The sequence below is a fragment of the Pseudomonas sivasensis genome, from assembly GCF_013778505.1.
Lineage (GTDB): Bacteria > Pseudomonadota > Gammaproteobacteria > Pseudomonadales > Pseudomonadaceae > Aquipseudomonas > Aquipseudomonas sivasensis.
The window spans coordinates 1-54,230 of the sequence record NZ_JAAOWU010000027.1; the positions used below are offsets into that span (position 1 = coordinate 1).

At 60.1% G+C, this 54,230-nt stretch carries 52 protein-coding genes; 26 read left to right on the forward strand and 26 right to left on the reverse strand.

Annotated features, from left to right (window positions below; all coding sequences use genetic code 11):
• From G9Q84_RS27320 to G9Q84_RS27360, 9 genes are all read right to left on the reverse strand, one after another.
• Positions 1–216 (reverse strand): biotin carboxylase N-terminal domain-containing protein (locus tag G9Q84_RS27320; protein WP_274603017.1); only part of this gene is annotated, 216 nt, incomplete at its 3' end.
• A gap of 17 nt (positions 217–233) precedes the next feature.
• The gene (gene accB / locus G9Q84_RS27325) at positions 234–656 is read right to left on the reverse strand and encodes an acetyl-CoA carboxylase biotin carboxyl carrier protein (RefSeq protein WP_181644410.1); all 423 of its coding nucleotides are present in this window, start codon (positions 654–656) and stop codon (positions 234–236) included.
• Positions 657–703: 47 nt separating this feature from the next.
• Positions 704–2,050 carry an MFS transporter gene (locus G9Q84_RS27330; RefSeq protein ID WP_181644411.1) on the reverse strand — a complete coding sequence of 449 codons (1,347 nt, stop codon included), beginning with the start codon at positions 2,048–2,050 and terminating at the stop codon, positions 704–706.
• 240 nt (positions 2,051–2,290) lie between these two features.
• Positions 2,291–3,061, reverse strand: a complete 771-nt coding sequence (locus G9Q84_RS27335; RefSeq protein ID WP_181644412.1) for a LamB/YcsF family protein — start codon at positions 3,059–3,061, stop codon at positions 2,291–2,293.
• Positions 3,054–3,995: a 5-oxoprolinase subunit C family protein gene (locus G9Q84_RS27340; RefSeq protein WP_032885538.1), complete on the reverse strand. Its 942-nt coding sequence runs from the start codon at positions 3,993–3,995 to the stop codon at positions 3,054–3,056. The genes G9Q84_RS27335 and G9Q84_RS27340 overlap by 8 nt, the downstream gene beginning before the upstream one ends.
• On the reverse strand, positions 3,992–4,771 hold the full coding sequence (locus G9Q84_RS27345) for a 5-oxoprolinase subunit B family protein (RefSeq protein ID WP_181644413.1): 780 nt from the start codon (positions 4,769–4,771) through the stop codon (positions 3,992–3,994). Before G9Q84_RS27345 ends, G9Q84_RS27340 begins: the two co-directional genes overlap by 4 nt.
• A gap of 160 nt (positions 4,772–4,931) precedes the next feature.
• The gene (locus tag G9Q84_RS27350) at positions 4,932–5,357 is read right to left on the reverse strand and encodes a VOC family protein (protein ID WP_034105550.1); all 426 of its coding nucleotides are present in this window, start codon (positions 5,355–5,357) and stop codon (positions 4,932–4,934) included.
• Positions 5,358–5,585: 228 nt separating this feature from the next.
• A complete protein-coding gene (locus G9Q84_RS27355; protein ID WP_032885533.1) occupies positions 5,586–6,449 on the reverse strand; it encodes a LysR family transcriptional regulator in 864 nt (287 codons plus the stop codon).
• Positions 6,446–7,381: a LysR family transcriptional regulator gene (locus tag G9Q84_RS27360; RefSeq protein WP_122753771.1), complete on the reverse strand. Its 936-nt coding sequence runs from the start codon at positions 7,379–7,381 to the stop codon at positions 6,446–6,448. The genes G9Q84_RS27355 and G9Q84_RS27360 overlap by 4 nt, the downstream gene beginning before the upstream one ends.
• A 102-nt stretch (positions 7,382–7,483) precedes the next feature.
• Between G9Q84_RS27360 and G9Q84_RS27365 the strand changes: the two genes are divergently transcribed.
• Both G9Q84_RS27365 and G9Q84_RS27370 read left to right on the forward strand, forming a co-directional pair.
• Positions 7,484–8,581 (forward strand): oxidoreductase, encoded by a 1,098-nt coding sequence (locus tag G9Q84_RS27365; RefSeq protein ID WP_095186410.1) that lies wholly within the window; start codon positions 7,484–7,486, stop codon positions 8,579–8,581.
• A gap of 84 nt (positions 8,582–8,665) precedes the next feature.
• Positions 8,666–9,487 carry a DeoR/GlpR family DNA-binding transcription regulator gene (locus tag G9Q84_RS27370; RefSeq protein ID WP_032885529.1) on the forward strand — a complete coding sequence of 274 codons (822 nt, stop codon included), beginning with the start codon at positions 8,666–8,668 and terminating at the stop codon, positions 9,485–9,487.
• Here G9Q84_RS27370 and G9Q84_RS27375 read toward each other — a convergent pair.
• The 9 genes from G9Q84_RS27375 to G9Q84_RS27415 form a co-directional block, all read right to left on the reverse strand.
• The gene (locus tag G9Q84_RS27375; RefSeq protein ID WP_181644414.1) at positions 9,484–10,554 is read right to left on the reverse strand and encodes an alpha/beta fold hydrolase; all 1,071 of its coding nucleotides are present in this window, start codon (positions 10,552–10,554) and stop codon (positions 9,484–9,486) included. The two genes, G9Q84_RS27370 and G9Q84_RS27375, sit on opposite strands and share 4 nt — an antisense overlap.
• 65 nt (positions 10,555–10,619) lie before the next feature.
• Positions 10,620–11,402: a 2-oxo-tetronate isomerase gene (gene otnI / locus G9Q84_RS27380; protein ID WP_122753774.1), complete on the reverse strand. Its 783-nt coding sequence runs from the start codon at positions 11,400–11,402 to the stop codon at positions 10,620–10,622.
• A gap of 22 nt (positions 11,403–11,424) precedes the next feature.
• On the reverse strand, positions 11,425–12,885 hold the full coding sequence (locus tag G9Q84_RS27385; protein WP_032885519.1) for a GntT/GntP/DsdX family permease: 1,461 nt from the start codon (positions 12,883–12,885) through the stop codon (positions 11,425–11,427).
• 131 nt (positions 12,886–13,016) lie between these two features.
• Complete coding sequence (gene otnC, locus G9Q84_RS27390; RefSeq protein WP_032885517.1) at positions 13,017–13,655, reverse strand: 3-oxo-tetronate 4-phosphate decarboxylase; 639 nt, start codon at positions 13,653–13,655, stop codon at positions 13,017–13,019.
• A complete protein-coding gene (gene otnK, locus G9Q84_RS27395) occupies positions 13,652–14,944 on the reverse strand; it encodes a 3-oxo-tetronate kinase (protein WP_034105505.1) in 1,293 nt (430 codons plus the stop codon). Before otnK ends, otnC begins: the two co-directional genes overlap by 4 nt.
• Positions 14,945–14,953: 9 nt before the next feature.
• Positions 14,954–15,913 carry an L-threonate dehydrogenase gene (ltnD, locus tag G9Q84_RS27400; protein ID WP_338104113.1) on the reverse strand — a complete coding sequence of 320 codons (960 nt, stop codon included), beginning with the start codon at positions 15,911–15,913 and terminating at the stop codon, positions 14,954–14,956.
• Positions 15,914–16,186: 273 nt separating this feature from the next.
• Positions 16,187–16,471, reverse strand: coding sequence for a Rossmann-fold NAD(P)-binding domain-containing protein (locus G9Q84_RS27405; RefSeq protein WP_181644416.1), 285 nt, complete (start codon positions 16,469–16,471; stop codon positions 16,187–16,189).
• A 495-nt stretch (positions 16,472–16,966) separates the two neighbouring features.
• Positions 16,967–17,830, reverse strand: a complete 864-nt coding sequence (locus G9Q84_RS27410) for a sensor domain-containing diguanylate cyclase (RefSeq protein ID WP_032885553.1) — start codon at positions 17,828–17,830, stop codon at positions 16,967–16,969.
• Between the two features lie 103 nt (positions 17,831–17,933).
• On the reverse strand, positions 17,934–18,479 hold the full coding sequence (locus G9Q84_RS27415; protein ID WP_181644417.1) for a TetR/AcrR family transcriptional regulator: 546 nt from the start codon (positions 18,477–18,479) through the stop codon (positions 17,934–17,936).
• A gap of 144 nt (positions 18,480–18,623) precedes the next feature.
• Here G9Q84_RS27415 and G9Q84_RS27420 point away from each other — a divergent pair, with 144 nt between their 5' ends.
• On the forward strand, positions 18,624–19,409 hold the full coding sequence (locus G9Q84_RS27420) for an SDR family NAD(P)-dependent oxidoreductase (RefSeq protein WP_099603321.1): 786 nt from the start codon (positions 18,624–18,626) through the stop codon (positions 19,407–19,409).
• Between the two features lie 130 nt (positions 19,410–19,539).
• A complete protein-coding gene (locus tag G9Q84_RS27425; protein ID WP_032885483.1) occupies positions 19,540–20,319 on the forward strand; it encodes a FadR/GntR family transcriptional regulator in 780 nt (259 codons plus the stop codon).
• Here G9Q84_RS27425 and G9Q84_RS27430 read toward each other — a convergent pair.
• Positions 20,259–21,092 carry an NAD-dependent epimerase/dehydratase family protein gene (locus G9Q84_RS27430; RefSeq protein ID WP_181644418.1) on the reverse strand — a complete coding sequence of 278 codons (834 nt, stop codon included), beginning with the start codon at positions 21,090–21,092 and terminating at the stop codon, positions 20,259–20,261. The two genes, G9Q84_RS27425 and G9Q84_RS27430, sit on opposite strands and share 61 nt — an antisense overlap.
• An 86-nt stretch (positions 21,093–21,178) precedes the next feature.
• Positions 21,179–21,904 carry an oligogalacturonate-specific porin KdgM family protein gene (locus G9Q84_RS27435; RefSeq protein WP_032885482.1) on the reverse strand — a complete coding sequence of 242 codons (726 nt, stop codon included), beginning with the start codon at positions 21,902–21,904 and terminating at the stop codon, positions 21,179–21,181.
• A 359-nt stretch (positions 21,905–22,263) separates the two neighbouring features.
• On the opposite strand from G9Q84_RS27435, the gene G9Q84_RS27440 reads away from it, so the two are divergent.
• From G9Q84_RS27440 to G9Q84_RS27515, 17 genes are all read left to right on the forward strand, one after another.
• Entirely contained in the window at positions 22,264–23,418 is a 1,155-nt protein-coding gene (locus G9Q84_RS27440; RefSeq protein WP_032885481.1) for a mandelate racemase family protein, read from the forward strand.
• Between the two features lie 71 nt (positions 23,419–23,489).
• Positions 23,490–25,100: an ABC transporter substrate-binding protein gene (locus G9Q84_RS27445; protein ID WP_032885480.1), complete on the forward strand. Its 1,611-nt coding sequence runs from the start codon at positions 23,490–23,492 to the stop codon at positions 25,098–25,100.
• 45 nt (positions 25,101–25,145) lie between these two features.
• Positions 25,146–26,159, forward strand: coding sequence for an ABC transporter permease (locus tag G9Q84_RS27450; RefSeq protein WP_371260689.1), 1,014 nt, complete (start codon positions 25,146–25,148; stop codon positions 26,157–26,159).
• A 45-nt stretch (positions 26,160–26,204) separates the two neighbouring features.
• Positions 26,205–27,809 carry an ABC transporter substrate-binding protein gene (locus G9Q84_RS27455; protein ID WP_095186417.1) on the forward strand — a complete coding sequence of 535 codons (1,605 nt, stop codon included), beginning with the start codon at positions 26,205–26,207 and terminating at the stop codon, positions 27,807–27,809.
• 32 nt (positions 27,810–27,841) lie between these two features.
• On the forward strand, positions 27,842–28,759 hold the full coding sequence (locus G9Q84_RS27460) for an ABC transporter permease (protein WP_122764069.1): 918 nt from the start codon (positions 27,842–27,844) through the stop codon (positions 28,757–28,759).
• Between the two features lie 15 nt (positions 28,760–28,774).
• Positions 28,775–29,614 (forward strand): ABC transporter ATP-binding protein, encoded by an 840-nt coding sequence (locus tag G9Q84_RS27465; protein WP_032885474.1) that lies wholly within the window; start codon positions 28,775–28,777, stop codon positions 29,612–29,614.
• Positions 29,615–29,625: 11 nt separating this feature from the next.
• On the forward strand, positions 29,626–30,402 hold the full coding sequence (locus G9Q84_RS27470; RefSeq protein ID WP_181644419.1) for an ABC transporter ATP-binding protein: 777 nt from the start codon (positions 29,626–29,628) through the stop codon (positions 30,400–30,402).
• Positions 30,403–30,591: 189 nt separating this feature from the next.
• Positions 30,592–31,503 (forward strand): 5-dehydro-4-deoxyglucarate dehydratase, encoded by a 912-nt coding sequence (gene kdgD, locus G9Q84_RS27475; RefSeq protein ID WP_032885472.1) that lies wholly within the window; start codon positions 30,592–30,594, stop codon positions 31,501–31,503.
• 235 nt (positions 31,504–31,738) lie between these two features.
• Positions 31,739–31,930 (forward strand): tautomerase family protein, encoded by a 192-nt coding sequence (locus G9Q84_RS29460; protein ID WP_242461490.1) that lies wholly within the window; start codon positions 31,739–31,741, stop codon positions 31,928–31,930.
• Positions 31,931–31,968: 38 nt separating this feature from the next.
• The gene (locus G9Q84_RS27485; protein ID WP_181644420.1) at positions 31,969–33,768 is read left to right on the forward strand and encodes a glycosyl hydrolase family 28 protein; all 1,800 of its coding nucleotides are present in this window, start codon (positions 31,969–31,971) and stop codon (positions 33,766–33,768) included.
• 392 nt (positions 33,769–34,160) lie between these two features.
• Entirely contained in the window at positions 34,161–34,448 is a 288-nt protein-coding gene (locus tag G9Q84_RS29465) for a YdcA family protein (RefSeq protein ID WP_375803678.1), read from the forward strand.
• Between the two features lie 128 nt (positions 34,449–34,576).
• Positions 34,577–35,605, forward strand: a complete 1,029-nt coding sequence (gene pstS / locus G9Q84_RS27490) for a phosphate ABC transporter substrate-binding protein PstS (protein ID WP_099603326.1) — start codon at positions 34,577–34,579, stop codon at positions 35,603–35,605.
• A gap of 74 nt (positions 35,606–35,679) precedes the next feature.
• Entirely contained in the window at positions 35,680–36,645 is a 966-nt protein-coding gene (pstC, locus tag G9Q84_RS27495; RefSeq protein WP_032885468.1) for a phosphate ABC transporter permease subunit PstC, read from the forward strand.
• Positions 36,645–37,556, forward strand: coding sequence for a phosphate ABC transporter permease PstA (pstA, locus tag G9Q84_RS27500; RefSeq protein WP_032885467.1), 912 nt, complete (start codon positions 36,645–36,647; stop codon positions 37,554–37,556). Before pstC ends, pstA begins: the two co-directional genes overlap by 1 nt.
• A 76-nt stretch (positions 37,557–37,632) precedes the next feature.
• On the forward strand, positions 37,633–38,394 hold the full coding sequence (gene pstB, locus G9Q84_RS27505) for a phosphate ABC transporter ATP-binding protein PstB (RefSeq protein WP_050442813.1): 762 nt from the start codon (positions 37,633–37,635) through the stop codon (positions 38,392–38,394).
• A gap of 53 nt (positions 38,395–38,447) precedes the next feature.
• A complete protein-coding gene (locus tag G9Q84_RS27510) occupies positions 38,448–39,146 on the forward strand; it encodes a hypothetical protein (protein WP_032885466.1) in 699 nt (232 codons plus the stop codon).
• The gene (locus tag G9Q84_RS27515) at positions 39,146–39,769 is read left to right on the forward strand and encodes a hypothetical protein (protein WP_032885465.1); all 624 of its coding nucleotides are present in this window, start codon (positions 39,146–39,148) and stop codon (positions 39,767–39,769) included. Before G9Q84_RS27510 ends, G9Q84_RS27515 begins: the two co-directional genes overlap by 1 nt.
• Before the next feature lie 21 nt (positions 39,770–39,790).
• Here the strand turns inward: G9Q84_RS27515 and G9Q84_RS27520 are convergent, their stop codons facing one another.
• From G9Q84_RS27520 to G9Q84_RS27530, 3 genes are read right to left on the reverse strand one after another with little or no spacing between them, the layout of a single operon-like run.
• Positions 39,791–41,131 carry a cytochrome c gene (locus tag G9Q84_RS27520; protein ID WP_181644421.1) on the reverse strand — a complete coding sequence of 447 codons (1,341 nt, stop codon included), beginning with the start codon at positions 41,129–41,131 and terminating at the stop codon, positions 39,791–39,793.
• 16 nt (positions 41,132–41,147) lie between these two features.
• Complete coding sequence (locus G9Q84_RS27525) at positions 41,148–43,385, reverse strand: xanthine dehydrogenase family protein molybdopterin-binding subunit (protein ID WP_122681338.1); 2,238 nt, start codon at positions 43,383–43,385, stop codon at positions 41,148–41,150.
• A complete protein-coding gene (locus tag G9Q84_RS27530; RefSeq protein ID WP_032885461.1) occupies positions 43,385–43,843 on the reverse strand; it encodes a (2Fe-2S)-binding protein in 459 nt (152 codons plus the stop codon). The genes G9Q84_RS27525 and G9Q84_RS27530 overlap by 1 nt, the downstream gene beginning before the upstream one ends.
• A gap of 199 nt (positions 43,844–44,042) precedes the next feature.
• On the opposite strand from G9Q84_RS27530, the gene G9Q84_RS27535 reads away from it, so the two are divergent.
• Entirely contained in the window at positions 44,043–44,402 is a 360-nt protein-coding gene (locus tag G9Q84_RS27535; protein WP_181644422.1) for a hypothetical protein, read from the forward strand.
• A 441-nt stretch (positions 44,403–44,843) separates the two neighbouring features.
• Here the strand turns inward: G9Q84_RS27535 and G9Q84_RS27540 are convergent, their stop codons facing one another.
• Together G9Q84_RS27540 and G9Q84_RS27545 are read right to left on the reverse strand one after the other, a co-directional pair.
• Positions 44,844–44,996, reverse strand: a complete 153-nt coding sequence (locus G9Q84_RS27540) for a hypothetical protein (protein ID WP_181644423.1) — start codon at positions 44,994–44,996, stop codon at positions 44,844–44,846.
• Positions 44,997–45,509: 513 nt separating this feature from the next.
• Positions 45,510–46,409, reverse strand: a complete 900-nt coding sequence (locus G9Q84_RS27545; protein WP_032885460.1) for a LysR family transcriptional regulator — start codon at positions 46,407–46,409, stop codon at positions 45,510–45,512.
• A gap of 106 nt (positions 46,410–46,515) precedes the next feature.
• On the opposite strand from G9Q84_RS27545, the gene G9Q84_RS27550 reads away from it, so the two are divergent.
• From G9Q84_RS27550 to G9Q84_RS27560, 3 genes are all read left to right on the forward strand, one after another.
• A complete protein-coding gene (locus tag G9Q84_RS27550) occupies positions 46,516–47,883 on the forward strand; it encodes an MFS transporter (protein WP_095186448.1) in 1,368 nt (455 codons plus the stop codon).
• Positions 47,880–49,154 (forward strand): glucarate dehydratase family protein, encoded by a 1,275-nt coding sequence (locus G9Q84_RS27555; protein WP_181644424.1) that lies wholly within the window; start codon positions 47,880–47,882, stop codon positions 49,152–49,154. Before G9Q84_RS27550 ends, G9Q84_RS27555 begins: the two co-directional genes overlap by 4 nt.
• 233 nt (positions 49,155–49,387) lie before the next feature.
• Positions 49,388–51,442, forward strand: coding sequence for a TonB-dependent receptor (locus G9Q84_RS27560; RefSeq protein WP_181644425.1), 2,055 nt, complete (start codon positions 49,388–49,390; stop codon positions 51,440–51,442).
• Positions 51,443–51,487: 45 nt separating this feature from the next.
• Here G9Q84_RS27560 and G9Q84_RS27565 read toward each other — a convergent pair whose 3' ends face one another.
• Positions 51,488–53,170, reverse strand: a complete 1,683-nt coding sequence (locus tag G9Q84_RS27565; protein WP_181644426.1) for an AMP-binding protein — start codon at positions 53,168–53,170, stop codon at positions 51,488–51,490.
• Positions 53,171–53,436: 266 nt separating this feature from the next.
• On the opposite strand from G9Q84_RS27565, the gene G9Q84_RS27570 reads away from it, so the two are divergent.
• Positions 53,437–54,207 carry an ABC transporter substrate-binding protein gene (locus G9Q84_RS27570; RefSeq protein WP_095186427.1) on the forward strand — a complete coding sequence of 257 codons (771 nt, stop codon included), beginning with the start codon at positions 53,437–53,439 and terminating at the stop codon, positions 54,205–54,207.
• The last annotated feature ends 23 nt before the right edge of the window (positions 54,208–54,230 follow it).

Sequence of the window (54,230 nt, forward strand, 5' to 3'; positions counted from 1 at the left end):
GATGATGTTCGAGACTTTCAGGTACGAGTTCGTGGCCAGTGGCGGGCCGATGCAGATGCTTTCGTCCGCCAGTTTCACGTGCATCAATTCGGTATCGGCCGTCGAGTAAACAGCGACGGTCTTGATGTCCAGTTCTTTACAGGCACGCACGATACGCAAAGCAATTTCACCACGGTTGGCGATGACTACTTTTTGCAGTTTTGCGACTTCACTCATTCTGACCTCCGCGTCGCTCAAACAATGTTGAACATGGGCTGATCGTATTCAACGGGCTGACCGTCTTCGACCATGATTGCCTCAATGACCCCACTGCAGGTTGCCTCCACCGTGTTCATCATTTTCATGGCTTCCACAATGCACAGGACATCGCCTTTTGCCACGGATTGGCCAATCTCAACAAACGCTGCCGAAGTCGCCGAGGCCTTGCGGTAGAACACGCCCACCATCGGCGCCGTGATGAACGTGCCGGCGGGTTTTGGCTCGACCTGTACCGTCTGCGACTCGGATAGTGGCGAGGGAGCGACCGCCTGGGGAGCGGCGGCCGGTTTACGGTCTCGACGAAGACGGACCCGATTGCTGCCTTCGTTGAAATCAATCTCCGCCAAGCCTGATCCTTCGATCAACTTGACCAGTTCTTTTACTTTTTCAATGTCCATGCTGCTGCAACCTTATGCTTGGGTTGGGGGCGTAACGTGGCGTCGAACTATCTAAGGAGGTTGCCCTTGGAGGTTTCACGCAAGGTGAGAATCGCTAATAAGGCACACACTGCCGCGCCTGCCATGAAATAGCCCGGTACCAGTAAATTGCCGGTCTTGGTGATAATCGAGGTGACCACGTAGGGGGTGATGCCGCCGCCCAGGATGGCGCCCAGGTTGATGCTGATCGCCATGGCCGTGTAGCGCACACGTGTCGGGAATTGTTCTGCGTAAGTCGGGTAGCCAACCGATTGAACGATCGGCATAGGCAGGGTCGCGACGAACATGGCCAGTGCGGCGATCCAGAGGCTGCCGCTGTCCATCAGGATCATCATGGGAATCACCAGAATCGCGTAGCCCAGAAAGCCGATACTCAGCGCCTTCCTACGACCGATACGGTCTGACAAACCACCCCAGAACGGCATCATCGCTGCCAGGCACAGGCTGATCACTGCAATCACCCAGTAGACTTTGGATTTGTCGAAGTGCAGGTAGGTCGTGAGGTAGATGTTCATGAACACCATCCCGATGAAGTAACCCGCATTCTGTGCCGACGCGAATACGATGACCCGCAGCAGTGCCGGCAGGTTTTTGCTGAATACCTCTTTGACCGGCGCTACCGGTGGCTTTTCCTTCTCAAGGAAAGCTTTGAATTCCGGCGTTTCTTCAACGTTGTGCCGCATATAAAACGAGAACATAACCAGCGGGATGGACAAGAAAAACGGGATGCGCCAGCCCCATGCCTGCAATTGCTCGGCACTGAGCAGCCCGGTGGTGATACCGCAGACAATCGCCCCGGTTGCGCCACCCACGGCAACCCCCAGCGGTGTGAATGAACCGAAGAACCCGCGTCTGCCGTTAGGAGAAGATTCCGCTACAAACGCCGCGGCGCCTACCACTTCGCCACCGGCGAAGAAACCTTGGGACAGTCGCAACAGCACCAGCAGGATAGGGGCGGCCAGTCCGATCTGTGCAGTGGTGGGCAATACCCCAATGAGTGCAGTTGCGGTGCCCATCCCGATCACGGTGCTGAGCAGCACTCGACGTCTACCGATACGATCGGCAAGGCGACCGAGCAGCACGCCGCCGATCGGGCGGATGACAAAGGCAATGCCGAACACCGCCAGTGTGGCGAGGAGGGCAGCGGCAGGGTTGTCACCCGGAAAGAACAGAGGTGCGATGATGGTCGCCATATAGCCGTAGATACTGAATTCATAGTATTCAACGGCGGTGCCGGTGGCCGAGGCCATGGCTGCGCGCTTGGCAATGACGGCTGACTGCGTTGTACCGCTGGTGGCGTGTGCCTCGACGTCGAGGTGCGACGAGTGCGTATTTTCAGAGAGAACACGAGACATAAATACCTTCCACTCTGGCCATTGGCCAAAAGAGTTAAGTGGCAGAGGGGCCTGCCTTGAAAGTGACGTACTGAAAACCGACAGTGCACAGTTCATCCGGGCATGCAGGCGCCCAGACGCATCCGTCATTGACTATTCAGCTCTCAGACGAGGTTTTAAGCTCGGCAGTTAAAACGAGGGGTTTGATTCACGAGGCATGGCTGTTTCCTTTTTATTATGGGTAAACGTTGTGGGTGTCACTCAGGTACGCGCACGCGCGGGTTTTTGAATGGTGATGCCTTCTTTGAGCAGGGCTTGCCTGATCGCGCTGGCAAACGCTGCAGCGCCAGGCTGGTCGCCGTGTAGGCAAAGCGTCTGTGCCGTCACCGGTACCCAGGTCCCTTGGGTGGTGCGCACTTCGCCTAAATGCAGCATGTTCATGACTTGATCGATGGCCTCGTGGAGGTTTTCGATCATTGCGCCAGGCTGGCTGCGGGGCGTCAGTGTGCCGTCCTCCTGGTAGCTGCGATCGGCAAACACTTCCTGTGCCACGGTTAAACCACAGGCTTGGGCGGCAGTGACCAAGGTGCTACCCGACAAGCCGAAAAGAATCAGGCTCGGATCAATGTCTTTTACTGCCCGGCAGATCGCATCGGCAGTGGGGCGGTGCACCGCGGCGAAGTTGTAAAGCGCACCATGGGGTTTGACGTGGCGCAGTTCGACCTTGGCCGCTTTGGTAAAGCCCAGCAACGCACCGACTTGGTAAACGATGAGTTCGTACACTTCATCCTCGGACAGCGTCATCATCCGGCGACCGAAACCTTGCAGGTCGTCAAAGCCTGGATGGGCGCCGATTGCCACACCCAGCTGTGCGGCCAGCGCCACCGTTGAGCGCATCGAGCGCGAATCCCCAGCGTGAAACCCGCAGGCGATATTGGCTGAGGTGAGGTGGGGCAGAATCGCTGCATCGTCGCCTGCGCGATAAATGCTGAAGCCTTCGCCAAGGTCGCTGTTGAAATCTATTTCAGGCATTGAAGGCCTCCATCGCTTTGAGCGTGCGAGCGCGGGTGAGCAGCAAGGTTTCGGCGGCGCTCAAATCTATAAGAGAGAATCGCAACTTATCGCCCGGCAGTAACTGCGCGAGCCGTGGCAGATCGACGCTGGCTACTTGGGCGATACGTGGATATCCGCCGGTCGTTTGTCGGTCGGCCATCAAGATCAGCGGCTTGCCGCTAGGGGGCACCTGGACGGTGCCGAACGTGACACTTTCCGATAGCAGTTCTTTGGGCGAAGACAACGCCAGCGGTGTGCCATCGAGTCGGTAGCCCATGCGGTCAGAGTCACCGCTCAAGGTGTAGTCATGGTTCAAGAAGTGCGCTTGGGACTCGGCGGAAAAGTCTTTCCATTCTCTTCCGGCGATCACTCTTATCTGTTCGCAGGCAACCGCTTCGTACAGCCCAAAGTGGGAGCGGGGGCTGAGGCGTGGCGGGTTGGCAAACGATGAGCAGATGGGGATCAAATCCCCGGCTTGAAGTGCGCGGCCGCGCAGCCCGCCGAACCCGCCCCGGGAGTAAGTGCTGGTGCTGTTCATCAGCGGGTGCAGCAAAAAGCCGCCCCCTACCGCGAGGTAACTGCGGGCGCCCTGTCGCCGTTTGCCGAAACTCAAGGTGCTGCCGGGAGACACCAGGGCAGCCACGCCGGGCTTGAGCGGGATCGCATCCAACTCGGCGCCAAGGTCTGCGCCAGCGAGTGCAATCACGGCTTTGGCCTGAAAGTGCAGCGTCGGGCCCTGCAGGGTCATTTCCAACGTGCTGAAGGTGCGAGGGTTGCCGACCAGCAAGTTGCACAGGGCGTGCGCATCTTCATCCATCACGCCGGTCACAGGTACGCCCCAATGCTGGAACCCATGGCGACCGGTGTCCTGGAAGGTTGAGAGCATGCCGGGTTTGATTACCTTGATGGTCACTTCGTGTTCTCCCGAGCCAACAGATCAAATTCATGGCGGGTAATGGGTACAAATCGAATCTGGTCGCCGCCCTGTAAAAGACACGGCGGCTGACTCAAGGGAGAAAACATGGGCAGCGGTGTACGCCCTATGAGGTTCCAGCCGCCGGGGAGATCAGCCGGGTAAATCACACTTTGTCGGTTAGCGATGCCGATGCTGCCTTGCTTTACAAGCGTGCGCGGTGTTGCGCGACGCGGCAGCGACAGGGCGCTGTCGTGCATGCCGATGTAAGGATGGCCTGGCGCGAAACCGACCATCAGCACATCCAGCCAGTCGGCCGAGTGAGCGGCGATGACCTCGTTGGTGGTCAGGCCGCAGGCCTGTGCAATGTCTTCAAGATCCGGGGCATATTCCGGGTCGTAGCACACGGGAATATCGAGGCGGGTGACTGTCGTTGCGGCAGCACTGTGCGAGTCTTTGAGACGCTCGGTCACAAGTTTGCAGATCGATTCGTAAGGCGATACGCCGGGGAAAAGACAGGCAATTGACTCAGGAGAGTAATGAACGCCGACGGTCACCATCGCAGAGACAACATCCGTGACGCCCGGCAGTTGACCGTGTGCGCCCAGAGTGCGTAATTGGCTGCCTACCGAGGCGGCCTGGCGGTTGAGGTCAATGGAAAATACGCTGCCAAATATAAGGATTACGCAGCGATCACCGCACGGCTCAAAGTGCCATTTCACGGTGGAGAGCGGCGCTCTCGGCTGCTCATCCAAAATGCAACTGAGGTCGGACATAGTGTTCTCTATCCTCATGCGGCAGGCTAAGCATCGGCCACGCGCGTGCAGCGAGACAGAGAAAGCACGAGCTTTCACAGGTATCCGGCGCAACACAGCAAGGCTTCACGGCTTGAGAGTGCGCCGTCGCTCTAATGGCGACGGTCGCTTGAACAACGTCTTACTTGGCGAACAGCTGGCTCATATCCTTGAACGCCTTGAACTCCAGCGCATTGCCGCATGGGTCGAACAGGAACATGGTGGCCTGCTCGCCGACTTGGCCCTGGAAGCGGATGTAGGGTTCGATCACGAACTTGGTTGCGCGCGCTTTCAAGCGCTCTGCCAGCGCTTCCCATTGCGCCCACTCCAGGATGATGCCGAAGTGCGGAACCGGTACGTCGTGGCCGTCTACCGGGTTGCTGTGGACGCTTTCCTGCGACGCTGTCTTTGGGTGCTCGTGGATGACCAGTTGATGGCCGTAGAAATCGAAGTCTACCCATTGGTCGCTGGAGCGACCTTCGGAAAGACCGAACACCTCACCGTAGAAGTGACGTGTGGCGGCCAGATCGTAGACGGGAATTGCCAGATGGAAAGGGGAGAGGCTCACGGTGATTTCCTATTGATTTGTTTTGATCTGAATCAATTCTTATCCGGAAACACAGTGGGGAAAAGCGCAAATTCTGAGTCCTGAGCACGAATTATTTCGATGAGTAAATCGTTAGCGCAGGCTTTTGCACCATTGTTGTTCATGTTGCACCACGATGGGTCGTACAAACGCTCAACAGCTTGCGGTGCCGCGGTTGATTTTCTATTGCTCATATGAATTCGGAAGACATCACACCGCATCAAGGACGCAGGTCCGGAAGATGTTGAACAGCGGTGAATGTTTTTGCCGATACTTTGAGACCAGTACGATCTCCCTGAAAAACGTGAGCTGGCGCAACTCCAGCACCCTGACGTCATCCGCATGTTCGAGCCATAGCCCCGCCTTGGGTACCAGCGAAACGCCGAGCCCACTGCGTACCATTTTGACAATGGCATCCAGTTCATCCAGCTCCAGTGCCTGATGCACATGGATTTTTTGCTGCTTGAGAAACTGGGTGACCAGCCGCCCGCCAAACGAGCCTCGGTCATACCGCACAAAGGGTTGTTCCGCCAGAATCGCCAGCGGGTCGTCGCCCACTACATCTTTGGACGTGATCAATACGAAAGCCTCGCGCGCGATGACTTCGGCATGCAGATCCTTGGGTAGGGAAAAAGGCGGTCTGATCATGATGGCCAGGTCCAACTCGCCAGCGTCCACCTGGCTGAGCAGGTTCAACGACACACCCGGCACAAGGTTGGTTTCGATGAAAGGCGCCTGTGACTTCAAAGCCACCAGCGCCTGCGGCAGGATCCCGGTCTGAACCGTGCCGATCGCGCCGATTCGCAGTGCGCCGTGGAAGTCATTGCCGCTGTCTGCGGCACCCATTCGACCGAAAAGCCGCAGGATTTCCTCGGCCAGGGGAATGGCACGTTGGCCTGCTGAATTGAGCGTGGCTGAGCGTCCGGTACGATCAAACAATTTGACGCCCAAGCTGTCCTCAAGGCTTTTGATCTGAGCGCTGACGGCAGACTGCGTCAGCCCAACCTGCTGGCCAGCCGCTGCGAACGTGCCCCGCTGCGTAACACATATAAATGTCTTCAACTCTCTGATCATGGTGCACCTGGATTCGTGATGGGGTGTTGGCGCAGAAGGTCGTCTGGTTCGCTGTGTGTATTGTTGAGTACTTTTTCCAGGTGCTCAACGAACACGCGCACTCTGTGCGGCACATGTTGACGTGTCGGTAGCACTGCCGTGATCGACAGTTGCTCGGGCAGCACATCCTCAAGGTTCACCTTTACGAGTGAGCCTTCAGCAAGTTCGTTGCGGATATCCCAATAGGTCAGCATGGCCAGGCCCAGACCTTGTTTGCTTGCAGTGCGCACCGCCTCGACACTGTTGGCGGAAAACGCGCCCTGAGCTCGAATGGCCACGGCGTTCTCGCCGTTGGTGAACGGCCAATAGGGCATTCCGTGCAACGCGATGCATCGATGATGATTGAGGTCTTCCAGCACCGTCGGTGTGCCCCATTGCGCCAGGTAGGCCGGGCTTGCGCACACGACACGCGGATTCGGCGCAAGGTTGGTAGCCACCAATGTCGAGTCGCGCAGCGTGGCGATGCGAATGGCCACATCAATGCCGAGCCCGGCGATGTCGATGATGCTATCCGATAGCGTCAGGTCGACCTTGAGGGTTGGGTGGTCAGCCAGCAGGGCTGGCAGCAGCGGCATGATGACGGTTTGGCCAAAGACGCTAGGCGCGGTGACCCTCAATGTGCCGCTGGCACTGCCCGCACTGGTTTTCAACGTGGCCCGCGCAGCTTCGTTGGCCTCAAGCATGGTCTTTGCGTAAGGCAGGTACATTTCGCCTTCCGGCGTGAGTGCGACGGAGCGTGTGGTGCGGTGTACCAGGCGCACACCCAGCTCTTTTTCCAGGGCCGCCAGACGCCGTGAGACGGTCATCGCCGACAGCCCAAGCCGCCGCGCAGCCTCGGACAAACTGCTGCTGACGGCGACGTTAGCGAACACCTCTATCTCGGGAATCTGCATGGTTATAACCGTTTGCGTTAAGGCGCCTTATTGCAAGCGTGCGCTTCTAATGGGCGATTGCCACGCTTATCGTCGTGGCTGGCGAATAATTGAGGGCAAATCATGACAGCACTAAACTCGCGCATTGTAACGCCATTCGATATGGGCGCTCTTAAGCTGAACAATCGCATGGCACTTGCTCCCATGACACGCGTCAGTGCGAGCGAGAGCGGCAATGCCACACCTGCGATGGCGCGATACTACGAGCGTTTTGCCCGTGGCGGTTTTGGCTTGGTCATCACGGAGGGGATCTACACCGATCGGCAGTATGCCCAGGGCTACCTCAACCAGCCCGGTATCACGGACAGCGAACAGGCGCTTGCCTGGCGCGAGGTAGTCGAGGCGATTCATCGCCATGAGAGCGCAGCAATCGCGCAGATCATGCACGCCGGTGCATTGAGCCAGGCGAACCGTTTTGTTGAGCAATCTGCTGGCCCTTCGGCCATTCGCCCGAAAGGCGAACAGATGAAGTTCTATTACGGCGAGGGGGCGTATCGAGTGCCCCAGGCCATGAGCGATGAAGCTATCGCGGATGCCATTGAGGGGTTTGCCCAGGCGGCTAAACGGGCTGTTGGAATCGCGGGCTTTGACGGCGTTGAGATCCATGGTGCCAACGGCTACTTGCTGGATCAGTTCATGACGGGCTACTCCAATCAACGCGAAGATCGATGGGGCGGTGATGTTCGCCAGCGCTTGAGCCTGACGCTTGAGGTCATTGCAGCGGTGAAGAAGGTGGTCGGGCACTCGCCGGTCGGTGTGCGTATATCCCAGGGCAAGGTCAATGACTTTCAGCACAAATGGGCGGGTGGGGAACATGACGCACAGACTATCTTCGGCAGCTTGGCTGACGCTGGGGTCGACTTCATCCATGTGACGGAGCATCAAGCCTGGCAGCCGGCCTTCAGCGGTAACGAGGCAAGCCTGGTAACGCTGGCTCGCCGTTATGCGCCTGGTGTCGCGTTGATTGCGAATGGCGGAGTGCAGGACTTGAGCAGCGTTGAACAAACCCTGCAGGCTGGCGCAGATATTGTCGCTGTCGGCAAGGCTGCCTTGGCCAATCCGGACCTTGTACAACGGTTGCTGGAGGGACGCGCGCCGGAACCCTTCGATCCGTCGTTGCTTGCGCCGATTGCCCACATCAAGGACAGCGAGCTGAATTAGGTGCAGTGAGTTACAGATCGGCGGGTGGATTCGCTACTATGTACGCCAATCACCGCCACCCGATCTAAGCCTTTGGAGCACCGAATGCCAAGCCAGAAGGACGTGGCCGCCGAAAGCGGCGCGCCGATGATTCCTGAACAGCGTCGCGAGTTGATCTTGCGTCAGTTGCGCAAACAGCATGTGCTGAGTGTTCACCAGTTGATGGAGATGTTCGACTGCTCACACATGACGGTGCGCCGCGATATCGCGTTGCTTGAGCAGGAAGGCCTGGCGTATTCGGTGACGGGCGGTGTGCGCATTGCCAGCCAGCTTCACAGTGAGCCCAGCCACCAGGTCAAGGCCGTGGTTGAGTTGCCGCAGAAGCAAGCGATGGCCAAACTCGCGGCCCGTCTCCTGTTGGCGGACATGACTATTTATTTGGATGCCGGCACCAGCACCCTGGAGATCGTGCCCTATATCAAACTGCTCAGTGGCATGACGGTGGTGACCAATGACTTCGGCGTGGTTCAGGCGTTGATGGATGCACCCCACGTGACGGTGATTCATACCGGTGGGCAGCTCGACCATTCCAATCATTCCTGTGTCGGCGGCCTGGCGGTGGCGACACTGCGTCAGGTGGTGACGGATATCGCGTTTATCTCGACCAGCTCCTGGGACCTGCGACGCGGCATCACCACACCGTCGGCGCTGAAGGTGGAGGTCAAGCAGGTGGCCATGCAATCGGCGTCCCAAGTGGTGCTGGTGGCCAGCAGCTCCAAGTACGGCACGTTCAGCATGTACAAAATTGCCGGGTTGGAGCAGTTCGATGTGATCATCAGTGATGACGCACTGGCGCCTGCGGCGGCGGATGGGATTCGCAAGCAAGGGGTCGAATTGATGTTGCCGTCCGACCCCCAGCCAGCCTAACGCGCCTTTTCAGTCTCTTGCATGAATTGCCCCAGCTCCTTGCTGTAAAACTTCGCTATGCTCGTGGTGCCATGGCCACGGGTGTCGGCACTGGCGGGGATGAGCAGCAGCCGTGCGTGCTTGAGCTCTTTCATCGACGCTTCCAACCGTCCGGTTTCCGGAGGGTTTCGCTCATCGTCCGCCGAGTTGATGACCAGCACCGGTGCCTGGATCTTGTTCAGACCTAGGGCTGCGTTGTAGTCGGCGGAGGATTGCCATTGGTAGATGAAGTCATTGGCGTCTGCGGTTTGCGCGGCATTCAAGCGCTCATCCACCAACTTGTCGGCCAGCGCTCGGGTCGGTGCCGCCGCCTGATAGGCGAGGGTGCCGCCGCTGGTGCCAACGCTGAACATCGCGTTTGCCAGGCGCAGGGACGGCGGTTGCGCGCTGTAGTTACCGTTGTTCCAGGCCGGGTCTTGCTTGATCGACTCCACCAGCAAACGGCGCATCATCCAGTTGCGCGATGACATCTCGGTGGGTTGGGACGCCATGGGCACCAGCGCGTCCATCATCTGAGGCCAAGTCTGGCCCCACATCCAGGTTTGCATACCGCCCATGGAGTTGCCGATGATCAGCCGCAGGTGCTTGATCCCCAGGCCTTCGGTAACCAATCGATACTGGGCTTGAACCAGGTCGGTGTAGTTGTACTCGGGAAACTTTGCGCGCAGGCCGTCGGAGGGTTTGCTGGACTGGCCCACGCCGATACCGTCGGTGGAGATGATGTAGTACTTGCTGGCGTCCAGCGGCTGCCCGGGGCCGAACAGTTCGCCGCCAAAATCCTTGCTCAGCACATCGCTGCCGGGCCGGTAGGTGCCATGCAGGTAGAGGATGGCGGGGTTCTTGGGGTTGCCGAGGGTGATGTAGTGCAGTTTGAGGTTGGCGAGTTTTTCACCGGTGTGAAAGGTGAACTGCGGGGCGATCCAATCGCCCTCGGTCGCGGCCGGTAACGACGCGGCGCCGACGGCGGAACTGATCAACGCCAGGGACAACAACAGCCCGACCGCGGGCCGTGGACTGAATCTGTGCATGGGTATTTCCTATTGTTTTTGTTTTAGGAGCCCGTGCGCACCAAGGTATGCAGGGGCTTGATCACTTAGCGCGCTTTCCAGTCCCGCAACCATTGCAGCCCTGCCGAGGTGTCGCTCTTGGGGCGGTATTCGCAACCGACCCAGCCGTCGTAGCCCAACTCGTCAATCAGCTCGAACAGGTAGGGGTAGTTCAATTCACCCAGGTTCGGTTCGTGTCGGTCGGGTACGCCGGCAATCTGAATATGGCCAATGCCGTTGATGTCGCGAAGCAGTTTGACCGCCAAATCACCTTCGACGATCTGGCAGTGATAGCAGTCAAACTGCACCTTCAAATTGCTTGCGCCGACCTCCTTGCAGATCGCGTGTGCCTGGTCCTGTCGGTTGAGGAAAAACCCCGGCATGTCGCGAGTGTTGATCGGTTCCAGCAACACCGTCACGCCAGCCTGACGTGCTTGGGCGGTGGCGTAAGCCAGGTTCTCGAGGTACACCGCGTGATGGCGCTCACGGTGCTGCTCCGAGGGCAGCAGGCCGGCCATCACGTGGATGCGGGTATTGCCTAGCACGGCGGCGTATTCCAGGGCACGGTCGAAGCCGGCGCGAAATTCGCTTTCGCGGCCCGGTAGGGTGGCGATGCCGCGTTCACCCGCCGCCCAGTCGCCGGGCGGCGCGTTGAACAGGGCTTGAACCAGGCCGTTGTCGCTCAGGTGCTGTTTGAGTACCTGGGCGCTGTATTCGTAGGGGAACAGATACTCCACGGCATCAAAACCATCGGCCGCAGCCGCTGCGAAGCGCTCCAGAAAAGCGTGTTCGGGGTAAAGCATGCTTAGGTTGGCAGCAAAGCGAGGCATGTGAACTCCTGATGAAAAACGATCAGACAAAAGGCCAGATCAACAGGGTGATAAGGAAGCCGAGCGTGCCGAGGAGGGTGGTGATCACCGTCCAGGTCCGCAGGCCGTCTGCCACGTTGAGGCCGGCCAGCTTGGTGAAAATCCAGTAGCCGGCGTCGTTGATGTGCGACATCGCCAGCCCGCCACCGCCCATAGCCAGGCACAGCAGGGCCATGTGGTTGGGCGTCAGGTTAAGCGTGGCGATCAACGGGCTGATGATACCTGCGGTGGTTACCAGGGCCACGGTGGTGGAGCCTTGCACGGCGCGCAGCAACATGGTCAGCAAAAAGCCCAAGGCCAGCACCGGCAGCCCGGTGGTACGCAGCAGGTCGGAGACCACCGCGCCGATGCCGGTATCCACCAGTACCTTGCCGAATACGCCACCGGCACCCGCAATCAAAATCACCATGGCCACACCCGGCAGCGCCGAGCCAATTACATCGGAGACCTGGGTACGGCTCCAGCCGCGACGGGAACCGAGCAGCCAGGCACACAGCAAGGTGTCGAGCAGCAGCGCCACCAGGGGCGCACCGAGCACGGTCATGATGCCGCGCAGGGTTGATTCGACAGGCAGCAGTGACGTCGCCAGCGTACCCAGCAAAATCAACACGATCGGCAACAGGATCAAACTGACGATCAAGCCGAAACCCGGCGCAGGGGCGGGTGGCAGCTTGGCCACGATACTGCTGGTGGATTCCTCCAGGCCCATGTGCGAGACGGTCTCTGCACCTTGTTGCGCCTCTTGGGTTTTGCCGTCTTGCCAGGCGCGCAGGTCGTCGTTGGTGACGTGCGGGCCGTAGACTTCGGCGCGGATATCATCGGACATCGGGTAGAAGCGGCGCGTCATGCGCCCCGCCACGCGATAGCCGACGTAGCACAGGAACGCCGTCAGCGGCAGCCCGAACATCAGCACCCGGCCCAGGTCCGCACCCAGTTGGCTGGCGGCGGCGACCGCACCTGGGTGCGGTGGCAGAAATGCATGCACCGTAAGCAGCGCTGCGCACATCGGCAACGCGAACATCAGCAACGGCTTGCGAGCGCGACGAGCCACACCGTAGGCCAGCGGCATGAGGATGATCACCCCCACCTCGAAGAACACCGGCACGCCGATAATGAAACCGGCAATCGTCAAGGCAAGGGGCGTGCGTCGATTACCGAAGCGTTCAATCAGGGTCTTGGCCAGCGCCTCGGCACCGCCCGACAACTCAATGATGCGGCCGATCATCGCGCCCAAGGCAATGATGATCGCAATGTGGCCGAGGGTCTTGCCCATGCCGCCTTCAATGGTGGCGACCAGATCGGCAGGTTTAACTCCCGCCACCAGGGCCACCATAATGCTGACCAACATCAGCGCCACGAACGGCTGGAATTTGTATTTGAGCACTAGGAACAGCAGCAAGGCGATGCCTAGGCCTGCGGTTGCCATCAGGATAAGCGGGCTCATGAGCGCGGCCCTTCATGGAAAACGCAGGATGGTTTTTTGTCGCTGCAAACATCAACACGAAACTTGATAGTGGTCATGCTGGAAGGTCCTGTTGTTTTTATTGTTAAGGGTGTTGCGGGTGGGAGCGGCGCCTACCAGTGCGCGCCGAAAACGCTTTTAAGCTCGGCCAGCGCTGCAGCATCCAGCGGCGCCGGACGCGGGTTGCTCATCAGCCACAGCCGTGCGGTTTCTTCGAGTTCTTCGAGGGCGTAACTGGCCTTGGAAACTGAGCTTTCCCAGACCACCGGGCCCAAGCGCTCGAGCATTACGCCACGCACACTGTTGGCGAGGCGCGCGACCTGGTCCGCCACATCGGGCGCGCCGGGGCGTTGATAGTTGATCAGCGGGATATGCCCGACCTTCATCACCTGATACGGCGTCAGCGGGGGCAGGATGTCATCCTGGCGCCAAACACCGGCAAGCGTCAGGGCCACCAAATGTGTGGAATGGGTATGCACCACACCACCGACGCCAGGGTTGCGATCGTAAACCTGGCGATGCAAGGCCAGGGTTTTTGACGGTTTGTCGCCAGAGACCCATTTGCCCGTAAGGTCGACCTTGGCGATCAACGCAGGGTCAAGGCGGCCCAGGCACGCATCGGTTGGCGTGATCAGCCAGCCGTCATCCAGGCGCGCGCTGATGTTGCCAGCGCTGCCGACTGTGTACCCTCGCTGATAAAGACTGTGACCGACGATGCAGATCTCTTCGCGCAAGGCGTTTTCGTTGCTCATTGCGCACCTCCTGCCAGTTGCTTAAGTGCTTTGTCGAAAAAGTCTCTACCGCCGAAATTGCCCGACTTTAGGGCCAGCGCCAGCGGTTCGGCAGTGTTGCTGAGGGTCGCGGGAACACCGGGGTCAATCTGCGTGCCAATCTGCAGTAGGCGCACGCCCAGGGCGGTGACTACGGCGCCAGAGGTTTCACCGCCAGCGACCACGAAGCGTCTTACGCCGGCCTGACGTAGGGCTTGGGCAATTTCTCCCAGGGCGTTCTCTACCAATTCGCCTGCGCGCTCGGCGCCCAGTTGCTGTTGCACCGCCTTGAGTTCATCCGCAGGGCTGGTGGCATAGATCAGTACGGTGTGTGGGTTGCTCAGGGCAAACGCCACGGCATCCGCCACTACCGACTCACCCGCCGCCAGGGCTAGAGGGTCGATGCGCAGCGCCGGTCGTCCGGCTTCGATCCACGCGGCGACTTGGCCGTTGGTGGCAATCGACGCGCTCCCTGCCAGCACCACCTCGCCACCGGGTACGGTAGGTAAGGAGGCTGGATCGAAGTCGCGAAGTTTGCCGGCCCGGCGGAAGTTGTCGGGAAGGCCCAAGGCCAGGCCGGAGCCGCCGGTTAACAGCGGCAGATCACTGCAAGCGCTGCCGAGGGTGTGCAGGTCTTGATCACTTAGGGCATCCGCGATGGCCATGCCTATGCCTTGGGCGCGCAGCTCTGCAATCCGTTCGCGCACGTGTGACACACCTTGGGCGATGGTGTCGTAGCGCAGCAGGCCAACCTTTTGGGTGGTTTGTGATTGCAGTACGCGGACCAGGTTGGCGTCGGTCATCGCGGTCAGCGGGTGGTGCTGCATGCCTGACTCATTGAGCAGTTGATCCTGCACAAACAAATGACCGCGGAAAATGGTCCGGCCATTTTCCGGAAACGCCGGGCAGGCCAGGGTGAAATCACTGTCCAGCGCCTTGAGCAGGGCCTCGCTGACCTGGCCGATATTGCCGGCGGCCGTCGAGTCGAAGGTGGAGCAGTACTTGAAGAAAATCTGCTCGCACCCTTGTGCGCGCAGCCATTCAAGGGCGGCCAGGGAGTCGGCTACCGCCTGCGCCGCCGGGACAGTACGCGACTTCAGCGCAATCACGATCGCATGGGCATCCAGCGTCGCAGCGACTTCATCGCTGGGGATACCGATGCTTTGCACAGTACGCATGCCGCCGCGCACCAGCATATTGGCCAGGTCTGTGGCCCCGGTGAAGTCGTCGGCGATGCAGCCCAGCAACGGGCGTGCGCTAGGTAGGTTCATGGGCAATCCTTATTCGGTTTCGGTCTTGGCAGTCGGGAGCTCAATGCCAGGGAAAATCTTGATCACCGCCGAATCGTCCTCATGCCCGAACCCGGCACTGGAGGCCTGCATGAACATCTGGTGAGCGGTGGCTGACAATGGCAGCGGAAACTTGCTGGCCCGTGCGGTATCCAGCACCAGGCCCAGGTCCTTGACGAAAATATCGACGGCCGAGAGCGGCGTGTAATCAGCCTTGAGAATGTGTGGCACGCGGTTCTCGAACATCCAGGAATTGCCCGCGCTGTGGGTGATCACTTCATACAGTGCATCGGCCTCGACGCCTTCACGCAGCCCCAGTGCCATGGCTTCTGCGGCAGCGGCGATATGCACGCCGGCCAGCAGTTGGTTGATGATCTTTACCTTTGAGCCCAGGCCATGGGCATCGCCCAGACGATAGACCTTGCCGGCCATGCCCGTGAGCACGTCATCGGCTTTTGCATAAGCCTCGGCTGGGCCGGAAGTCATCATGGTCATCTCACCGGCCGCCGCTTTGGCTGCACCACCGGAGATCGGTGCATCCAGGTACAGCAACCCTGCGTTGATCAAGCGCTGGCCCAGGTCTACCGCGTAGGTAGGGGCCACCGTGGCGCAACCAATCACCAGGCTGCCAGGGCGCAAGGCGGCGACGGCGCCATGTTCACCAAACAGGACCGTCTCGGTTTGTTCGGCATTGACCACGACGGTGATGATCACATCGCACGCGGCGGCCATCTGGACAGGCGAGCTGCAGGCAACGCCCCCTTCACTGGCGAACTGCTGCGTGACGGTTTCTCGCACATCACTGGCATGCACGTTGAAGCCGCTGCGCAACAACGAGCGGGCAATGCCCAGCCCCATCGCGCCTAAGCCGATAACACCAACATTCTTGTTATTCATGGAGGCTCCGTAGCAAGGCTGTGGGTACGTGGGCGCCGCAGAGGTGCAGGCGATCGTCCAGATACAGGTAAGGGGCGGGAAGCTTATTCGGGGAGGTGTCGATCATCGTTGCCATCCTGTTTTGTTTTTTTGTCAGGGTGTCATGCGGGTTGAATAGATAATCCACCAATGATCAGATTATGTGAAGTTATTTTTTGATTTAACAATATTTAACATTGCCGCGCGTCGCTGCCAGGCTTCAGCGTTGAGAACACAGGCGTTGAAACGCAAAGTGAGCACGGCTTTTGGCGGTGCTCACTGGAAGGCTGTGCGGTGCTACGCCAGGAATTAACGCGAGTAGGTGACTTCTGCGGTCCAGTTCGACGTTTTCTGGTTGTGCAGGTCCCAGAACGCCTTTGCAATGCCAACCGCCTCCTCGGATTCCGGTTCGACGAACGCGGCCACAGTGACCGTGGCCACATGCACGTTGTGGGTTTTGGCCGACTCGAAGAGGCCTGCCGTCAATGCACGAATACCGGCCTTACCCAGACTCAACGAAAGATAATCTGCATTCGGTTCGATGCCGAAGAAGCCACCCGTCAGCAGAAGTGTGCCGCTCTGGTGCGCGTACATAAGAATGACTAAATCACAAATTGCACGTCTCGCTTCCCGCGCCAAGCATTAAAAAGCCACTCAAGTGAGTGGCTTTTTTTTGCCTGTGATTTAGGGAGTGGACGCTTCGGTGTCTTTTTTATGTGGGGTCAATGTTAGCGACGTGCTGAGTACCCGCAGCTTCATCCCGTCTCTGTCATACCAGCGTCGACGCTTGTATGGAGCCGCCGCTGTTGAGCAATGCGTTGCAATGGCCGAGCGACTGCGCTAACTCGGCGAATGTGCGCTTGGAGGCATTCAAAGAGGGAATGCGCTTCTACTTTGAAACCCTGGTTTCCCGGTTGAGGCTCAGTGCAACGAATTCGTCCTTCCGGTTGATGGGCACCAGAACAGGTCGCATGGGTGGGTCAAAGCTGCGCGTGAGGTGAGCCAATAAGCGCGGATAACGATACCTGCGGACTGATTTACTCGACGGGGGCACGCCAGGGCGTGCGACAACGACCCTAACTACCGATGTCACTCAGTGGCAAACCGCTGCCTTTTTATCCGGTACATATCACCGTCTGCATGGCTGAGCAGCGTATCGGCGTCCTCTCCGTCCGCCGGATAGCACGCCACGCCGACACTGCAGGACGGCATTTGTACCCCGTCAAATTCAGCGCTCAACGGCTCGGCCATGACCGCGAGGATTTGCGCCACCCTCTCCGCGATAGCGTCCTTCGACGGCACATCGGTCAGCAGTACGGTGAATTCATCACCGCCCATCCGTGCCACCAAGTCACTCTCGCGTACGCAGCGTTCCAACCGTCGAGCAATCACACACAGCACGCGATCGCCCATGGCATGGCCATGCACATCGTTGATGCCCTTGAAGTCATTGATATCCAGAAACAGCAGCGCCAGGGTGCTGTTGTGAGTCTGTGCGGCGTGCAGGGCCTGGTTCAGTTGATCATTGAACAACGACCGGTTGGTCAGCGCTGTCAGTGGGTCATGATGGGCGAGGAAGCGTAGTTCCTCTTCGGCTTTGGTAAGGGCTGTCACGTCCCTGGCGACCCCGATCCGTGCGCCCACCTCCTTGGACCAGAAAGCTGCCCACAGGATGTGCACGATACTGCCGTCCTTGCGGATATAGCGGTTGCGGAAGTCGACATGGGGTTTGCCATTCATCACCCGGACAATCGAGGCCCGCGTGCGTGGCAGGTCTTCAGGGTGCATGTAATGGGTGATCAGAGTGCCGGTCAGTTCTTCTGCACGGTAGCCGAGCAATGCCTCGCAGGCATCGCTCACAAACACAATCTGGTTTTCACTGTCGACGACAAACACCGTATCCAGCATCAGGTGGATAAGTTTGGGATAGAGAGCTTGCAGGTCTACGGGCATGATGCATCGGGTATCCGGTTCATATCTGCCGATCATAGCCCGATCATGAAGGGCGGCGGCGAGCAATTCTGCTAATTTTCAGTGCCCTCTGCGGCTTTTCATCTCACACGGTCATTGCCTTGCGGCACACATCCAAAATTTCATCCGCCAATGGCGAGTCATCGGGACAGGCCCGGGATAACACCACGGCGCCGACCGCATGGGCGAACCGGTTGATCATCTGTTCCCGAGCGTCCTTATCCAGCTTGGCAGCGTCCTGTTGAAGGGCGGCCAATGCGTTTTCAATGCCTTCGGCGAACGTTGCCTTTACCGTTTGCGATTGACGCGCCGCGTCCCCGCACAGGGCCGACATCGTGCAACCCTGGCCGGGGGCATCACGGTGCTCTCTGGATACGTAGCGATTGAAGAACTCATCGGAGCCCAGCCCGGCGCTGTTGGTCAGCGATTGGGACAGCCCGTTTGCGGCGGCTTCAGCCATTAAGTCGGCTTTGGACCCGAAATGCTTGTAAAACCCGCCATGGGTGAACCCGGCTTCTGCCATCAGGTCTGCCACGCCGACGCCGTCATAGCCGCGCTCACGGAACAATCTGGAGGCCGTTTCGACGATGTGCGCGCGGTTTAACTGCACTTGTGCCTTGCTGACCCTCATACCTTTACCCTCGCTGGTGACGACTGTTTTCGGTGCTCACTATACATTGATGTCAATCAACATCAAAACCATTGACGGATAAGATTATGATCGACATCATAAACCCCGCCACACTCAATCATCGTTAATCCAGAGAGCACAGTCATGACGAACGCTTCTTCTATCCTGATTACCGGCGCGTCCAGCGGCATTGGCGCCACCTATGCCGAGCGCTTCGCTCAGCGCGGCCACAACCTGGTACTGGTCGCCCGCGACAAGGCGCGGCTGGAAGCGCTGGCGGCGCGCTTGCGCCAGGAGCACGGTGTTGATGTCGACGTGCTACAGGCCGACCTTACCCAGGAGGCGGACTTGGCTGTGGTCGAAGCGCGCCTGCGCGATGACACGCGCATCGGTGTGCTGATCAACAACGCCGGCGCGGCCCAGACGGGAGATTTCCTGGCGCAGACGGGCGAGAGCATTGAGCAACTGATCGCGCTGAACGTCACCTCGCTGACGCGACTCGCCCGCGCAGTCGCACCGAGGTTGGTGCAGGCCGGCGAGGGGGCAATCGTGAATATTGGCTCGGTGGTTGGTCTGGCGCCGGAGTTGGGAATGACGCTGTATGGCGCGACCAAAGCGTTCGTGCAATTCCTTTCCCAGGGCATGAGCATTGAGCTTTCTGGCAAAGGCGTTTATGTGCAAGCGGTGTTGCCGGCAGCCACCCGTACGGAAATCTGGGAGCGCTCGGGCATCGACATCAACACGCTGCCAGAGGTCATGGATGTGGGTGAACTGGTGGATGCCGCACTGGTCGGTTTTGACCGGCGTGAACTCGTGACCATCCCGCCACTGCATGACGCCGCGCGCTGGGACGGTCTTCAGTCCGCGCGTCAGGGCTTGTTGTCGGAGCTGCGTCAGGCTCGCGCTGCTGAGCGCTATCGCCCACAGTAACGGGTGCGTGTTTGAGTCCACGGCGCAGGCTTTGGCCTATGGGGACGCGGGGCGGACTAAAGGGAAGGTTGTCGTACAACTGAATGCGCTATGATGGGCATTCATTCGCCAACCGAGATACCTGTTCTTGATGGACAACCCGAACGTCCAGCCCACCGTTCGCCGCCGGCACCGCAGTCTGGCTGAAGAATTGGTCACCGAGCTTTCCCGGCGCATTTGCAGCGGGGAGCTCCCGCGAGCAACCAAGCTGCCTACCGAATCTGAAGTGATGGCCGAGCACGGTGTGAGTCGCACCGTGGTGCGCGAGGCCATTTCGCGTCTGCAAGCGTCTGGCCTGGTGGAAACGCGGCACGGCGTCGGCACGTTTGTGAAGGATATTCCCAGCCCCAGCGGATTTCGGATTGACCCTGACACCATCGTCACCTTGCAGGACGTGCTGGCAGTGCTGGAGTTGCGCATCTGCCTGGAAGTAGAAGCTGCCGGTCTGGCCTGCCTGGGTCGCACCGACCAGCAATTGCAGGTGATGCGCGACTCGCTGGACGCGCTGAATTCGCGGGCGGTGAGTGCCGACTACGCGGTATCGGCGGACTTCCAGTTTCACCAGCAGATCGCGCTGGCCACCGGCAATCGCTACTTCACCGACATCATGTTGCACCTGGGGGTCAACATCCTGCCGCGTACGCGCCTGCACTCAAAACGCTTGGCCAATGCCAACAAGGAACCTTACCTGGAGCGCCTGAGCCGCGAGCACGAGGATATCTACAAAGCCATCCTGCGCCGTGACGCAGACGCCGCTCGCGCCGCGATGCGCCTGCACTTGTCCAACAGTCGCGAGCGTATGCGCCGGGCCTATGAAGCCGCCGCCGCTGAATTGTCGAACGGCCCCGCTGCGGTGAACGCGCCGCCCTGAAGTCGGCCACCGGGCTCATCCGCCGACGGTTGCGGTTGCTGCTCGACCTTGGCGCGAAAGGGTTCCGAGCTGTCCTGCGGCGCAAAGCCCAGGTGCTCGGCGTGCCGATTGCTCCACCAGCGCTCCTTATTGTCCGAAACGCCATACACCACACTGTGCCCCACATCCTTGGCCAGCAGGGCGCGGGCCACCAGGTGATCGAGGTCCGCGTAACTCAGCCAGGTGTGCAGCATCCGCCGGTTGCGCGGTTCGGGGAACGACGAGCCGATGCGCAAGCTCACGGTTTCAATCCCGTATCGATGAAAGTAGAACGCCGCCAGGTCTTCGCCGTATGCCTTGGAAAGCGCGTAGTAACCATCCGGGCGGCGCTGTGCGTGCACATCCAGTTCAACGTCTTGAGGGTAAAAACCGGTGACGTGATTGGAGCTGGCGAACACAACCCGTTTGACGCCCTGTTGTCGCGCCGCCTCGTAAATGTGGAAGGTGCCGCGAATATTTGCGTCGAGAATTTCTTCGAACGGCCGCTCCACTGAAATCCCGCCCAAATGCACGATCGCGTCAACGCCGTCGACCAGCGCCGCCACGGCAGCCTTGTAGGCCAGGTTGCACTGGATCACTTCGTCGTGTTCACCCGCGCTGGGCGCCATCGCGCTGATGTCCGAGGCGCGCACGATGTGGGCATGGGCCTGCAAGGTTTCCCGCAGGATATGCCCCAGGCCGCCGGCGGCGCCGGTGAGCAAAATGCGGGTGAAGGGTTTGGGTTGTGTGGTCATGGTCAGGTCTTCCATTGAGCGCTGAATGCAAAGCGATTGCCTGGCGAGCGATGCGCGTTCGCCAGGCAAGTCGCGGGGAGGGGGCTTTACATGAAGTTGTATTGAACGCCCAAGCGCCACCGCGCCTGACGGTCTTCTGAGGTGGAGTTGACCTTCACATCACCAATCTCCATGAACGGGGCCCATTCCTTGGTGAGCTTGTATTTGACGATCAGGTTCTGTTCGTAATCGCTCTTCTTGTTGTCGTAGCGGATGTAGTCAGTCTTGAAATAGATGAACTGATATTCGTACGCCCACTTACTGGCCGGCGTGTAGCCGAGCCAGCCCTCGAAACGATGGGTGGTCTGGTCATCCTTGATGTGATCGGGCAAATCCTCGTTGACCTGATCGCGGTCCAGCTTCTTGGTGTCCAGGCGATAGCGCGTGGCGGCGTAGAAGGCGTCGTTGATCTTGTAGTTGTACTTGAGGCCCAGCTTGTAGGTGGTCGAGTCCTTCGAGCTGTCCATCTGGAACGCGGGGGTCAACGTCGATTGCGGGCTGAGCTTGTAGTTGTAGCTGACGGTGAACTCATGCCCGTTGTTGACCATGTTGTCGTACGCGACATCTTCACGGTCCCCGGCTGTGCGGTATTTCATCTCCGCTTCAAATCCCAGGCCACTGTCCAGACGGTAGTTGAGCTTGATTCGATCAGCGTGGGCGCTGTCTTCCTCGGTGAACTGGTGGCGGTAGTTGATGCTGGCAGAGTCAGCGCTGACGTAGAGCGGCAGGCTGAAGGTCAGGGCAGTAACGAGCGTGCGTAGGGTGGTGTTCATACGGTCTTCTTTTTTGTTTTTGTTAGGGTCGTTTGACGGTTGCTACGGCAATACGTTGTTGCGTGTGGCTCTCATCTAAGGTGCCGATATACGTTATCGTACGACAAGATGACTCGTCTACCGCCCATCGATCGTTTTGAAACACTTTGAAACATATGTCCCCGTCGAATAGGGCTTTACAGCAATCTTCGTTATTCCTTAGTTGTCTTTAAAAATAGGGCTTTTACGGCGTTTTACGTGAAAAGCAGTGGATTGCGGGGCAGGTTATTGGCTCTTTTCAAGTGTTGTACGATGACCTATGATCGGTCGCAACAGACGACATTCCTGTCTCAAATCCAATAAGAAGGCTTAAGACGTCCATGAGAATCACAGCAGTCAACGTCCAGGTATTTTCCTACCCGACCCGCCGCGCAGTGGACAGCGCTGGCCATGCTCACCCCGGTGATGTCACCCAGGCGCAGATGGCTTTGCTGCGCATCCAGACTGAAGACGGGCAGGAGGGTTTTGCATTCGGCGCCCCTGAATTGATCCGTCCTTATGTGTTGGATGGGTTTGTGCGCAAAGTGCTGGTGGGGCAGAACGCCTTTGATCGCGAAAAGATCTGGCAAGACCTCGCCCATTGGCAGCGTGGCAGTGCCAGCCAACTGACCGACCGCGCCTTGGCCCTGGTTGAGCAGGCTCTGTGGGATTGGGCAGGACGCAAACTCGGCGTGCCAGTGCACAAGTTGATCGGTGGTTTTCGCGACAAGGTGCCGGCCTACGGCTCGACCATGTGTGGCGACGAACTGCCCGGCGGCCTCGCAACCCCCGAAGACTACGGCCGCTTTGCCGAGACCCTGGTGCAGCGTGGCTACAAGGCAATCAAGCTGCACACATGGATGCCGCCGGTGTCCTTCGCGCCAAGCCCGCGCATCGATGTCAAGGCTTGCGCTGCTGTGCGTGAGGCGGTGGGCCCGGACATCGCGTTGATGCTCGACGGTTACCACTGGTACAGCCGCACCGAGGCGCTGTACATCGGTCGCGAGCTGGAGAAACTCGACTTCGCCTGGTTTGAAGAACCGATGATGGAAGAGTCAGCCGAGTCCTATGCCTGGCTCGCGGGGCAACTGGATATTCCGGTGCTCGGCCCGGAAACCCTGTCCGGCAAACACCTCGCCCGCGCCAGTTGGGTCAAGCACGATGTGTGCGATATCTTGCGTGCCGGTGTCGCGGGCGTCGGTGGTATTGCGCCGTGCCTGAAGGTCGCGCACCTGGCCGAATCGTTTGGCATGGACTGCGAAATTCACGGCAACGGCGCCGCTAACCTGGCGGTGGTCGGTGCGATCAAGAACTGCACCTGGTACGAGCGTGGCCTGCTCCACCCGTACCTGGATTACGACGAAGTACCGGCCTACCTCAATCGCTTGGTGGACCCGATGGACAGCGACGGTTTTGTGCACCTGTCCGACTTGCCGGGCCTGGGCGAAGACATCGATTTCAACTACATCGAGACCAATACGCTTAAAAGCTTCTGACTTTACACGGTCAGTCCGGCATGCGTCGGGCTGATCAAGAGCCCTATAAATATAAAAAAGGCACTCTTGTTATGAGCATTTTCCCTTCGCTGTGGGCGCGGGTGTTCGTCGCCGCGCTGGCCGTTACCGCCGTACCGGCAAGCTTTGCCAAAACGCCGGCCGATCAACTGATCGTCGGCATGAGCATGATCAACCTGTTGTCCCTCGACCCAGCTGCCGCCACGGGTCTGGATGTGTCGGAAATCAACGCCAACCTGTATGACATGTTGCTGGTGCAGGACGTCGCCCAACCAGACCGACTGGTGCCAGCGCTGGCCGAGCGCTGGCAGGTCAGTGAGGACCGCAAGACCCTGACCTTTAACCTGCGCACCGGGGTGAAGTTCCAGTCCGGCAATGACTTGAGCGCCGAAGACGTTGCCTGGTCGCTGCACCGGGTGCTCAAGCTCAACCTCGCACTCGCTTCCACCTGGAAGGCCTACGGCTTCACTGCCGAAAACGTCGAGCGCTACATGCGCGCCACGGACCCCACCACCTTCGTGATCGAACTGCCAAGGCCGACCGACCCGCTGCTGGTGCTCAACACCCTGGCGACCTCGCCAAGTGCGTTCATCCTCGACCGCAAAAAAGTCCTCGAACACCAGAAGGGCAGCGACATGGGCGCCGCCTGGCTGGTGACTCACGCGGCCGGCAGTGGCGCATTCGTGCTCAATGACTGGCGTGCCAACGACGTGATCCTGATGACGCGCTTCGATGGTTACTGGGGCGGCCCGGCCAAGCTCAAGCGCATCGTGATGCGCAACATGACCGAGTCGCAGTCATTGCGACTGATGATCGAGCGCGGTGACCTGGATATCGCCAAAGGCATGTCCGCGCCGGACATCGAAGCCCTGCAGAAGAGCGACAAAGTACGCACCCAGACCCTGCAACGCGGCACCTTGTATTACGTGGCCCTGAGTGTGAAGCAGCCAATGTTCGCCGACGCCCGTGTGCGCAAGGCCGTGCGCTCGCTGATCGATTACCAGGGGATCAACCAGACGGTCATGCCCCATTACGGCGTGATCAACCAGCGGCCGCTGCCATTGGGCCTGGCCGCGCGCCTGCCGGACCCTGGCTACAAGCTCAACGTCGAGCAGGCCAAAGCCTTACTGGCTGAAGCCGGTTACCCGAACGGCTTCAAGACCACCATCCGCGTGCTGGCCGAACCGCCGTTTATCAACATCGCCTCCAACCTGCAATCGACCCTGGCCCAGGCCGGCATCGAAGCCAGCATCATCACCGGCACCGGTAACCAGATCTACGGCGCCATGCGCGAGCGCACGTTCGACATCATCGTCGGTCGTGGCGGTGGCGGGGCGGAGCGTCATCCCCATTCCAGCCTGCGCACCCTGGTGTACAACCCGGATAACCGCGATGAAGCCAAGCTCACCAACTTCCAGGGCTGGCGCACGTCGTTCTACAGCCCTGAGTTGAACCAGTTGATTGAGAGCGCGGAAGTCGAGCCGGATGCCGGTAAGCAACTGACTCAGTACCGCGAGATTCAGGAGCAGGTCGATCAACAGGTCGGAGCCATTTTGCCGGTCTCGCAGATGACCGACACCGTGGTGGTGTACACCGACGTGGCCGACTTCCAGGGCCATACCGCTGCGACCACGCGCTACAAAGACGTCTACAAAAAGCGCTGATCGATTTACCAGGAGCTCACTATGTTTGTTATGACTGCCTCTGTCATGGGCGCTCGCGCTTCCAATACCCTGCGGCGCGCCAGCACCGTGTTGGTGACGTTGCTCGGCCTGTTGGCGCTGACCTTTATCATCGGCCGGGTCATGCCGCTTGACCCCGTGCTGGCGGTAGTCGGGCCGGATGCCGACAGCTCCACCTACGACCAGGTGTACCGGTCGATGGGCCTGGACAAGCCGATCTGGACCCAATTCGGCCTTTACCTCAATGACCTGCTCCACGGTGATTTCGGCAACGCGTTGCTGACGGGTCACCCGGTGCTGGATGACATCCTGCGCGTGTTCCCGGCGACCATCGAACTGGCCACTCTGGCGATTCTGTTCGGCGTGTTGATCGGCTTGCCGCTGGGCGTGTGTGCGGCGAGCAACCAAGGGCGGCTCGGCGATCATGTGGCGCGGGTAATCACCTTGTTCGGTTACTCCACGCCGATTTTCTGGCTGGGCATGATGGGCCTGCTCGTGTTCTACGCCTGGCTCGGCTGGGCGGGCGGCGCGGGGCGCATCGACCTGGCCTACGACGGCATGGTGCCCGAAGTCACCGGCCTGTTGCTGATCGACACATCGCTCGCCCGCGACTGGGAAGCCTTCGCCAGCGCCCTGCGGCATATCGTGTTGCCGGCGCTGATTTTGGGCCTGAACTCGGTGGCGTACATCAGCCGCATGACCCGCAGCTTCATGCTGGAGCAATTGTCCCAGGAGTACATCATCACTGCGCGGGTCAAGGGTTTGTCCCGTCGCCAAGTGGTGTGGGGGCATGCGTTTCGCAACATCCTCGTGCAGTTGCTCACCGTGGTTGCACTGGCCTATGGCTCGCTGCTGGAAGGCGCAGTGCTGATCGAAACCGTATTCGCCTGGCCGGGATTCGGCCAATACCTCACCAGCAGCCTGATGCTTGGCGACATGAATGCGGTGATGGGCTGCGTGCTGGTGATCGGCTTGATTTTTGTCGCGCTCAACCTGATCAGCGATGCCTTGTACAAGGTGTTTGATCCGCGCACCCGTTAATGCGTCGCGCAGTACCGATAAAACTATAAGAAGAAGGAATTTTTCATGACATTTTCGAAACTGCACCTTGGCCTGCTGACCGCTGTGCTCGCGCTTGGCCCGATGACCCTGGCCAACGCCAAGACCCCGGCCGATCAACTGATCGTCGGCATGAGCATGGTCAACCTGTTCTCCATCGACCCGGCCAACGCGCCCGGCCTGGATGCGTCCGGCGTCAACGCCAATCTTTACGACACGCTGATCAAACGTGACCAGGGTAACCCGGAAAAACACCTGCCACAGTTGGCCGAACGTTGGGACATCAGCGAGGACGGCAAGCAGGTAACGTTTCATCTGCGCCAGGACGTGAAATTCCATTCGGGCAACCCGCTGACCGCCGAAGACGTGGCGTGGTCGCTGTACCGCGTGATGAAGCTCAACTTCGGCCTGGCCACCACCTGGAAGGCCTACGGCTACAGCGTTGAGAATATCCAATCGCTGATCCGCGCCACGGACGCCCACACCCTGGTCATCGACCTGCCGCAGACCATGGACCCGCTGCTGCTGGTGGACTCTCTGGCGATCTCCCCGAGCGCTGTGGTAGTGGACCGCAAGACCGCCCTGGCCCATGAAAAAAACGGCGACCTCGGCGCCGGTTGGTTGGTGACGAACGAGGCGGGCAGTGGCCCCTTCGTGCTGACCAAATGGAGCGCCAACGATTCCCTGTTGCTGACCCGTTTCGACGGCTACTGGGGCGGCGCAGCCAAGCTCAAGCGCGTGGTGGTGCGGCACATGACCGAATCCCAGTCCCTGCGCTTGATGCTCGAACGCGGTGACCTCGACCTGGCCTACGGCATGGCCGCGCCGGACATTCGCGCCATCGACGGCTCGGACAAGATCCAAGTGCAGTCGCTGCCGCGCGGCACCATGTACTACGTCGCCATGAGCATGAAACAACCGGAATTCGCCAAGCCCAAGGTGCGTGAAGCGGTGCGCAACCTGATCGACTACAAGGGCCTGGACCAACAAGTGATGCCGTATTACGGAACGCTCAACCAGCAGCCGATGCAACTGGGTCTGGAAGCACGCCTGCCGGATCCGGGCTATCACATGGACGTGGCCAAGGCGAAAGCCCTGCTGACTGAGGCGGGTTACCCCGAGGGGTTCAACACCACCATCCGCACGCTGTCGGAACCGCCGTTCATTGATATCGCTGCGCGCCTGCAAGCGACCCTGGCCGAAGGCGGGATCAAGGCCAGCATCGTCACCGGCACGGGTAACCAGGTGTACGGCGCGATGCGCGCGCGCAATTTCGAGATCATCGTGGCCAGGGGCGCCGAGCGTTACCCGCACCCGTATTTCAGCCTGCGCACCTTTGCCTACAACCCCAACAACAGCGACGACGCCGGCCTACCGAACTTCCAGGGCTGGCGCGCTTCGTTCTTCAGCCCGCAGATCAACACCCTGATCGACCAGGCCGGCGTGACGCGTGATTCGGCGCAGCGGGTCAGCCTGTATCACCAGGCGCAAACCCTCTACGACCAGCAAGTGGGGCCGATCCTGATGATTTCGCAGATGACCGACACCGTGGTCAGCGCTGCCGACGTCAAGGGCTTCACCGGTGACGATGCCGAGGCCACCCGTTACCTGGGTGTCTACAAGCAGCGTTGAGTGCTTCCAGAATTCACACAGAGAAGATGCTTATGAATGCCAATCTGTCTTCCATCGAATCGGCGACGAAGCGCCCGGTGGACCGCTCGCCAGGCTCCAGCTTTGATGCCTTTTGCAAGAGTGGCCTGCGGGTGCTGCGTCACCTGCTACGTAACCCTATGACCCTGGCGGGCCTGCTGGTGGCGCTGCTGTTGGTGGTGGTCGCGGCCTTTGCACCGTGGATCGCTACCCATGATCCGGTGGTGCAGAACCTCGCCGGCGCGTTGCAGGCACCGGGTTCGGCGCATTGGTTCGGCACCGATGAGTATGGCCGGGATATTTTCAGCCGGCTGGTCTACGGCTCGCGGATCACGCTGTACATCATCGCCCTGGTCACAGTGATCGTAGGGCCTATCGGGCTGTTTATCGGCACCGTGTCGGGCTACTTCGGCGGTGCGGTCGATACCGTGTTCATGCGCCTGACCGATATCTTCATCTCCTTCCCCAGCCTGGTCCTGGCACTGGCGTTTATCGCGGCCCTCGGCCCTGGCCTGGAGCACGCGGTGGTGGCGATTGCATTGACCTCCTGGCCGCCGATTGCGCGGCTGGCGCGGGCCGAAACCTTGTCCCTGCGCAACGCTGATTTCGTCGTCGCAGTGGAGCTGCAAGGCGCGTCGCCGGCTCGGATTATCCTGCGCCATATCGTGCCGATGTGCCTGTCCTCGGTGATCATCCGCCTGACCATGAACATGGCCGGGATCATCCTCACCGCTGCCGCTTTGGGCTTTCTCGGCCTGGGTGCCCAGGCGCCGCTGCCGGAGTGGGGCGCCATGATTTCGACCGGCCGTCGCTACATGCTCGAATGCTGGTGGCTGGTGGCGGTTCCAGGGGCAGCGATCATGCTGGTCAGCTTGGCCTTCAACCTGTTGGGCGATGGCCTGCGGGACATCCTTGATCCGCGCAGCGAATAATCGGAGGAACACCTGATGTCCGCCATCAAACTGAATGTCGAAGGGCTTAACGTGCGCTTCGTCAGTGGCCAGAAAGAAACCCACGCCGTGCGCGATGTGTCCTTTACCTTGGGCCGGGAAAAACTCGCGATTGTCGGTGAGTCCGGCTCCGGCAAATCCACCGTGGGTCGCAGCCTGCTGAAGCTGCATCCGCCCAGCGCCAAAATCACCGCCAAGGCCATGGCGTTTGGCGAGGTCGACCTGTTGTCGGCCAGTGAAAAAGCCATGCAGAAGATCCGCGGCCAGCGCATCTCGATGATCATGCAAGACCCCAAGTACTCGCTGAACCCGGTGGTCAAGGTCGGCGATCAGATCGCCGAAGCCTACCTGGCCCACCACAAGGCCAGCCGCAGTGATGCGCGAGAGCGCGTGTTGCAAATGCTGGAGCAGGTGCATATCCGCGACCCGCAGCGCGTCTATAACCTGTATCCCCATGAAGTCTCCGGCGGCATGGGGCAGCGCATCATGATCGCGATGATGGTGATCACCCGTCCGGAAGTGATCATCGCCGACGAGCCCACCTCGGCGCTGGATGTCTCGGTGCGCCAGCAAGTGCTCAACGTGCTGGAAGAGTTGGTGGACCAGCAGCAGATGGGGCTGATCTTCGTCAGTCACGACCTCAACCTGGTGCGCAACTACTGCGACCGCGTGCTGGTGATGTACGCCGGGCGCGTCGTCGAATCCCTGGCCGCCTGCGACCTGCAGTACGCCGAACATCCCTATACCCGTGGCTTGCTGGCCGCGCTGCCGAGCATGGACAACCGCCGCGTGCACCTGCCGGTGCTCAAGCGCGATCCTCTCTGGCTGACTCAATAAGGAACCTGACCATGCACATGATCCAAGCGCACGCCTTGAACCTGAGCTTCGGCACAGGCGCTGCCATCAACCAAGTGCTGCACGATGTGAGCCTGAGTGTCGCCGACGGTGAATCGTTCGGTCTGGTGGGGGAGTCCGGCTCGGGCAAGACCACCGTACTGCGCTGCCTGGCCGGGCAATACCGGCATTGGAACGGCGAGCTGAGCATTGCCGGCGCGCCGCTGCAGCACAAGATTCCCAAGGAGCATTTTCGCAAAGTGCAGATGGTCTTCCAGGACCCCTACGGCTCCCTGCATCCCAGGCACACCATCGACACCGCGTTGCGCGAGCCGCTGATTATCCATGGGGTAGGGGACAAGGACGACCGCATCAACGAGATCCTGCTCAAGGTTGGTCTGAACGACAGTTTTCGCTTTCGCTATCCGCACCAGCTCTCCGGCGGCCAGCGCCAGCGTGTGGCGATCGCGCGCGCTTTGATTCTGGAGCCGCGGGTACTGCTGCTGGATGAGCCGACCTCGGCGCTGGATGTCTCGGTCCAGGCCGAGATCCTCAACTTGCTGGCGGACCTGCGCCAGCGCGAGAAACTCACCTACCTACTGGTCACCCATGACCTGGGTGTAGTCACTCACTTGTGCGATCGGGTGGCGGTGATGCAGCACGGCAAGATCGTGGAATTGCTCGACTGCCAGGCCCTGAGCCAGGATCAGGCGGCGCACGATTACACGCGCATGCTGGTGCAGGCCAGCCGCGACTTCAGTCAGGAGTCTGAGCGGCGGCGTGTGGGATAAACGCTTAGTCATCGTACAACATGGCTTTTCTCGATTGATGTGATTTTTTAGATAGATGTCTATTTCATTGGGTTAAATGGCAGTTTTCTCAAGATAGGCACTTATAGGGTAGCTTTACTATTTTTGTAGTTGTACGATGACTTACCTCTTAAGGTATTCCATCCAAATTTCGAACAAAGGTTTGTGAACATGACGCCACAAGAACTAAAAACAGTCCTGTCTTCCGGCTTGCTCTCCTTCCCGGTTACCGACTTTGATGCCGCTGGCGACTTCCGCGCCGACACCTACGCACGCCGCCTGGAATGGCTGGCACCTTACGGCGCCAGTGCGCTGTTCGCGGCAGGGGGGACCGGGGAGTTCTTCTCTCTGGAGCCCAAGGAATACACGCAGATCATCAAGACCGCCGTGGACACTTGCAAAGGCCAGGTGCCGATCCTCGCCGGTGCCGGTGGCCCTACGCGCCAAGCGATTGCCTACGCCCAAGAAGCTGAGCGCTTGGGCGCTGCCGGCATCTTGCTGATGCCTCATTACCTCACCGAAGCCAGCCAGAAAGGGTTGGTGGCCCATGTTGAGCAGGTGTGCAACTCGGTGGATTTCGGTGTGGTGGTGTACAACCGCAACCTGTGCCGCCTCAACGCCGACAGCCTGGAACAACTGGCCGAACGCTGCCCGAACCTGATTGGTTTCAAGGACGGCATTGGTGAAGTCGAATCCATGGTCAGCATCCGCCGTCGTCTGGGCGACCGCCTGACCTACCTCGGTGGTCTGCCGACTGCCGAAGTCTATGCCGCCGCCTACAAAGCCCTCGGCGTGCCGGTGTACTCCTCGGCGGTGTTCAACTTCATCCCGAAAACCGCGATGGACTTCTACCGCGCCGTGGCCGCCGACGACCACGCCACCGTAGGCCGTTTGATCGATGATTTCTTTCTGCCGTACCTGGCGATTCGTAACCGCTGTGAAGGCTATGGCGTGAGCATCGTCAAGGCCGGTGCTCGCCTGGTTGGCCACGACGCCGGCCCGGTACGCGCGCCACTGACCGATCTGCTGCCCGATGAAGTGGAGCAACTGGCGGTGCTGATCAAGTCCCTCGGCGCTCAATAAACGTTGGTCGGCGGCGCCCTGATGGCGCCGCTGTCCGGTCTGCCTGCAAGGAGTCCACCATGCCCCATTGCATCATCGACTGCCCCGCGACCCTGGCCCAACGCGTCGGCGAACAACGTCTGCTCGCCACCGTGCATGACGCCCTCGACGGGTTCGGCGTGTTCAAACCCGGCGACATTAAAGTGCGCCTCAACGGCTCACCCATTATCGCTGCGGCACCACTCAAGACGACTTCGTGCACGTGGCCCTGTATCTGTTCGCCGGGCGCACGGCCGAACAACAACGCAGCCTCGCCTCGGCGACACTCGCCGCCCTGATTGAATTGCTGCCACAGGTCGAAGCACTGTCCATGGACGTGCGCGAAATGCCCCGCGAAACCTTCATCAACCGCAGCCAATACCTCGAAGAGTCCGGGCGACCGATGTAGCCCTCAACGTTAATACCGGCAAAAACAAGGAGAACAACATGCCGTATCAACCCTCGCAAAAATCCTCAGCGCGTTGCGCACTGGCCCTCATCGCCCTGGGTTGCAGCCCGCTGTCCTGGGCGCTGCAAGCACCGTCAAAAGTGCAAGTACCGACCCTGGCCTATGACGACCAGCACATCATTCTGGTCTGGGAAAAACCCGCTGATCATGCCGGCATCAAGGATTACCGGGTGTACGCCAACGGCACCTTGCTGGGCAGTGCCAACGCCAACAACGATCAGGTGTCACCGGCCAAGCCCTACATCGACCAGTTCTACCGGCAGGACACGGCCAATTTCCACCATCGCATCGGCATTCACAGCTACACCGCCCAAGGCCTGAAGCCCGACACGGCCTACCGTTTCACCGTGCGTTCGGTGGATGGCAACGGCAAGGAGTCGGCAGGCAGTGCCCCCGTGCAGCAACGCACCACCAAGGTCGCGGCCCTGTTTGACGTGAAAAAGTACGGCGCCAAGGGCGATGGCAATCAACTCGATACCCTGGCAATCCAGAGCGCCATTGATGCCTGCACCCCGGGCTGCAAAGTCCTGCTGCCCAAAGGTACCTACAAAAGCGGTGCGCTCTACCTCAAGAGCAACATGACCCTGGAGATCGCCGAAGGGGCGACCCTGCTCGGCTCAGAGCGCGCCGAAGATTACCCGTTGGCTGGTTACATCCAATACCCGTATTCCACCACCGTACGCCCGGCCTCGCTGATCAACGCGTTGCCCCGCGATCCGCGCCAGCATCAGTCATTTGAAAACATCCGCATCGTCGGTAAGGGAACCCTCGACGGCAATGGCTGGAAGCGCAACGCCGATGTCGTCGATGAGCGTGGCCAGGCACTGCCGTTTTACCTGCCCAGCGACAACACCCGCTATGCCCAGGACGGCCTGCTTGCCAAGGCCCAGGTGGAGCAAGCCGTCGCTCGCGGCATGAATGTGAAGGACGCGTATGGGCAAATGCGCTCCTCGCTGATCACCCTGCGTAACGTCAAGAACGTGTTCTACGGCGGCTTCACCGTGGTGAACCCGGCGTTCCACGGCATCATGAACCTGGAGACCGAAAACGTGGTGCTGGCCAACACCACCCACAAGACCTACGACGCCAACAACGGCGACGGCATCGAGTTTGCCAACAGTAAGGGCGCGATGGTCTTCAACAACTTCTTCGACACCGGCGACGACTGCGTCAACTTCGCCGCCGGCACCGGTGCGAATGCCGTGCACCAGCCGCCCCAGGAAGATGCGTGGATTTTCAACAACTACTTCCGCAAGGGCCACGGCATGGTGGTGGCCGGCAGTCATACCGGTGCGTGGATCCAGAACATCCTCGCTGAAGACAACGTCTCCGACGGCACTGATGCCGGGTTGCGTATGAAGAGCACCAACTTCATGGGCGGCGGCGCGCGCAACGTTATCTTCCGTGATTCGGCGATTCGCAACACGGTCAAGCAGGCGTTCATCTTCACCCTCGACTACAACGACCCGAACGCCAAACTCGATTATCAGCGCTCCACGATTGCCGGGCAGTTCAGGGACATCCGTGTGAGTGACGTCAGCGTGGAAAATGCCCAGGGCGCGGCGATCGAGGTCAAGGGCGATGCCGCGCATAATGCCTATCATCAGGGGTTGGTGTTCGAGCGTGTGCGCTTCAGCGGCGCGGCCAAGGCGCGTATTGATGGGCTGAAAGATTCACGCTTCGAGCGTGTGGTGTTCAGTCAGACCGGTGGTGGCAATCCGTGGCAGGTGAGTGGTAGCCAGGGGCTGGTGTTCAAGGACGTGGAGCCGACGCCCTAAGCGTACGTAGCAACGTGGGCAACGGGGCCACTGCGGATCAAAAGCCAGAGCGCGGTGGCCTTGGCGCCGACCGGTTTCTTAAGTCGAACTCCGTCCAAATGTGGGAGGGGGCTTGCCCCCGATGGCAGTGTGTCAGTCACCGATGATTAGCTGACACTCACTCATCGGGGGCAAGCCCCCTCCCACATTTTGATTTCCGTAGATCAGATAGACCTCGCTTTGCTCAGGCGCTGGCGCGCGGGAGACGAAGAACGAAGCCCGGCTGCATGCATGAGAAAGCTGCGTTAATCGCCAGCGGCTGTGCTCAAAGATTGATAGCATTGGGCCACTTATTTCGAGTATTCCTAATGTCTCCTGGCCTTATCCGCGTGTTTGTCCTGGGCTTTATTTTGATGCTGTCGAGCCTGTCCGTTCTGGCGGCCAATACGCCGTGTTCAGGTCGTAAAGGAGGTATCGCCGGTTGTGATGGGGACGTATTCCTGTGCAACGACGGCTCCATAAGCGCCTCTAAAAAAAGTTGCACCGCCTACACGGGCAACCGCCTGGCACGCCCCGCCGTGCAGCCGCTGCAAGGTCGCTCGCAGAGTTGCAGCTGCGGTAGCGGTGCGTACTGTACCGGGCCACGGGGCGGGGTGTTTTGCCTTACGCCTTCCGGGCAGAAAAGTTACCGGCGCCACTAAACAACAGCGAAATGCGTAGCTGTGGCGCAAAAGGGGGACAAAATAGCGGCTTGCCATTCAATTTTCATAAAAGCGTAACAATGCTGATGCAGAGTTCCGGGAGCCCGTAATCACAAGGATTTCCCTGAATGAAACGTCTGATGAAGTCTGCTGCACTCGCCGTTGCGGTTTCTCTAAGTGCCACCTCGGTATTTGCCGCCGAAAACGTCCGTCTGACAGGTTCTGGCGCCAGTTTCCCAGCGCCGATCTATCTCACCTGGTTCAAGGATTTCAGCAAAAAGACCGATGGCGTCACGGTTGACTACCAATCCAAGGGGAGCGGGGCGGGTGTTCAGGACTTCCTGAACAAAACCGTGGACTTCGCCGCCAGTGACTCGGCCATGAAAGATGAAGACATTGCCAAGGTCGCCGAAGGCGTGCAGTTGCTGCCGATGACCGCGGGCGAAATCGTGCTGGCGTTCAACCTGCCAGGCAATCCTAAAGAGCTGAAGTTGCCACGCGATGTGTACTCCAACATCTTCCTGGGCAAGATCACCAAGTGGAACGATCCGCAGATCGTCGCTGCCAACCCTGGCTTGAAACTGCCGGATATGCCGATCACCGTGGTCGTGCGTGCAGACTCCAGCGGTACCACTGCCGTCTTCACCAAGCACTTGGCGGCCATCAACCCACAGTTCCAGAAGGACTTGGGCGAAGGCAACACCGTCAACTGGCCTGCCAGCGACAAATTCATCAAATCGCCGAAGAACGATGGTGTGACCGCCACCGTACGCCAGACCCCAGGCGCGATTGGCTACATCGAATACGGCTTCGCCAAATTGGCCAAGGTTGACTTTGCCCAGCTGCAAAACAAGGCCGGCAAGTACGTTGTCCCTAACGCCGAAAGCGGTGCCGAAGCACTGGCTGCGGTGAAGATGCCGGAAAGCCTGGTGGCCTGGCTGCCGGATCCGGACGGTGCCAAGTCCTACCCGATCACCTCCTACACCTGGATGATCTTCCGCAAAGACAACGGCAACCCGGCCAAGGCCAAGGCCATGCGTGAAATGGTCGAATACAGCCTGACCGAAGGCCAGAAAATCGCTGACTCGATGGGCTATATCCCACTGCCGCCATCGGTAGTCGATCAGGTTCGCAAAGCGTCCGCCAACATCCAGTAACGCCCGTGAGGCCTCTCTCGGCGGGTGCTGTCAGCCTTGCCGGGAGAGTTACCCCCCTGTTCCGGAATTAGCCAATGAACACACCTTTTGTCGTACCGGGTAACCCGGACTCTGCCTGCCAGCCACCTTCTACGAAGGACTTCCTGGTTGATCGCACCTTCCGTGCGCTTGCGCGGATAGGTGTGGTTCTGGTGCTGGCGTTGGTGTTTGCCCTGGTGTTTGAAGTCGGGCGCAAGGCCCTTCCAGGCATGGAAAAGCACGGTTTTGATGTGATCTTCGGAAGCGTCTGGGACGTTAACCAAGGCAAGTACGGCATTCTGCCGGCCATCTGGGGCACGCTTTACAGTGCCTTCATCGCGTTACTGATCGCAGGTGTTTTCGGCGTCAGCATGGCGATTTTCCTTACCCAAGATTTTTTGCCGGCGAAGCTGGCGGCGGTGTTTCGCACCATCGTCGAACTGCTCGCGGCCATTCCCAGCGTCGTTTATGGCCTGTGGGGCATTTACGTGGTGATTCCGGCGATCCGGCCTTTGACCGCTTGGTTGAACACCGAACTCGGCTGGATCCCTTTTTTCGGCACCTCCTTGAGCGGTCCGGGGCTGCTCCCGGCCGCGCTGGTGTTGGCGATCATGATTCTGCCGACCATCGCTGCCGTGTCCCAGGACGCCCTCACCGCCGTGCCGATGAAAACCAAGCAAGCGGCCTACGGTATGGGCACCACTCACTGGGAAGCGATTCTCAAGGTGATGGTGCCGTCCGCCGCTACCGGCATCTTCGGCTCCCTGGTGCTGGGCCTGGGCCGCGCACTCGGTGAAACCATGGCCCTGGCCATGCTGGTGGGCAATGCCAACAACATCTCTCTGTCGCTGTTCGCACCGGCCAACACCCTGGCGGCCTTGCTGGCGCTGAACTTTCCGGAAGCCGGGCCGAACGAGATCGAGGTGCTGATGTACGCCGCACTGGTGCTGATGTTGATCACGCTGATCGTCAACATCTTCGGCTCCATGATCATGATGTACGCCCAACGGGGTAATAAGTGATGACTGATCTCACTGCTGCAACCGACCTGACGTCCCCCGCAGGCGCGATGCCCAGCCTGCAGCGCCGGTTCGAAGGCCGCGCCCTGCGCAGCCTGGTATTGACCACCCTGGTCTGGACAGGCGCGCTACTGGCCAGCGTGCCGCTGATTTCCGTGCTCTACATGCTGATCATGCGTGGCGGCGCGCGCCTGAGCCTTGAAGTGTTCACCGAGCTGCCGCCGACTGGTTTCGAGACCGGCGGTGGTTTCGGCAACGCAATGGCCGGTACCTTCGTGATGGTCGGCATCGCCGCTGCCATCGCCGTGCCGGTCGGCATCATGGCGGCGATCTTCCTCGCCGAACTGGGCCCAGACAGCAAGCTGGCGAACGCCGCGCGTTTTGCCGCGAAGATGCTCACCGGCCTGCCTTCCATCCTGGCCGGTGTATTCGCCTACGCCCTGGTGGTCATGACCACCGGCACCTACTCGGCTCCGGCCGGTGGTGTGGCACTGGCGGTACTGATGCTGCCGATCGTGGTCCTGACCGCTGAAGAATCGATGCGCATGGTGCCCAAGATCATGAAGGACGCCGCCTACGGCATGGGCTGCACCCGCTCCCAGGTGATCTGGAAAATCGTCCTGCCCACCGGCCTGCCGGCAATCCTCACCGGCGTGATGCTTGCCGTGGCTCGCGCCGCAGGCGAAACCGCGCCGCTGTTGTTTACCGCACTGTTCAGCAACTACTGGATCTACCACGACGGCAGCCTGGCGGTGATGAATCCGACGGCCTCGCTGGCCGTGCTGATTTACAACTTCTCCGGCATGCCCTTCGACAACCAGCTTGAACTCGCCTGGGCGGCGTCGCTGGTACTGGTAATGATCGTGCTGGTCGTGAATATCGTGAGCCGTATTTTCGGCAAGCCAAAGTATTGAAAACGGGAGCATCTGAATCTTGAACGTCTCAACTGCGCAAATAGCCGCTCCGTTTGTCACCCAGGCGCCTGTGGTCATGGACTGCAAGCTGGATAAGATCTTCTACGGCAACTTCCTGGCCGTACGTGACAGCCATGTGCCGATCGAAAAGAACAAGATCACTGGCTTCATCGGTCCTTCCGGCTGCGGCAAAAGTACCGTGTTGCGTAGCCTCAACCGCATGAACGACCTGGTCAAAGGTTTCCGCTTTGAGGGCCACGTGCACTTCCTCGGGCAGGACGTCTACGGCAAGGGCGTGGATCCAGTGGTCGTGCGCCGCTATATCGGCATGGTGTTCCAGCAGCCGAACCCGTTCTCGATGAGCATCTTCGACAACGTCGCTTTCGGCCTGCGCCTGAACCGCTACAAAGGCGACCTGGGTGACCGCGTCAAACACGCCCTGCAAGGTGCGGCGTTGTGGGATGAGGTCAAGGACAAACTCAAGGTCAGCGGCCTGTCTCTGTCCGGTGGTCAGCAGCAACGCCTGTGTATCGCCCGTGCCATCGCCACCGAGCCAGAAGTGCTGTTGCTCGATGAGCCCTGCTCGGCACTCGACCCGATTGCCACGCGCCGTGTCGAGGAGTTGATGGTTGAGCTGAAGAAGGACTACACCATTGCCCTGGTGACCCACAACATGCAGCAAGCCATTCGTGTGGCTGACACCACGGCGTTTTTCTCGGTGGATATTTCCCAAGGCACGCGTACCGGCTATCTGGTTGAGATGGGCCCTACGGAGCAGATTTTCCAGAACCCGCGCGAGCAAATGACCGGTGACTACATCACCGGTAAGTTCAGCTGAACCCTGCGCGAGCTCGGACGCTCGCGCATTTTCACCTGTTTATAGGAATGCCAATGCCAGCAACACGACGCCTTGATTTGCCCGCGATTGAACGTGCACTGCGTGAGGTACAGCAGCGCTTTGCCGAGCTCAGTCGGGACTTTACCGAGCCGCGCGATCCGTTGACTGACGAAGTGCTGCATAACGTGCTTGAAGGCTATGCGCTGATTGACGACTACGTGGCGCGGGGCGTCGACCTGTTTGACCTTCAGCAACTGAACCTGATGCTGGAGATCAACGCCACCGTACTCTGTGGCAGCGACCCGACTCGCCGACTGGAATACGCCCAGCACCTGGCGGCGACCGAAGAACACTTCTTCAACAACGTCGAGGGCGGCATCAAGGACTTGTACAACTGGTACTGCGCGTACCGCAGTGAGTCGGTCTGGAAGCGTGCAGCCGGGGTGTACGTACGCATCCTCAGCAAGCCGCAGTTGTTCATCGAAGGCAACAACCGCAGCGGCTCGCTGATCGTCAGCTATTTGCTGATGCGTGCAGGGTTGCCGCCGTTCGTGCTGTCGCTGGAGAACGCCGAAGGCTACTTCAACCCCTCATCAGTCATCCGTAACTCAGCCAAACATGGCGTCAAGGCGTTGTACGAATTGCCCAAGATCAAGAAAAAATACGCAGCCTTCCTCGAAGAACAGGCACCGGATCCAATGAAGTTTTTTCTTAAGGACCAGCCCGTGCCCGTCTATCAAGGGGGCCATTGATGAGCGGTTCTCTCCTGTTCGCCAGGGCAGGGCAGGCCCTCCAGCGCCTTCTCCCGATGCAACTGCTTAAGCGCCCGCGCATCCGCATTTCGTTCGACATAGACGACACCCTGGCCTGCCAGCTCCACCACTGCGACGTCGAGCCGAGCCGGCTGCCGGCCTGCGTGCACCGTTGGCTGGGTGAACCGCTGCGAATCGGCACGCGCTCCCTGACCCGCGAACTACGCCGCCAGGGCTGCAGCATCTGGGTCTATACCTCGTCCGGTCGCACGCCATCCTATATCCGACGGTGGCTGATGCTGTACGGCATCCGCGTCGACGGCGTGGTCAACAGCGTGCTGCATAACCAGGCACTGACGGCGCACGGGCTGTCGAATTCACCGTCGAAATTCCCTCCGGCCTTCGACATCGACCTGCATGTGGATGACTCCGAAGGTGTGCGCAGTGAAGGCCATGACCACGGTTTTCGCGTGGTGGTGGTGGACCCTCAGGACGAGCACTGGGCGCAGCGGGTGTTGGAGGCCGTCGCGCAGGTTCAGGCGCAACTCGCCCGTCAGCAACCCCTCAGGCACGCACCAACAACACAGAGCGCGCGCAGGTTTTTTCTGCCTGAGGCGCTCTGAAAATCCTAGGGTTGGCACGCCTCAACGCATATGCAAAATAATCGGACTGCTGCTCGCAGGGTCCGTATGCCCACGCAGTTTACCCACCGCCTTGGCGTCCACCGCGCCACCCTGATTACCCCAAGTACCGCGCACATACGTCAGCACGTCGGCGATTTCCTGATCAGACAGCTGTTCACGAAACGCCGGCATGCGATACGCATCCGGCACGCCAGCGGCGACCACGCGTTGTGCGCCATTGAGGGTGATGTTGATCGCTGACGCCGTCTCCTTGACCAGCGCCGAGGTGGCGCCGGCCAGGGGCGGCATCCACTCGGGCTGGCCTTTGCCATCAGCGCCGTGGCACGAGGCGCAGCGGGTTGCGTAGGTGTGGGCGCCGGGTGCGTCCGGGCGCGCGTCGGCGGTCACGTACTGCCAGGGCGTGCCGTCGCGCTGCGGGTCGCCGGGCAGCGACTTGAGGTAGCGGGCGATGGCCGCCAGGTCGTCGTCGGCCATGAACTGGGTGGAGTTGTTGAACGCTTCGGTCATCGAGCCGTAGACCACCGCGTGCTGGTTGCGGCCGGTCTTGAGGAACTGCACGATCTCAGGCTCGCTCCAGCGGCCCAAGCCGCTGTTGGGGTCCTGGCGCAAGCTGGGTGCGTACCAGCCATCGAGCAGGGCGCCGGCGAGGAACGGCTTGCCGGAGTCATCCAGGGCCTTTTCGTTGAAGGCCAGACCACGCGGCGTGTGACAACTGCCGCAGTGGCCAGGCCCTTGGACGATGTAGGCGCCGCGATTCCACAGCGCGTCCTGGTTGGGGTTGGCGGCGTAGGTGGCCGTTGGTGCGAACAGGCCGTTCCACAGTGCGATGGGCCAGCGCATATTCAGCGGCCAGGGAATATCGCTGGGGATATTCGGCTGGTTGGCCGGTTGCACGCCTTTCATGAAAAACGCGTACATCGCCTGTATATCGTCGTCGCTGAGCTTGGCATACGACGGGTAGGGCATGGCCGGGTACAACCGTCGGCCGCCCGGTGCCACGCCGTGGCGTACCGCTCGGTCGAAGTCGGCGAGGCTGTAAGTGCCGATCCCGTGGGTACGGTCCGGGGTGATGTTGGTGGCGTGAATTGCACCCAGCGGCGTGGCCATTTCCAGGCCACCGGCGAACGGTGCCTTGTCGGGCAGGCTGTGGCAGGCCACGCAGTCGCTGAGGCGGGCGACGTACTCGCCGCGACTGACCAGGGCCGGGTCGAAACTGGTGGCCTGTGCCGGTTCAAACGGTGTGGCCGGTTGGCGGGTGACATACCAGGCCATCAGGCCGGCGGCGATGACGCAGGGCAGCGCGAGCCAGCCTACGGTTCTTGCGAATCGACGGTTGTTCATGGGCGGTCTCGCTCGGTTAGCTGAAGGTGTGTCGGCTTAATGGCAGGCTGCGAACACGCTGGCCGGTCAATTGCGCCACCGCGTTGACCACGGCCGGCGCCACAGCGGGGAGCGGAGGCTCACCGATGCCGCCCATCTTTTCACCACTCTCGATGATCTTTACGTGCACCTGCGCCATGCGTGACGGCGGCAGGATCGGGTAAAGGTCGTAATTGCGCGCCCGTGGCTTGCCGTCCACGTACACCGCTTCCTCCAGCAAAGTCTGCGATAAGCCCAGGGCTACCGCGCCGTTGACCTGAGCTTCGACAATCGCCGGGTTAACGATGCTGCCAGGGTCGATGGCTTCCCAGATGTGGTGCACCTTGACCTGGCCGTGTTCAATCGACACCTCGGCGATCACCGCCGCATGAGAACCGAACGGCGAGGCCATGGCCACGCCACGCGCTCGTCGCGTGCCGTCTTCGGCGGTGTAAGGGCCACGCTTCCAGCCGCCGGACAACTCGGCCACCGCTTTGAGTAAAGTCGTCAACCGAGGGTTGTCCCGCAGCAAATGCAGGCGCAACTCATACGGGTCGCGTTTGCCTTGGTCGGCCAGTTCATCGAGGAACGCTTCGTAGAAGAAGTCATTGAGCGAGTTACCCACCGACCGCCAGTAGCCGAGCATGGCCGGGCCTTTGACATAGATTTGCGCGATGCGTTTGTTGGGGATGGCGTAGCTCTTGCCGGTCAGGCCTTCGAGGGCCGTGGGGTCGAGTTTTTCGCCCTGTTTGCCGGCGATGGCTTCGCTGGGGCCTTCGGTGGCACTGACGGCTTCGATGGCAACGGGCAGGCCGTCGGCATCCAGCGCGGCGCGGAACTTGACCACCGCAACCGGGCGCAGTACATCGCGCAGGAACTCTTCTTCACGGCTCCAGATCAGCTTGACCGGACGGCCCACCGCCTTGGCCAGCGCAATGGCCTGCGGGTAAGGGCTGGCCGAGTCATAGAGGAAATGCCGGCCAAAAAAACCGCCCAGTAGCGGTGAGTGCAGATTGATTTGTGCAGGCGCCAGGCCGGTGCGCTTGGCGATGTCAGCGCGGAACATGTCCGGCGCCTGGTTGGGCAGCCAGATGTCCAGGGAACCGTCGGGGTTGAAACGCGCCAGGGCTGAAGGCGGCTCCAACTGGGCGTGATTGACGTACTGGTTGTGGTAGGTGGCCTCGATCTGAGTCTTGGCGTTTTTCAGTGCGCCGGCCACATCGCCTTCGTTTTCATCGTCACGGGCCGGGCCTTGCTGGGTGGCGAGGAAATCGCGGAAGCCATCGCTGGAAAAGTCGGCGGGCATCGCGCGGACTTTGGCGTCAGCGGCCGCTTCCAACCAGTCGACCTGGATGGCTTCTACCGCGCGCTTGGCATGCCACCAGCGTTCGGCGACGACCGCCACTGCGCCAGGCAGTTGATGCACCGAGTGCACGCCTGGCATGGCTTCGACCTGCGCCTGGTTACGCAGGCTGCCCACGGTCATGCCCAGGCGCGGCGCATGTTGCACGGCGGCGTGGAGCATGTCGTCGACTTTCAGGTCGATGCTGTATAGCGCCTTGCCGGTGGATTTGTCGTAGGCGTCCACACGCTTGACCGGTTTACCGATCCAGCGGAATTGACTCGGGTCGCGCAGGGTAATGCTCGCGGCATCAGGCACCGGCATGTCCAGGGCGCGGCTGGCCAACTCGCCATAGCCCAGGGAACGACCGGACGCAGCGTGAACCACGCGGCCGGGTTGGGTGGTCAATTGGGCCACTGGCACACCGAGCTGCTCGGCGCCGGCCTGCAGCAGCATGGCGCGGGCGAGGGCGCCCAGGCGACGCATGGTCGGATAGCTCATGCGCACCGACATGCTGCCGCCGGTGATGCGCATGCCGTTGTCCATCACCACATAAGCCTCACCGGGTGGCGCGGCTTCAACGATGAACGTGGCCGGGTCGGCGTCGAGTTCTTCGCCGACAATCTGCGCCATGGCGGTGTGGGTGCCCTGACCGCCTTCCATAAAGGGGCTGAGCAGGCGAACAGTGCCGTCCGGGCGAATCTCCAGAAAGGCCGGCACTTGGGTGCCACGTTCTGTCGTCGCGCCGGTGGCAGCCTGCACCCGGCCCGAGCCGAGCGGCAGGCCGAAACCGATGACCAGCGCCCCCACGGCCGTACTGGCCAGGAAGCGTCGGCGGGACAGGTTAACTGGCTCGTCCAGGGAGAGGCCGGGGATGAGTCCTGGCATATTCATCAGGCAGTCTCCTTCCCGGCGGCCAGGTCGTACATGGCGGTATGGATGGCGTTGTAGGTACCGCAGCGGCACAGGTTGACCATCGCTGCGTCGATCTGCTCTTTGGTGGGAGCGGGGGTGTGCTTGAGCAGCGCGGTGGCTGCCATCACTTGTCCGGACTGGCAGTAACCGCACTGCGCTACCTGGTGCTCGACCCAGGCACTCACGACACGTTTGCCCACGTCATCGGCTTCGATGGCTTCGATGGTGGTGATCTCGCGGCCAACGACCCCGGCTACCGGGGTGACGCACGAACGCACTACATTGCCGTCCACCAGCACCGAGCAGGCGCCGCATTGGGCCAGGCCGCAGCCGTATTTGGTACCGGTCATGCCCAGATTGTCGCGGATTACCCACAGCAATGGCGTGTCGGCTTCGGCCTCGACCTGATAGGCCTTTTGGTTGATACGTAATTCCATGGCTGGCTCACCTGCTGATCATCGGTTGGTGGTGCTGATTTCTTATAGGAGTGGTGCGACGAGAAGTCGCCCATCGTCGAACTCTAGACCACCGCGCAAGGGGTATCTATCTGCTGGCCGCCATATTCAGAGGATCAGGCAAGGATTCAACAGGATTGGGTGACTGACAGCGGTGAAGCCCGGTGGTGGAGTCTGGCCTTTGCGTGGTGATCAGGCTTTCTGTCATGAACAGGTTTCTGTGGTGAACGGTCTTTTTGTGGTTGTTAGGGTTTCTGTGGTGCGCGGTCTTTTTGTGGTTGTGAGGTTTTCTGTGGTGCACGGTCTTTTTGTGGTTGTTAGGGTTTCTGTGGTGCACGGTCTTTTTGTGGTTGTGAGGTTTTCTGTGGTGCACGGTCTTTTTGTGGTTGTGAGGGTTTCTGTGATGCACAGTCTTTTTGTGGTTGTGAGGTTTTCTGTGGTGCGCGGTCTTTTTGTGGTGAGCGGGCTTGCCCCGCGCTGGGCTGCGGAGCAGCCCCAAAACTGCCACCGAGATTTACCGGAAGAAATGCGATGTTCTTGATGGGGCCGCTTCGCAGCCCAGCGCGGGGCAAGCCCGCTCACCACAGGACACCCGTTCACCACAACAAATCCACTCACCATGGACAGCCTGTTCACCAGGCATAACAACCCATATTTACCGTGGTTGGCAGGACCACTGTGATGATCAGGTTTTCTGTGGTGCACGGTCTTTTTGTGGTCGTTAGGGTTTCCGTGGTGCACGGTCTTTTTTGTGGTGAGCGGGCTTGCCCCGCGCTGGGCTGCGGAGCAGCCCCAAAACTGCCCCCCAGATTTACCGGAAGAAATGCGGTGTTCTTGATGGGGCCGCTTCGCAGCCCAGCGCGGGGCAAGCCCGCTCACCACAGGGCACCCGTTCACCACAACAAATCCACTCACCATAGACAGCCTGTTCACCAGTTATAACAACCCATATTTACCGTGGATGTGATGACCACTGTGATGATCAGGTTTTCTGTGGTGCACCGTCTTTTTGTAGTTGTGAGGTTTTCTGTGGTGCGCGGTCTTTTTGTGGTGAGCGGGCTTGCCCCGCGCTGGGCTGCGGAACAGCCCCAAAACTGCCGCTGAGATTTACCGGAAGAAATGCGGTGTTCTTCATGGGGCTGCTTCGCAGCCCAGCGCGGGGCAAGCCCGCTCACCACAGGACACCCGTTCACCACAACAAATCCAATCACCACAGGTCATCCGTTCACCACAACAAATCCACTCACCATAGACAGCCTGTTCACCAGGCATAACAACCCATATTTACCGTGGTTGGCAGGACCTCTGTGATGATCAGGTTTTCTGTGGTGCACCGTCTTTTTGTAGTTGTGAGGTTTTCTGTGGTGCACGGTTTTTTTGTGGTGAGCGGGCTTGCCCCGCGCTGGGCTGCGGAGCAGCCCCAAAACTGCCACCGAGATTTACCGGAAGAAATGCGGTGTTCTTGATGGGGCCGCTTCGCAGCCCAGCGCGGGGCAAGCCCGCTCACTACAGGACATCCGTTCACCACAACAATCCACCCACCACAGGACACCCGTTCACCACAACAAATCCATTCACCCCATAACATCCATTCACCACAAAAAATCCGCTCACCCCAACAGCAAGAGCACCCCATATCTATCGCTATTCAGGCCCACCCCTCACGCACTGCATTGCGAATCCCTTCCAGCAACATGGCAAATGCCGGGTTGTCGTTGTTTTCACGCCAGATCAGGTGCAATTCGCTCTGCGCGCCTTCGCCCAGGTCGATGTCGCGGAACACCACGTTCTTGAAAACTACGCTGCTGGCGCAACGAGGTACCAGGGCCAGGCCCATGCCGGCGTTGACCAGCGCGAGGATGGTCAGGGACGAGCCGAGCCACTGCACATAATCTGGCGCGACGCGGGCCGAGCGCAGCAGGCCGGTGAGCAGTTCGTTGAAGGGCGGGTAGGCGGCGTGGGCGTACATGAGGAAGGGTTGGGCGTCGAGGTCGTGCACGCTGACCGTCTCGGCGTTGGCCAGGCGATGGCTGCTCGGCACCGCCAGCACGAAGGGCTCGCGCACCAGGCATTCGGTGGCGTAGCCCGGTTCCAGCAGGGGCGCGCGGACGATGCCCAGGTCGATGCGTCGGGCCCGCAGGGCTTCGTATTGTTGGTAGGTGTTCATCTCGGCCAGGTCGATCTTGACGTGAGGCTGCTTGAGACGCGCCTCGGCGATCACCTTGGGCAGAAACTCATACACCGCGCTGCCGACGAAGCTGATGTTGACCGTGCCGATATCGCCTTCTGCAAACCGTCGCGCGGTCACGGCCGCTTGCTGGGCAAGCTCCAGCAGGTTCTGGGCTTCGATGAAAAACGCGCGGCCAGCAGCGGTGAGCGCGACGCTGCGAGTGGTGCGAGTAAACAGCTCTACACCCAGGTGGTGTTCGAGCAATTGGATCTGCCGGCTCAGCGGCGGCTGGGTCATGTTCAGCCGTTCCGCAGCGCGGCGGAAATTCAGCTCAGTGGCTACGGTGGTGAAGCAGCGCAGTTGCGTCAGCTCGAACATTGATCTAATCCCGGTATCAATCGGATGCCAAGTTAGATTAGACGGGAACAATTCACGGCGTCCATCATTGTTCTGCCCCTAAAAAAACAATGAATGGGAGTTGCCCGTGGAAACCCTCCAGAATCCGCCAGACCCGACCGTGCTTGCCCGCGCGGCCGCCAAGGTCAAGCGTCATGTACTGCCGCTGTTCGTGGTGATGTTCATCGTCAATTACATCGACCGGGTCAATATCGGCTTTGTGCGCAGCCATATGGAGACCGACCTGGGCATTGGCGCGGCGGCCTATGGTTTGGGCGCCGGGTTGTTTTTCATCGGTTACGCGATCTTCGAAGTGCCGTCCAACCTGCTCTTGCAGCGCTACGGCGCACGGGCCTGGTTGACGCGCATCATGTTCACCTGGGGCGCGGCGGCGATGGCCATGGCCTTTGTTCAGGGCGAAACCAGTTTCTACATCCTGCGCTTTATCCTCGGCGCCGCCGAAGCCGGGTTTTTCCCGGGGATCATCTACTACTTCACTCAATGGCTGCCGGCCGCCGAGCGTGGCAAGGCGATGGCGATTTTCCTCAGTGGCTCGGCGATCGCCTCGGTCATCTCCGGGCCGGTGTCGGGGGCACTGCTCAACGTCAGCGGCCTGAGCCTGCATGGTTGGCAGTGGATGTTCCTGATCGAAGGCTTTGCCTCCATCGTGCTCTGCGGGTTCGTGTGGTTCTGGTTGCAGTCCCATCCCCATCAGGCCAAGTGGCTCAGCGACGACGAAAAACACGCGTTGGCCGCTGCCATTGCGCTGGAGCAGCAAGCCCGTGAGGCGAGCCAGAGCGTGCGGCCGTCGATGTTCAAATTGCTTGCCGACAAACAGATCGCACTGTTCTGTTTCATCTACTTCTCCATCGCCCTGACCATCTACGGCGCCACGTTCTGGCTGCCGAGCATGATCAAGAAAATGGGCAACCTGGGAGACTTCCAGGTTGGTCTGTTCAACTCCATTCCCTGGTTGATTTCCATCGTCGCGATGTACGGTTTTGCGTCGTTGGCCAGCAAGTGGAAGCACCAACAGGCGTGGGTGTCACTGATGCTGGTGATCGCCGCATTCGGCATGTTCATGTCCACCACCGGCGGGCCGGTGTTTGCCTTTGTCGCCATCTGTTTTGCCGCAATTGGCTTTAAGGCTGCCTCGGCGTTGTTCTGGCCGATTCCCCAGGGTTACCTGGATGCGCGCATCGCCGCGGCGGTGATCGCCTTGATCAATTCGGTCGGCAACCTGGGCGGCTTTGTTGCGCCCACCACTTTCGGCTTGCTGGAACAGACCACCGGCTCCATCGAGGGCGGCCTGTATGGCTTGGCGGCCACCTCGCTGGTGGCGGCGGTGGTGGTGTTTTTTGCCCGCACCGCGCCTCGGGGCACTGTGCCGCCTGCGTCCAAATCGTCCACCCATCCTCACGCCTTGCGTTCCGGTCCACAGGGAGCCGCCTCTTGAAAATTGTCCGCGTTACCGTCACCCCGATTGCCTTCCGTGACCCGCCATTGCTCAACGCCAGTGGTATTCACGAACCCTTCGCGCTGCGCTCGATCATCGAGATCGAGAGCGACACCGGCTACATCGGCCTGGGCGAGAGCTACGGCGATGCCCCGGCGTTGGCGATCCAGCAGCAGGTACAGTCACAGTTGATCGGGCTCGACCCCTTCAACCTCAACCAATTGCGCGCCATCGTGCAGGCCACCGTCGCCGCCCATAAACCGGCGAGCCTGGCCGGCGCCGAACTGGCACCGGGCTCCCACGCCAGCAAGGCGGTGAGCAATGCCTATTCGGCGTTCGAAGTGGCGTTTCTTGATTTGCAGGCGCGCTCACTGAACGTGCCGTTGGTGGACCTGCTCGGCGGCGCGATCCGTGACCAGATCCCGTTCAGCGCGTACCTGTTTTTCAAATACGCCAAGCACATTGATTCACCGTATAAACCCGACAGCTGGGGCGAAGCGCTGAACGAGGAACAGATCGTCGCCCAGGCCCGGCGCATGATCGACACCTACGGCTTCAAAAGCATCAAGCTCAAGGCCGGTGCGCTGCAACCCGAGCACGAGGTGTCATGCATCAAGGCCCTGAAAAGGGCCTTCCCCGGCGTGCCGCTGCGCATTGACCCGAACGGCAACTGGTCCCTGGAAACTTCGCTCCGCATGGCCGAGTTGCTCGGCGATGACTTGCAATATTACGAAGACCCGACCCCCGGCCTGGACGGCATGGCCGAGCTGCACAAACGCACCGACTTGCCCCTGGCGACCAATATGGTGGTCACCGACTTTGACGAGTTTCGCCGCAGCGTGGCGCTTAACAGTGTGCAGATCGTACTTGCCGACCACCACTACTGGGGCGGCCTGCGCGACACCCAGGCGCTGGCGAAGATGTGCCAGACCTTCGGCCTGGGCGTGTCGATGCACTCCAATTCGCACTTGGGCATCAGCCTGATGGCCATGGCCCACGTGGCCGCGTCGGTGCCCAACCTCGACTACGCCTGCGACACCCATTACCCGTGGCAAGAGCCGGATGAAGAGGTGATCAAGGGCGGCAAGCTGCCGATTGTCGACGGCTGCGTAAAAATCACCCGCGCACCGGGGCTGGGCCTGGAACTGGACCATGACCAATTGGGCAAGCTGCATGATCAATACCTTACCTGTGGCATCCGCCAGCGCGACGACGTGAAACAGATGCAGCGCTATCAACCGGAGTGGAAAACCGTCAAACCGCGTTATTGAAGCTGGTCGCTTCGTTTTGCCCGGTGGTGCGCCACCGGGCCTTTTTTTTCGCGGGACGCCGTGCCGCGCTATGTATTCAAGCTGATACGTGAATGCGTGGTTATCTCAAATGAGATTTCTTATCAATTAAATTCACTTTGGTTTTTTTATCCCTTAGACTCAGCCCCGCTGGCGTTTGGCTGCCTTCAGCCCGCCATAAAAAACAATAACGAAGGGTGCTAGGGGAGCTGGGCGTGAATTTCAAAAAGAACACAATTGCGTTGGCGGTCGGGTCGGTTTGCCTGGCTTCAGGGGCTTGGGCTGCCGAACCCAACACGATGGAAATCGCGCCGATTACGGTGAGTGGCGAGAAAATCAACCGCTCCCTTGAGCAGACCCAATCCAGCGTTGTGGTCGTGACCGAACAACAACTGCGGGACAAGGCCGATCACAGCCTGGTCGATGTGTTCGCGCGCACGCCGGGTGTGTACAGCCAGGCTGGTAACGAAAACTGGGGCATTCGCGGTGTACCGGTGTCCGGATTCGACGACCAGGGCCCCGCGACCCTCAATGGCGCCGTTTCGGTGTATGTCGATGGTGCCGTGCAACCCAACCGCACCCTGACGCTGAGCCCTACCGGCTTGTGGGACGTGGAACAGGTAGAAGTCTTCCTCGGCCCGCAATCCACCACCCAGGGACGTAACTCCCTGGCCGGCGCCGTAGTAATCCAGACCCGCAACCCGACGTTCCAACCGACTTTTTCGGCGCAAACCAACGTGGGCAACTACGGAGAAAAAGGCGCAGCGGTGGCCGGTGGCGGCAGCATTGTCGATGACAAGATCGCAGGTCGCATCGCCCTGGATTATCAAGATGGCGATGGTTACATCGACAACATCGCCCTCGGCAAGGATGCCAACCCGCACCGCACGAGCAACGCGCGCGGCAAGCTGTTGATCCTGCCCAACGACGATCTCGACGTCTTGCTGACCTACGCCCATAACGAGCACCGCCAGGGTGACAACTCGATCATCCGCACCCCGGACAAGGTGCGCTATTACAAGGTGTCCTCCGATACCCAAGCGTTCGACAACCTCAACCAGGACACCGTCAGCGCCAAGGTCGACTACCGCCTCGATGACCAATGGTCGCTGACCAGCCTGACCACCAACACCCGGTCCGACTACACCAACCGCCTGGACTTCGACCAGACTGCCGACGCCAATGAAGTCATCCGACGCAAGCAGGATGGCAACCTGTTCGGCCAGGAGCTGCGCCTCAACTACAGCTCGGACACGGTGAAAAGTTTCGTCGGCGCCTATTACGGCCATAACTCCAACAATTTCCACGACCGACTGCTGTTCGATGACGTATTGGCGGTCACGGTGAAAGGCGACACAGTCATCGAAAACAAGGCGCTGTTTGGTGAGGTCGACTGGACCTTCGCACCGCGCTGGACTCTGGTCACCGGCCTGCGCTACGACCACGAAACCAACGACACCGACATCAAGCAGGACGACCTGTCCGACGCGGCGAAGGTCAAAAAGTCGTTCGCGGCCGTGCTGCCAAAACTGGGCATCAACTACGAACTCGCCACCGGCCAGTACCTGGGCTTCATAGTGCAGAAAGGTTATCGCGGCGGTGGCGTGAACGTGCGCTCCGGCAGCGGTCACGAGGCATATGACCCGGAATACACCACCAACTATGAGCTGTCGTACCGCGGTTCATTTCTCGAAGACACCCTGCGTGCACGCGCCAACCTGTATTACACCGACTGGAAAGACCAGCAGGTCAGCGTGCGGCAAGCCAACAGCAATGTCATCAACGTGTACAACGCCGGTCGCAGCGATATCAAGGGCCTGGAAGTGTTCATCGAGAAAGACCTGAGCGAGCAACTGACCCTGACCCTCGGTGGCGCGATAACCGATGGCAAGTACAAGGACTTCATCGTCGGCAACAGCCAGGACCGCAGCGGCGAAGCGTTCTACTACTCGCCCAAGTACAAGGCTTCAGTGGGCGGCATCTATCGCTTCAACGAGCGCCTGACCTTCAACACCGACGTGACGTACCAGAGCAGCGCGCCTTCGGCGTACGAGTTCGATTCAGCGGGCAAGGTCAACGGCGAGCGCAGGAGCGACAACTACGTGTTGGCCAACTTCAGCAGCGAATTCAAAGTCACCAAGAACGTGGCTGTCTCGGGCTTCGTGAAAAACGCCTTCGACAAGCGCTACGTCACCAACAACCGCGATGACGAAATCATCGACGCCGGCGCGCCGCGCACCTTTGGCATGGCGCTGCGTTACGACCTGTAAGCTGTATTCCTGCGTGCCCCGGCGCTGCGGCGCCGGGTTCTGCGTTCAGGAAAAATCCTCCTCGAAATGCTCGTGCTCACCCCGCGCATCCCCTTGGCGACGCACCACCTCCATCTGCCGCAGCTCTACCCGCCGGATCTTGCCGGAAATGGTTTTGGGCAGTTCGCTGACAAATTCGATGCGCCGCACCCGTTTGTACGGGGCGAGGTGTTCGCGGGCGAAGGCGAGGATGTTGCGGGCCAGCTCGGCGCTGCCGGGGGCGTCGTGGGCCAGGATCAGGAAGGCTTTGGGCACCGCCAGGCGCAGTGGGTCTGGGCTGGGCACTACGGCCACTTCCATCACCGCCGGGTGTTCGATCAGCGCACTTTCCAGTTCGAACGGGCTGATGCGGTAGTCGGAGGCCTTGAACACGTCATCGGCGCGACCGACGAAGGTGATGTAGCCGTCGCTGTCGATCTGCGCGGTATCGCCGGTGCGGTAGTAACCGTCACGCATCACTTCGGCGGTTTTTTCCGGGCTGTCCTCGTAGCACACCATTAAACCGAGAGGGCGGACATCCAGCGGCAGCGCGACTTCCCCTTCGTTGCCCGGTAGGCCGTCGGCGTCCAACAGCACGACCCGATAGCCTGGCAGTGGACGGCCCATGGACCCTGGCTTGAGCTCCTGGCCGGGGGTGTTGCCGACCAGGGCGGTGGTCTCCGATTGGCCGAAACCATCGCGCAGCGGCAAGCCCCAGGCCTGCTGGATTTGCTCGATGATTTCCGGGTTCAGGGGTTCGCCCGCACCCACCAATTCACGCAGATTCAGGCGCGCCTTGTGACTGGCCAGGTCTTCCTGGATCAGCATGCGCCACACGGTCGGCGGGGCGCACAGGCTGGTCACACGATATTGTTCCAGCGCTGTCAGCAAGGCCGGCGCGCTGAACCGCGCGACGTTATGGATGAAGATGCACGCGCCGGCATTCCACGGCGCGAACAGGCAGCTCCAGGCGTGCTTGGCCCAGCCTGGAGACGAGATATTCAGGTGCAAATCGCCCGGTTGCAGGCCGATCCAGTACATCGTCGACAGGTGGCCCACCGGGTAGCTTTGGTGGCTGTGCAGTACCATCTTGGGTTTGGAGGTGGTGCCGGAAGTGAAGTACAGCAGCATGGGGTCGGTGGCCAGGGTGCGGCCTTCGGCTTCGAACTGCTCGGGGTATTCAAATGCGGCGTTGTGCGCGACCCAGCCGCTGGGCGCAGCTCCCACGCAGATGCGGCTACAGCCATCGCCCAGGCCGTCGAACTTGCCGACATGCGCCTCGCCGACCACCAGATGGCGAACCTGGCCACGCTCGATACGGTCGCGCAGATCATCCGGGTTGAGCAGGGCGGTGGCCGGGATCACCACCGCGCCGAGTTTGAAGGCGGCGAGCATGGTGTCCCACAACGCCACGTCGTTGCCGAGCATCAACAGCACTCGGTCGCCGCGTCGCACGCCGAGGGCACGCAGATGGTTGGCCACCTGGTTTGAGCGCGTCGCCAGTTGCTGGAAGCTGTAGCGCTGCTCGCTGCCGTCTTCTTCGACGATCCACAGCGCGTTGGCCGCATTGCCCTCGGCCATGGCATCGAAGTAGTCCAGAGCCCAGTTGAACGCATCCAGCTGCGGCCAGCGGAAGTCGCGAACGGCGGTGGCGTAATCGGTGCGATGGGCGAGCAGAAAATCCCGCGCGGCCAGGAAGGGATGCGTCATGGTCGGTGTCCTTGATTATTGTTGTAGGGACATTTCTGTGCTGCGGTGACCCACGGTTCAACCGAGGGGCTGAACCGAGTATAGGCACGCATAAATCCAGAGATGAACGCTCAAAAACACCGGTGTGTTGTGCAAAAAAGTCATGGGTGCAGGGGCTGGATTGACGATCAATACATAAAAGTCCAGTATGGAATTATAAGTACAAAAGCTCTTGCTGGATTTTTTCTTCTCTCTTGCCAAACCAACAACAACTTGCGAGATCCCCCATGAAGAAACGCTTGCTTATCACCGCCCTGGCCTTAATCGCTTCCAGCCACGTATGGGCCGCCGAGAAAACCCTGCGCATCGGCATCGAGGCGGCCTACCCGCCGTTTGCCTCCAAGACCCAGGAAGGCACCATCGTCGGCTTTGACTACGACATCGGCAACGCGCTGTGCGCGCAGATGAAGGTCAAGTGCGTGTGGGTTGAAGGTGAGTTCGATGGTCTGATTCCTTCCCTCAAGGTGAAGAAAATCGACATGGCCCTGTCGTCCATGACCATCAACGAAGACCGCAAGAAGTCAGTAGATTTCACCCACAAGTACTACTTCACCTCATCGCGTCTTGTGATGAAAGACGGCGCGGTGGTGGATGACCAGTACGCCAGCCTGAAGGGCAAGACCGTCGGTGTGCAGCGTGCGACCACCACCGACCGTTACGCCACCGAGGTATTTGAGCCCAAGGGCATTAACGTCAAGCGCTACAGCAATAACGAAGAGATCTACATGGACCTGGCGGCAGGGCGGCTGGATGCGATTTTTGCCGACACCATCCCCTTGAATGACTTCCTGCAAATGCCACGGGGCAAGGGCTACGCTTTTGTCGGGCCGGAGCTCAAGGACCCGAAATACGTCGGCGAAGGCGCGGGGATTGCGGTGCGCAAGGGCAACGAGGCGCTGGTCAGCGAATTGAACACGGCCATCGACGGCATTCGTGCCAGTGGTGAGTACCAGAAGATTTCGCAGCAGTACTTCAAGGCTGACATTTACGGTGATTGATGCAGCGGGGCTGCTGCTGTTGC

Excerpts from the sequence above, each read along its gene's own strand:
- accB (WP_181644410.1), bottom strand. The coding sequence starts at position 656 with ATGGACATTGAAAAAGTAAAAGAACTGGTCAAGTTGATCGAAGGATCA.
- G9Q84_RS27330 (WP_181644411.1), bottom strand. The coding sequence starts at position 2,050 with ATGTCTCGTGTTCTCTCTGAAAATACGCACTCGTCGCACCTCGACGTC.
- G9Q84_RS27335 (WP_181644412.1), bottom strand. The coding sequence starts at position 3,061 with ATGCCTGAAATAGATTTCAACAGCGACCTTGGCGAAGGCTTCAGCATT.
- G9Q84_RS27345 (WP_181644413.1), bottom strand. The coding sequence starts at position 4,771 with ATGTCCGACCTCAGTTGCATTTTGGATGAGCAGCCGAGAGCGCCGCTC.
- G9Q84_RS27355 (WP_032885533.1), bottom strand. The coding sequence starts at position 6,449 with ATGATCAGAGAGTTGAAGACATTTATATGTGTTACGCAGCGGGGCACG.
- G9Q84_RS27360 (WP_122753771.1), bottom strand. The coding sequence starts at position 7,381 with ATGCAGATTCCCGAGATAGAGGTGTTCGCTAACGTCGCCGTCAGCAGC.
- G9Q84_RS27365 (WP_095186410.1), top strand. The coding sequence starts at position 7,484 with ATGACAGCACTAAACTCGCGCATTGTAACGCCATTCGATATGGGCGCT.
- G9Q84_RS27370 (WP_032885529.1), top strand. The coding sequence starts at position 8,666 with ATGCCAAGCCAGAAGGACGTGGCCGCCGAAAGCGGCGCGCCGATGATT.
- G9Q84_RS27375 (WP_181644414.1), bottom strand. The coding sequence starts at position 10,554 with ATGCACAGATTCAGTCCACGGCCCGCGGTCGGGCTGTTGTTGTCCCTG.
- otnI (WP_122753774.1), bottom strand. The coding sequence starts at position 11,402 with ATGCCTCGCTTTGCTGCCAACCTAAGCATGCTTTACCCCGAACACGCT.
- G9Q84_RS27385 (WP_032885519.1), bottom strand. The coding sequence starts at position 12,885 with ATGAGCCCGCTTATCCTGATGGCAACCGCAGGCCTAGGCATCGCCTTG.
- otnC (WP_032885517.1), bottom strand. The coding sequence starts at position 13,655 with ATGAGCAACGAAAACGCCTTGCGCGAAGAGATCTGCATCGTCGGTCAC.
- otnK (WP_034105505.1), bottom strand. The coding sequence starts at position 14,944 with ATGAACCTACCTAGCGCACGCCCGTTGCTGGGCTGCATCGCCGACGAC.
- G9Q84_RS27405 (WP_181644416.1), bottom strand. The coding sequence starts at position 16,471 with ATGTACGCGCACCAGAGCGGCACACTTCTGCTGACGGGTGGCTTCTTC.
- G9Q84_RS27410 (WP_032885553.1), bottom strand. The coding sequence starts at position 17,830 with ATGCCCGTAGACCTGCAAGCTCTCTATCCCAAACTTATCCACCTGATG.
- G9Q84_RS27415 (WP_181644417.1), bottom strand. The coding sequence starts at position 18,479 with ATGAGGGTCAGCAAGGCACAAGTGCAGTTAAACCGCGCGCACATCGTC.
- G9Q84_RS27420 (WP_099603321.1), top strand. The coding sequence starts at position 18,624 with ATGACGAACGCTTCTTCTATCCTGATTACCGGCGCGTCCAGCGGCATT.
- G9Q84_RS27425 (WP_032885483.1), top strand. The coding sequence starts at position 19,540 with ATGGACAACCCGAACGTCCAGCCCACCGTTCGCCGCCGGCACCGCAGT.
- G9Q84_RS27430 (WP_181644418.1), bottom strand. The coding sequence starts at position 21,092 with ATGACCACACAACCCAAACCCTTCACCCGCATTTTGCTCACCGGCGCC.
- G9Q84_RS27435 (WP_032885482.1), bottom strand. The coding sequence starts at position 21,904 with ATGAACACCACCCTACGCACGCTCGTTACTGCCCTGACCTTCAGCCTG.
- G9Q84_RS27440 (WP_032885481.1), top strand. The coding sequence starts at position 22,264 with ATGAGAATCACAGCAGTCAACGTCCAGGTATTTTCCTACCCGACCCGC.
- G9Q84_RS27445 (WP_032885480.1), top strand. The coding sequence starts at position 23,490 with ATGAGCATTTTCCCTTCGCTGTGGGCGCGGGTGTTCGTCGCCGCGCTG.
- G9Q84_RS27450 (WP_371260689.1), top strand. The coding sequence starts at position 25,146 with ATGGGCGCTCGCGCTTCCAATACCCTGCGGCGCGCCAGCACCGTGTTG.
- G9Q84_RS27455 (WP_095186417.1), top strand. The coding sequence starts at position 26,205 with ATGACATTTTCGAAACTGCACCTTGGCCTGCTGACCGCTGTGCTCGCG.
- G9Q84_RS27460 (WP_122764069.1), top strand. The coding sequence starts at position 27,842 with ATGAATGCCAATCTGTCTTCCATCGAATCGGCGACGAAGCGCCCGGTG.
- G9Q84_RS27465 (WP_032885474.1), top strand. The coding sequence starts at position 28,775 with ATGTCCGCCATCAAACTGAATGTCGAAGGGCTTAACGTGCGCTTCGTC.
- G9Q84_RS27470 (WP_181644419.1), top strand. The coding sequence starts at position 29,626 with ATGCACATGATCCAAGCGCACGCCTTGAACCTGAGCTTCGGCACAGGC.
- kdgD (WP_032885472.1), top strand. The coding sequence starts at position 30,592 with ATGACGCCACAAGAACTAAAAACAGTCCTGTCTTCCGGCTTGCTCTCC.
- G9Q84_RS27485 (WP_181644420.1), top strand. The coding sequence starts at position 31,969 with ATGCCGTATCAACCCTCGCAAAAATCCTCAGCGCGTTGCGCACTGGCC.
- G9Q84_RS29465 (WP_375803678.1), top strand. The coding sequence starts at position 34,161 with ATGCTGTCGAGCCTGTCCGTTCTGGCGGCCAATACGCCGTGTTCAGGT.
- pstS (WP_099603326.1), top strand. The coding sequence starts at position 34,577 with ATGAAACGTCTGATGAAGTCTGCTGCACTCGCCGTTGCGGTTTCTCTA.
- pstC (WP_032885468.1), top strand. The coding sequence starts at position 35,680 with ATGAACACACCTTTTGTCGTACCGGGTAACCCGGACTCTGCCTGCCAG.
- pstA (WP_032885467.1), top strand. The coding sequence starts at position 36,645 with ATGACTGATCTCACTGCTGCAACCGACCTGACGTCCCCCGCAGGCGCG.
- pstB (WP_050442813.1), top strand. The coding sequence starts at position 37,633 with ATGGACTGCAAGCTGGATAAGATCTTCTACGGCAACTTCCTGGCCGTA.
- G9Q84_RS27510 (WP_032885466.1), top strand. The coding sequence starts at position 38,448 with ATGCCAGCAACACGACGCCTTGATTTGCCCGCGATTGAACGTGCACTG.
- G9Q84_RS27515 (WP_032885465.1), top strand. The coding sequence starts at position 39,146 with ATGAGCGGTTCTCTCCTGTTCGCCAGGGCAGGGCAGGCCCTCCAGCGC.
- G9Q84_RS27520 (WP_181644421.1), bottom strand. The coding sequence starts at position 41,131 with ATGAACAACCGTCGATTCGCAAGAACCGTAGGCTGGCTCGCGCTGCCC.
- G9Q84_RS27525 (WP_122681338.1), bottom strand. The coding sequence starts at position 43,385 with ATGAATATGCCAGGACTCATCCCCGGCCTCTCCCTGGACGAGCCAGTT.
- G9Q84_RS27530 (WP_032885461.1), bottom strand. The coding sequence starts at position 43,843 with ATGGAATTACGTATCAACCAAAAGGCCTATCAGGTCGAGGCCGAAGCC.
- G9Q84_RS27540 (WP_181644423.1), bottom strand. The coding sequence starts at position 44,996 with ATGAAGAACACCGCATTTCTTCCGGTAAATCTCAGCGGCAGTTTTGGG.
- G9Q84_RS27545 (WP_032885460.1), bottom strand. The coding sequence starts at position 46,409 with ATGTTCGAGCTGACGCAACTGCGCTGCTTCACCACCGTAGCCACTGAG.
- G9Q84_RS27565 (WP_181644426.1), bottom strand. The coding sequence starts at position 53,170 with ATGACGCATCCCTTCCTGGCCGCGCGGGATTTTCTGCTCGCCCATCGC.
- G9Q84_RS27570 (WP_095186427.1), top strand. The coding sequence starts at position 53,437 with ATGAAGAAACGCTTGCTTATCACCGCCCTGGCCTTAATCGCTTCCAGC.